General features: G+C 27.7%; 52 protein-coding genes and 2 tRNA genes (1 of these 54 only partly in view). 26 read left to right on the top strand and 28 right to left on the bottom strand.

All coding sequences use genetic code 4. The features are described 5' to 3' along the window. From topA to GvMRE_RS11185, 7 genes are all read right to left on the bottom strand, one after another. Positions 1-270 carry the start of a type I DNA topoisomerase gene (topA, locus tag GvMRE_RS11215; RefSeq protein ID WP_147411334.1) on the bottom strand. Its footprint begins 1,431 nt before the window's first position, so the window shows 270 of its 1,701 coding nt (coding positions 1-270); it begins with the start codon at positions 268-270; its stop codon lies off the left edge, out of view. A 417-nt stretch (positions 271-687) separates the two neighbouring features. Further along, on the bottom strand, positions 688-1,479 hold the full coding sequence (locus tag GvMRE_RS11210) for a hypothetical protein (protein WP_147411333.1): 792 nt from the start codon (positions 1,477-1,479) through the stop codon (positions 688-690). A gap of 5 nt (positions 1,480-1,484) precedes the next feature. Then, a complete protein-coding gene (locus GvMRE_RS11205; protein WP_147411332.1) occupies positions 1,485-2,759 on the bottom strand; it encodes a lecithin retinol acyltransferase family protein in 1,275 nt (424 codons plus the stop codon). Positions 2,760-2,899: 140 nt separating this feature from the next. Continuing rightward, complete coding sequence (locus GvMRE_RS11200) at positions 2,900-3,343, bottom strand: hypothetical protein (RefSeq protein ID WP_147411331.1); 444 nt, start codon at positions 3,341-3,343, stop codon at positions 2,900-2,902. Further along, a complete protein-coding gene (locus GvMRE_RS11195; protein WP_147411330.1) occupies positions 3,343-4,830 on the bottom strand; it encodes a leucine-rich repeat domain-containing protein in 1,488 nt (495 codons plus the stop codon). Before GvMRE_RS11195 ends, GvMRE_RS11200 begins: the two co-directional genes overlap by 1 nt. 86 nt (positions 4,831-4,916) lie before the next feature. Continuing rightward, positions 4,917-5,948, bottom strand: a complete 1,032-nt coding sequence (locus tag GvMRE_RS11190) for a hypothetical protein (protein WP_147411329.1) — start codon at positions 5,946-5,948, stop codon at positions 4,917-4,919. A 3,030-nt stretch (positions 5,949-8,978) separates the two neighbouring features. Beyond that, positions 8,979-10,004 carry a Ulp1 family isopeptidase gene (locus GvMRE_RS11185; RefSeq protein WP_147411328.1) on the bottom strand — a complete coding sequence of 342 codons (1,026 nt, stop codon included), beginning with the start codon at positions 10,002-10,004 and terminating at the stop codon, positions 8,979-8,981. 860 nt (positions 10,005-10,864) lie between these two features. Between GvMRE_RS11185 and rplT the strand changes: the two genes are divergently transcribed. Then, complete coding sequence (gene rplT / locus GvMRE_RS11180; RefSeq protein ID WP_147411327.1) at positions 10,865-11,227, top strand: 50S ribosomal protein L20; 363 nt, start codon at positions 10,865-10,867, stop codon at positions 11,225-11,227. A 46-nt stretch (positions 11,228-11,273) separates the two neighbouring features. Here rplT and GvMRE_RS11175 read toward each other — a convergent pair whose 3' ends face one another. After that, positions 11,274-11,462 carry a hypothetical protein gene (locus GvMRE_RS11175; protein ID WP_147411326.1) on the bottom strand — a complete coding sequence of 63 codons (189 nt, stop codon included), beginning with the start codon at positions 11,460-11,462 and terminating at the stop codon, positions 11,274-11,276. Between the two features lie 335 nt (positions 11,463-11,797). On the opposite strand from GvMRE_RS11175, the gene trpS reads away from it, so the two are divergent. From trpS to GvMRE_RS11160, 3 genes are all read left to right on the top strand, one after another. Then, on the top strand, positions 11,798-12,772 hold the full coding sequence (gene trpS, locus GvMRE_RS11170; protein WP_147411325.1) for a tryptophan--tRNA ligase: 975 nt from the start codon (positions 11,798-11,800) through the stop codon (positions 12,770-12,772). A 133-nt stretch (positions 12,773-12,905) separates the two neighbouring features. After that, on the top strand, positions 12,906-14,294 hold the full coding sequence (locus GvMRE_RS11165) for an alanine--tRNA ligase-related protein (RefSeq protein ID WP_147411324.1): 1,389 nt from the start codon (positions 12,906-12,908) through the stop codon (positions 14,292-14,294). Positions 14,295-14,908: 614 nt separating this feature from the next. Then, positions 14,909-16,174 carry a hypothetical protein gene (locus GvMRE_RS11160; protein ID WP_147411323.1) on the top strand — a complete coding sequence of 422 codons (1,266 nt, stop codon included), beginning with the start codon at positions 14,909-14,911 and terminating at the stop codon, positions 16,172-16,174. Between the two features lie 591 nt (positions 16,175-16,765). Here GvMRE_RS11160 and GvMRE_RS11155 read toward each other — a convergent pair. Continuing rightward, positions 16,766-18,211, bottom strand: a complete 1,446-nt coding sequence (locus GvMRE_RS11155; RefSeq protein WP_172575390.1) for an HDIG domain-containing metalloprotein — start codon at positions 18,209-18,211, stop codon at positions 16,766-16,768. 102 nt (positions 18,212-18,313) lie between these two features. On the opposite strand from GvMRE_RS11155, the gene GvMRE_RS11150 reads away from it, so the two are divergent. Continuing rightward, complete coding sequence (locus tag GvMRE_RS11150; protein WP_147411321.1) at positions 18,314-18,511, top strand: large ribosomal subunit protein bL28; 198 nt, start codon at positions 18,314-18,316, stop codon at positions 18,509-18,511. A gap of 14 nt (positions 18,512-18,525) precedes the next feature. Here the strand turns inward: GvMRE_RS11150 and rpsJ are convergent, their stop codons facing one another. Next, on the bottom strand, positions 18,526-18,852 hold the full coding sequence (gene rpsJ / locus GvMRE_RS11145) for a 30S ribosomal protein S10 (RefSeq protein WP_172575389.1): 327 nt from the start codon (positions 18,850-18,852) through the stop codon (positions 18,526-18,528). 455 nt (positions 18,853-19,307) lie between these two features. On the opposite strand from rpsJ, the gene GvMRE_RS13980 reads away from it, so the two are divergent. Further along, the gene (locus tag GvMRE_RS13980) at positions 19,308-19,448 is read left to right on the top strand and encodes a hypothetical protein (RefSeq protein ID WP_172575388.1); all 141 of its coding nucleotides are present in this window, start codon (positions 19,308-19,310) and stop codon (positions 19,446-19,448) included. Between the two features lie 277 nt (positions 19,449-19,725). Here the strand turns inward: GvMRE_RS13980 and GvMRE_RS11140 are convergent, their stop codons facing one another. Beyond that, the gene (locus tag GvMRE_RS11140; protein ID WP_147411319.1) at positions 19,726-20,334 is read right to left on the bottom strand and encodes a GTP-binding protein; all 609 of its coding nucleotides are present in this window, start codon (positions 20,332-20,334) and stop codon (positions 19,726-19,728) included. 228 nt (positions 20,335-20,562) lie between these two features. On the opposite strand from GvMRE_RS11140, the gene GvMRE_RS11135 reads away from it, so the two are divergent. Continuing rightward, the gene (locus GvMRE_RS11135; RefSeq protein ID WP_147411318.1) at positions 20,563-21,378 is read left to right on the top strand and encodes a hypothetical protein; all 816 of its coding nucleotides are present in this window, start codon (positions 20,563-20,565) and stop codon (positions 21,376-21,378) included. Here the strand turns inward: GvMRE_RS11135 and pheS are convergent. From pheS to GvMRE_RS11110, 5 genes are all read right to left on the bottom strand, one after another. After that, a complete protein-coding gene (gene pheS, locus GvMRE_RS11130) occupies positions 21,362-22,402 on the bottom strand; it encodes a phenylalanine--tRNA ligase subunit alpha (RefSeq protein WP_147411317.1) in 1,041 nt (346 codons plus the stop codon). The genes GvMRE_RS11135 and pheS overlap by 17 nt on opposite strands. A gap of 109 nt (positions 22,403-22,511) precedes the next feature. Continuing rightward, complete coding sequence (locus tag GvMRE_RS11125) at positions 22,512-24,104, bottom strand: MBL fold metallo-hydrolase (RefSeq protein WP_147411316.1); 1,593 nt, start codon at positions 24,102-24,104, stop codon at positions 22,512-22,514. 3 nt (positions 24,105-24,107) lie between these two features. Beyond that, positions 24,108-24,488, bottom strand: coding sequence for a GreA/GreB family elongation factor (locus GvMRE_RS11120; protein ID WP_172575387.1), 381 nt, complete (start codon positions 24,486-24,488; stop codon positions 24,108-24,110). 171 nt (positions 24,489-24,659) lie between these two features. After that, complete coding sequence (gene thrS / locus GvMRE_RS11115) at positions 24,660-25,934, bottom strand: threonine--tRNA ligase (RefSeq protein WP_147411314.1); 1,275 nt, start codon at positions 25,932-25,934, stop codon at positions 24,660-24,662. A gap of 61 nt (positions 25,935-25,995) precedes the next feature. Beyond that, complete coding sequence (locus GvMRE_RS11110; RefSeq protein ID WP_147411313.1) at positions 25,996-26,412, bottom strand: hypothetical protein; 417 nt, start codon at positions 26,410-26,412, stop codon at positions 25,996-25,998. A 38-nt stretch (positions 26,413-26,450) separates the two neighbouring features. Here GvMRE_RS11110 and GvMRE_RS11105 point away from each other — a divergent pair, with 38 nt between their 5' ends. Next, entirely contained in the window at positions 26,451-27,269 is an 819-nt protein-coding gene (locus tag GvMRE_RS11105) for a TIGR00282 family metallophosphoesterase (RefSeq protein WP_147411312.1), read from the top strand. A gap of 224 nt (positions 27,270-27,493) precedes the next feature. Here the strand turns inward: GvMRE_RS11105 and GvMRE_RS11100 are convergent, their stop codons facing one another. Next, a complete protein-coding gene (locus GvMRE_RS11100; protein ID WP_147411311.1) occupies positions 27,494-27,748 on the bottom strand; it encodes a single stranded DNA-binding domain-containing protein in 255 nt (84 codons plus the stop codon). Between the two features lie 194 nt (positions 27,749-27,942). Here GvMRE_RS11100 and GvMRE_RS11095 point away from each other — a divergent pair, with 194 nt between their 5' ends. The 3 genes from GvMRE_RS11095 to GvMRE_RS11085 all read left to right on the top strand — a co-directional run bounded on the left by GvMRE_RS11095 (position 27,943) and on the right by GvMRE_RS11085 (position 32,655). Beyond that, positions 27,943-29,658, top strand: coding sequence for a toprim domain-containing protein (locus GvMRE_RS11095; protein ID WP_147411310.1), 1,716 nt, complete (start codon positions 27,943-27,945; stop codon positions 29,656-29,658). Continuing rightward, positions 29,651-30,604, top strand: a complete 954-nt coding sequence (locus tag GvMRE_RS11090; RefSeq protein WP_147411309.1) for a sigma-70 family RNA polymerase sigma factor — start codon at positions 29,651-29,653, stop codon at positions 30,602-30,604. Before GvMRE_RS11095 ends, GvMRE_RS11090 begins: the two co-directional genes overlap by 8 nt. Positions 30,605-31,062: 458 nt before the next feature. Then, complete coding sequence (locus GvMRE_RS11085; protein ID WP_147411308.1) at positions 31,063-32,655, top strand: AAA family ATPase; 1,593 nt, start codon at positions 31,063-31,065, stop codon at positions 32,653-32,655. Positions 32,656-33,048: 393 nt separating this feature from the next. Here GvMRE_RS11085 and GvMRE_RS11080 read toward each other — a convergent pair whose 3' ends face one another. Both GvMRE_RS11080 and mnmE read right to left on the bottom strand, forming a co-directional pair. Beyond that, entirely contained in the window at positions 33,049-33,444 is a 396-nt protein-coding gene (locus GvMRE_RS11080; RefSeq protein ID WP_147411307.1) for an MGMT family protein, read from the bottom strand. Between the two features lie 468 nt (positions 33,445-33,912). Next, positions 33,913-35,316: a tRNA uridine-5-carboxymethylaminomethyl(34) synthesis GTPase MnmE gene (gene mnmE / locus GvMRE_RS11075; RefSeq protein WP_147411306.1), complete on the bottom strand. Its 1,404-nt coding sequence runs from the start codon at positions 35,314-35,316 to the stop codon at positions 33,913-33,915. Between the two features lie 29 nt (positions 35,317-35,345). Here mnmE and GvMRE_RS11070 point away from each other — a divergent pair, with 29 nt between their 5' ends. From GvMRE_RS11070 to cysS, 4 genes are all read left to right on the top strand, one after another. Then, complete coding sequence (locus tag GvMRE_RS11070; protein ID WP_147411305.1) at positions 35,346-35,822, top strand: hypothetical protein; 477 nt, start codon at positions 35,346-35,348, stop codon at positions 35,820-35,822. Positions 35,823-36,024: 202 nt separating this feature from the next. Next, positions 36,025-36,255, top strand: coding sequence for a hypothetical protein (locus GvMRE_RS11065; RefSeq protein WP_147411295.1), 231 nt, complete (start codon positions 36,025-36,027; stop codon positions 36,253-36,255). Between the two features lie 218 nt (positions 36,256-36,473). Then, positions 36,474-37,070: an HMG-box domain-containing protein gene (locus tag GvMRE_RS11060; protein WP_245939650.1), complete on the top strand. Its 597-nt coding sequence runs from the start codon at positions 36,474-36,476 to the stop codon at positions 37,068-37,070. 125 nt (positions 37,071-37,195) lie between these two features. After that, positions 37,196-38,530: a cysteine--tRNA ligase gene (gene cysS / locus GvMRE_RS11055; protein ID WP_147411303.1), complete on the top strand. Its 1,335-nt coding sequence runs from the start codon at positions 37,196-37,198 to the stop codon at positions 38,528-38,530. A 263-nt stretch (positions 38,531-38,793) separates the two neighbouring features. On the opposite strand, the gene GvMRE_RS11050 is transcribed toward cysS, so the two are convergent. The 3 genes from GvMRE_RS11050 to GvMRE_RS11040 all read right to left on the bottom strand — a co-directional run bounded on the left by GvMRE_RS11050 (position 38,794) and on the right by GvMRE_RS11040 (position 41,076). Then, positions 38,794-39,354 (bottom strand): hypothetical protein, encoded by a 561-nt coding sequence (locus tag GvMRE_RS11050; protein WP_147411302.1) that lies wholly within the window; start codon positions 39,352-39,354, stop codon positions 38,794-38,796. Positions 39,355-39,532: 178 nt separating this feature from the next. Further along, positions 39,533-40,891 carry an asparagine--tRNA ligase gene (gene asnS / locus GvMRE_RS11045; RefSeq protein WP_147411301.1) on the bottom strand — a complete coding sequence of 453 codons (1,359 nt, stop codon included), beginning with the start codon at positions 40,889-40,891 and terminating at the stop codon, positions 39,533-39,535. Next, on the bottom strand, positions 40,885-41,076 hold the full coding sequence (locus tag GvMRE_RS11040) for a GTP-binding protein (protein ID WP_425451145.1): 192 nt from the start codon (positions 41,074-41,076) through the stop codon (positions 40,885-40,887). Before GvMRE_RS11040 ends, asnS begins: the two co-directional genes overlap by 7 nt. Positions 41,077-41,138: 62 nt before the next feature. Here GvMRE_RS11040 and GvMRE_RS11035 point away from each other — a divergent pair, with 62 nt between their 5' ends. Further along, complete coding sequence (locus GvMRE_RS11035; RefSeq protein WP_147411300.1) at positions 41,139-41,582, top strand: HIT family protein; 444 nt, start codon at positions 41,139-41,141, stop codon at positions 41,580-41,582. Here the strand turns inward: GvMRE_RS11035 and GvMRE_RS11030 are convergent. The 4 genes from GvMRE_RS11030 to GvMRE_RS11015 all read right to left on the bottom strand — a co-directional run bounded on the left by GvMRE_RS11030 (position 41,569) and on the right by GvMRE_RS11015 (position 48,497). Then, positions 41,569-41,964: a hypothetical protein gene (locus tag GvMRE_RS11030; protein WP_147411299.1), complete on the bottom strand. Its 396-nt coding sequence runs from the start codon at positions 41,962-41,964 to the stop codon at positions 41,569-41,571. The two genes, GvMRE_RS11035 and GvMRE_RS11030, sit on opposite strands and share 14 nt — an antisense overlap. 1,124 nt (positions 41,965-43,088) lie before the next feature. Continuing rightward, positions 43,089-43,310, bottom strand: coding sequence for an HMG-box domain-containing protein (locus GvMRE_RS11025; RefSeq protein WP_147411298.1), 222 nt, complete (start codon positions 43,308-43,310; stop codon positions 43,089-43,091). A 2,872-nt stretch (positions 43,311-46,182) separates the two neighbouring features. Then, positions 46,183-47,004: a hypothetical protein gene (locus GvMRE_RS11020; RefSeq protein ID WP_147411297.1), complete on the bottom strand. Its 822-nt coding sequence runs from the start codon at positions 47,002-47,004 to the stop codon at positions 46,183-46,185. Positions 47,005-47,015: 11 nt separating this feature from the next. After that, positions 47,016-48,497 (bottom strand): coiled-coil domain-containing protein, encoded by a 1,482-nt coding sequence (locus tag GvMRE_RS11015; protein WP_147411296.1) that lies wholly within the window; start codon positions 48,495-48,497, stop codon positions 47,016-47,018. 361 nt (positions 48,498-48,858) lie between these two features. Between GvMRE_RS11015 and GvMRE_RS11010 the strand changes: the two genes are divergently transcribed. From GvMRE_RS11010 to GvMRE_RS10980, 7 genes are all read left to right on the top strand, one after another. Then, positions 48,859-49,089 (top strand): hypothetical protein, encoded by a 231-nt coding sequence (locus GvMRE_RS11010; protein WP_147411295.1) that lies wholly within the window; start codon positions 48,859-48,861, stop codon positions 49,087-49,089. Between the two features lie 690 nt (positions 49,090-49,779). Next, positions 49,780-50,022: a hypothetical protein gene (locus GvMRE_RS11005; protein ID WP_147411294.1), complete on the top strand. Its 243-nt coding sequence runs from the start codon at positions 49,780-49,782 to the stop codon at positions 50,020-50,022. 14 nt (positions 50,023-50,036) lie between these two features. Beyond that, positions 50,037-50,113: transfer RNA gene (locus GvMRE_RS11000), tRNA-Val, on the top strand. Positions 50,114-50,133: 20 nt separating this feature from the next. Continuing rightward, positions 50,134-50,209 (top strand) — tRNA-Thr (locus GvMRE_RS10995). A 16-nt stretch (positions 50,210-50,225) separates the two neighbouring features. Beyond that, a complete protein-coding gene (locus tag GvMRE_RS10990) occupies positions 50,226-50,915 on the top strand; it encodes a hypothetical protein (RefSeq protein WP_147411293.1) in 690 nt (229 codons plus the stop codon). Further along, positions 50,897-52,102 (top strand): hypothetical protein, encoded by a 1,206-nt coding sequence (locus GvMRE_RS10985; protein ID WP_147411292.1) that lies wholly within the window; start codon positions 50,897-50,899, stop codon positions 52,100-52,102. Before GvMRE_RS10990 ends, GvMRE_RS10985 begins: the two co-directional genes overlap by 19 nt. Positions 52,103-52,155: 53 nt before the next feature. Then, on the top strand, positions 52,156-53,307 hold the full coding sequence (locus GvMRE_RS10980) for a hypothetical protein (RefSeq protein WP_147411291.1): 1,152 nt from the start codon (positions 52,156-52,158) through the stop codon (positions 53,305-53,307). Positions 53,308-53,857: 550 nt separating this feature from the next. Here the strand turns inward: GvMRE_RS10980 and GvMRE_RS10975 are convergent. Continuing rightward, positions 53,858-54,481 carry a hypothetical protein gene (locus tag GvMRE_RS10975; RefSeq protein WP_147411290.1) on the bottom strand — a complete coding sequence of 208 codons (624 nt, stop codon included), beginning with the start codon at positions 54,479-54,481 and terminating at the stop codon, positions 53,858-53,860. Positions 54,482-54,639: 158 nt separating this feature from the next. On the opposite strand from GvMRE_RS10975, the gene GvMRE_RS10970 reads away from it, so the two are divergent. After that, positions 54,640-55,182, top strand: coding sequence for a PTS glucose transporter subunit IIA (locus GvMRE_RS10970; protein WP_147411289.1), 543 nt, complete (start codon positions 54,640-54,642; stop codon positions 55,180-55,182). Here the strand turns inward: GvMRE_RS10970 and GvMRE_RS10965 are convergent. Continuing rightward, positions 55,162-56,694 (bottom strand): helix-hairpin-helix domain-containing protein, encoded by a 1,533-nt coding sequence (locus GvMRE_RS10965; RefSeq protein WP_147411288.1) that lies wholly within the window; start codon positions 56,692-56,694, stop codon positions 55,162-55,164. The two genes, GvMRE_RS10970 and GvMRE_RS10965, sit on opposite strands and share 21 nt — an antisense overlap. 154 nt (positions 56,695-56,848) lie before the next feature. Between GvMRE_RS10965 and GvMRE_RS10960 the strand changes: the two genes are divergently transcribed. Then, positions 56,849-57,349 carry a hypothetical protein gene (locus tag GvMRE_RS10960; protein ID WP_147411287.1) on the top strand — a complete coding sequence of 167 codons (501 nt, stop codon included), beginning with the start codon at positions 56,849-56,851 and terminating at the stop codon, positions 57,347-57,349. Between the two features lie 146 nt (positions 57,350-57,495). Continuing rightward, positions 57,496-57,645 (top strand): hypothetical protein, encoded by a 150-nt coding sequence (locus GvMRE_RS13975; protein WP_172575386.1) that lies wholly within the window; start codon positions 57,496-57,498, stop codon positions 57,643-57,645. Positions 57,646-57,671: the final 26 nt, after the last annotated feature.

Genomic DNA, 57,671 nt, shown 5'->3' with positions numbered 1-57,671 from the left:
TTCTCGGTCAGGATCAGTAGCTAGATAAATTTTAGCGACGTTTTTCCTAACCAAGTATTTCTTTCAAAAATCAATAAGTTTTTCTTTTCCTAGAATTGTCTTATAGGTAGGATCAAAGCTAGTTAAATCGACTCCTAAATTGTAAAATCCAATCTTATCTAGTTCTCATAAATGACCGCTAGTAGCAAATATTATGTAATTATCTCCCAGAAATGATTCGATTGTTTTTTTTTTAGTAGCAGACTCGAGAAATATTAGGTTTTTTTGCATAAAACTGATCTTTTCTAATTTTATAGACTAAATTATTGGAAAATATAATGTTCTAATCTTAATTAGTGTATAAAATCAATTTTTTATCTAATAAACTAAATGCAAAAGTAAAAAAGACAATTATTTGCCCTTTTTTAGATTATTTATTTTTATGATCTGTTCTCTAATATTATTTCAAGAAAAATGAGAATAAAGTAAAGCATAAACAACGCTGATAATTAAAAAAAAAATGATTAAAGGTTTACTGCGATCTTTTTCTAAAGTAAGACTGAAATAGCTACCCATTACTATAAAGGGCATGGATATTCCTGACGCAATAATAAAAAATATTTCTAAGTTTCTTAAAAAAGCTTTTGGTCCCATGAATTATTTATGTACATTATACATTTTATAAATTTTTAGATAATAAATATTGCACTAGACTATTCTTTTCTGACTTCTGCTTTTCTTTTTAACACAAAACAAGACAACTAGACTAATACTTACCATTAGAACCACAAAAAAAAGAAATTGATAAATTTTTTGTGGTTCTAATGGTAGCGTTCTACTTTGAGCTTGGAAAATTTGTTCTAATTCAGCTTCTTGATCAGAAGTAAAGCCACTTTTTCAATGAACTTCTCGATATTTGTAACTCAATTCGCCATACTCATCATATCCAACTCTGAATGATTTATGAACTAACAATTCACTTCATGAACAACCACCTATTCCTTTACCATTAGAAACAAGAATTTTTTTAAGAGTTCATTCACTAGAATTTTGCTTAATGAGTTCAAAAATATTTCTCTTAATTTCTTGTTCATCACCCTCGCTAATATTATTTCAAAAAGGAATACTTCCACTAACGTTATATTTGGTTCCACCAATTACAGTTCATTCGGATAAACTATTTAATACTCTTTCTTTTAACTTCCGAGATCTGCTGATTAGGCTTTCTCTCTTTTTCTTTTCATAAATAATTAGATCAGTTAAATCAATTTCACTATTTCGAATTGCTTGTATGACCTTTTCAAAGTCGTTGTCAAGTTGGAGCTGAGAACTTTCGACAACTTTTAATTCCTCATCAGTTAGCAATTTTGAACAGCGTTCTTTGTAGAGTAAAGACATAAGATTGGCAATTAATCACCCTGTCTTTTGAATAGCTCCCTTTGTGTCTAAAACAGGATCATTTAATATTTTTTGTTTTATTTCTTCTGTTATTTTTACCATAATGTTTAATTTTTAAATTTATATCCATATTTTGGTTCTACCTCAATGCTAAAATTAAATTCTTTCCCGTATTTAGCAGGAATATCACTCATATACTTTTTTATATCGCTAACTTTTGAAGTAGAACTAGTTAAACCATCAAGGGAGTTTCCAGTTCTATTTATCTCGTCTTCTAGATCATCAATTCTTGTTCTTTTGTGATAGTTATTTCCTTTGTCATGAGCCTTTTTTTCTTTTTCTATTTCTCCATGTTCTGAGAAATTTAGACCTAAAACACAGCTGTTAACTAAATGTTCACAATTATTATCGGCTAAACTGAACTTGTTTTTTCCATCGAAATAAGTGCTATCCGCTATATAAGCCTTGGCGATATGCCTAATTATATCCTCGCGATGTTTAAAAGGAATAATAGTTTTTATGCGAACAATTTTATCGGGTTCTCCCATCCAGAATTTTCTGAACCTTTCTCAATTAACAATCTCAACTGTGTCTCTCTCATCATTATCACCATAAAGTCTAGCGTACTTGCTACCTATACTACCATAAAGAGCAGTATACGGCAAATAATACCCAAGATAATAATTACCATAACCATAACCACCGTAATAACTACCATAAGAGTTTAAATAATTACTAAGATAACCTGAGTTAGGAACCGCATGAACAACCTTTTCACTACCTAAATAAATACCCGAATGAAGAAGCATTGATCGACCATTCATTGTCCCATAAACTTTTACAATATCTAAAGGTCTAATATATTGGTCAGGATTACTCAAAGTAGTTGATAATTCACTTCGACTCACTAATGACATTTCAGGCGAAGAGCTTTCACCATAATAAGTAATGTTTAACGGCAAATGTCTGTATATCACTGGGTTATTTCCCTCCATTTTTCATCTTAAAGTTCATGCTTCATTTTTCGCAGTTGAAAAATCATTCTCTGTTGAAACAATATTATAGGTAAATCATTCACCAAAATGTCTGTGCTCATCTTCATAAACACAAATTCATAAAGTATAATTAGAATATCCATTGATAACCACCATACAATCATTATTAAACCAAGTAGAAAAAAAAATAATAAAATGTATTTGGCCTGTTATGGAGTGAGAACGTCTTTTGAGAACACTTTCATTCTCTAATATCTTTTTTAAGTCATTAAGATAATAAGTCTTGGAACTACAACTGCCAGCATCTATACCAATTTTTTCTAATCTATTTTTTTCACTATCATCGATGCCGTTGTATCACCAGCTTCATAAATTTTTCCTTGTCATATCTATTATTATAAATTTATTTTCATAAATTTTATGTAATTTTTAAAACATCTTGTATATCCATGTTGACAAGAGCCCTAGTTTTTATCTTCTAGAACATATTTTTGCTAATTTCTAAAGCTCTAGTTTTTTTACTTTGCTTAGGTTTTTCTCGCTAAAATAATGTCAATCATAAAGATAATTTCCTTTATGGGGTAGTTAGAAAATTTTTTTTTAACTTGACCAAGAAGGTAATTTTGAACTTTTTGGCGGTCAGTAGTAATTTTTTTGGCTAATTCTTCGTTCCATAAATATTCTAACTCTTTTTCTACCAAACTTTTATCAATATTCACTTTTTTTTCATATTTTTTCACCAAAGAAACAAAAGTTTTTTTAGTTGTTAAAAGAGAATTAGTAATTTCTGATATTTCTTTGTTATCTAATTTTTTTTCTTTTCATAATTGGAAAAGTTCTCAATAAGATTGTCATTTTTTTTGAAAAAGGAAAAAATTCTTTTCTGAAAAATAAGGATTTAAATAATTTAGATAGAAAGTAATTCAATTTTCATATTCCCTAACTAAGGAAAGATTATTTTCTTTTTTCATTAACTGTTTTTTGGAGGTTTTTCAATTTTGGCTTTGATTTGTTGTTCTCGCTGCCAACATCGGTTTTTTAGAACGATTGTTTGTTTATTAGCCGGTAATAAGTTATCTTGTAAGTTTTGGATTTGAATATCCCAGTAGGATCTATTTGCTAAACGGGTTAGCTCGGTTTCCTTTTCGATACCTGTTTTTATTGTTTCCCATTTTATTTCTTCTTCCGTTTGGGGTGTAGAATTATCAATTTTGAAAGGAATAGCAATTTCCTTGACTGTATTTTGAGTTTCTTTTTCATAATTCTTCTTTAATTGTTGATTTTTCTGTTCTAATTTAGTTGTTTGTTCGGCGGCTAAATCAGTTTGAGTTCCTTTGTCTTGGGTGCTAAACTCGGTTTGGGTTTGTTGGTGAATGGTAGATTTGGCTAATTCTAGTTCTTGGATTTTAGTTTCTAGACGAGCAGTTTTGGCAATTTTAGTGATATGATTTAAAGTTTCTTGGCTTTGTGTGATTTTATTATTTAAAGCCTCTAATCATTTTTCTCTACTATCAGGATTAGTAAATAATTCAGGTCTAGCAATTAGCATTTTCTCAGGGTGGGCTAATTGTCAGGCTTCTATATCGTAATTGAAGAGTCGGAGTTCGTTTTGAATTTTGGCTACTTTGGCACTAGGTCTTAAAGGTTGACAATCGATTAAGTTAAGTTGCGTCGGGTTTTCTCCTTTTTTTACTGCCTCAGTTGATAATTTGGCTATTTTAGTAGGTATATATTCTATTCCCTCGTCAACGTCAGTGCCAGCAATACACAACTTTTCTAATTTAGTTAAGTTCTTAATAGGTTCAAGGGAGCCATAAAACTTATTGTAAGTTTTGCTTTGTAGTCTTTGTTCTAATTCTTTCTTTTCTTTCTTATTTTTACTAATATTTTCCCCTAGTTTACAATCTTTTAAATTAGTAAAAGGTCGTAAGAATTCCAAAGTAGTAGACTCAATATTATTATCGTAAATCTCTAATCTTTCTAACTTTTCAGGACAAGGCAATTGGATGAGAAAGTCAATTGAAGTTAGTTGATTTTCACCACATTCTAAACTAATTAATTTATTACATTTACTAAGTTCTAATTTAGTTAGAGAGGTTTTTGCAATTTTTAAAGATTTCAAATTAGTATACTCACTTAAATCTAATCCCCCTTTTTTGAATTTTTTGAATAAAGCACGACTTCTATATTCATCTTCCAAATCGCTTCCCTCCTCAAGCGATTTAATAATTGCTTGATCTAATTTTTTATTTTGTTCCTCTTTTGACAAATCTGATAATCAAATTGAATCTCTACTTTTTTTGTATTCCTCCTCTATCTCTTTTTTTTTCTTATCATATTTCTCTGTGTCATAAAAAGTTAATCTAAAATGTGTTGTATTATTTTCAACCTTCTCCACCTTTTTCCTCTCCTCCTTAGTGGGATACTTCTTGTCTAATCATTCTTGTAATGTTGTCATAATTACTTCATTATATATACTAATTTTTCTGAAATTAGAGTCAAGTTCGCTTTGCTAAAAAAGTTATTTATGCTGATTTCTATAATTTACATTTGAAATTTGCCTTTTTTCTCTAAAAAGATAAGTGTTTTTAATAGCATTGGTTTTTCTATAATCAAGTTCATTTTGGCAGGATTTACCCCGTTTTTAGTTAATTGTTCTCATTTTATTCAGGGTAAAGTAGGGATATTCTTAGCTATTTTCTGGATTTCTCTTTGGGAAATTTTAATGGGAGGGATATTAACCTCGGGCAGATAATAATATCTAGTCTTTTTCCGGTGAGAAATGGTTGTCTGTTTGGCTTCATCAAAGCCAAGTGTTTGACTAATAGGAGGATTTTGACCTTGGGAAAATAATAATTGGTGTTTATTTATTTCATATCTTATTGCCTTTTCAATGTTGGCTAAAGAATTAAGATTTTTAACCTCATAGCGTGGAGTAGAATAATTACGACCTAGTTTTAGAGAAAAATTTAAATCTACTCTTAATTGGCCTTGTTCCATTCTAGCTTCGGAAATGTCTAAATAACGCACGAGATTTTGGAGTTGTTTAATGAATAGCAAAACAGTTTCTATTTCCTGAAAAACCGGTTCAGTAACTAATTCGATTAATGGATTACCAGCTCGATTAAAGTCCAATTTAACCCCTTCTTGGTCATAAATGCTTTTGGCCGTATCCTCCTCTAATTGAAGAGATTTTATGGGTATTTTTTCGATATTATTTTCTTTAACAAGTGGTAAATTTCCCGAAATGGCAAACAGTCGCTCTTGTTGCGTGATTTGATAACCTTTTGGTAAGTCAAAATAATTATAGATTTTCCGGTCAAAAAGAATAATTTTGCTAATTTCCATTTCCAAAGCCGTTGCTAATTTTAACCCTAACTGAATGACTTCGGGATTAACTGTTGGTAAAACCCCTAAATAACCTAATTCTCATGCCCCAACTTGACTATTGGGAGGAATATCGCCGTGGTAAGTATTTTCTCAGTTAAATATTTTTTTTCTACTATTAAGAGTAATATGTATTTCTAATCCCAAACAGATTTTTTTTAATCCATCGTTGCTAATATTAATTTCCATTAATATGGTTTTTAATTTTTTTATTAATTTCTTCTACATGAAGTTTCTATAGTCAGTTTTCCTACTTTACTCTGTTGATTTTTGTTTTCCAGATTTTTCTTTTAAATTTTAGTTCTTTTATTAAAGTTTTATTTCCTTATCTTCCAGAAATTGAATGGTGGGAAGTCAATTATCATATAAGAAAATGATCGAACACAAATTAACTGAAGAGTAGAGAAGATAGAAGAACGTACTCATCGATGAAAGAAGCAAGACAATATATGAACAAGTCACGGTAAAAACAACCAACTAATTATTGAAAACTGTATCAAAAAATTATTGTTTCTTATTTTAATAACTATAAAATAAGCAAAAAGTTTAACAAAAAAAGAGTTTTGTCTTATTCCAAAATAGAATTCTCGAAAGTTTTTTTTGCATTTGTTATTGAATTGCAAATTGTTAGAACATGTTGTATTGGAAAGCTAACTGTTTTTCATTATGATTTTTATAATAACAATCAATCTTAATTGACCTATTTTTGTTTTATCTTTATCATTTTGTTTTTTTCTCTTTGATTTTAAAAGAGTTCATTATAAAAAAGGTTTTTTAAGTTGCTGATAACATATCAAATCTTTTTTTCAGCTGAAAGTCTTTAAAGAATGAGAATAAGTTACATCCACATGATTAAGCTTTCTTGTAGTTCTTGATAAAAATGAATTTTTTAACAAAGTTATATACAAAATTAATACTTATATAATGATAATGAATAAAAGGAAATATTAATTTTACTTACTTTATTTTGATGTTAGTAGGTCGGTCTTTGTTTGGTTAACGATAATTTCTTCTTTTTTTTTACCCTCGAGTTTTTTTATTATTTTTGCATCATAAGTAATAACACAAGAACTAAGAGCCAGAAAAATAAATAACAGACTATACAAAATTATCATTTCTTCATTGGTGATAGTTTGATCATAACCAAAAGAGATATAAAGTATATAGAGGAGAGTTATGAATAAAGATATAAATGATCTAAATATATTCCAAAGTATGACAGCTATGAAAGGTCCTCTTTTTGTTTTTTTTTTCTCGGTTGAAAGAAATTTGGTAAACTTTGTATGTGACTTAAATAAAGTTCTAGAAATTTGAACAGTTACAAACATATCTATGAGAGTATAAAATACTAGAGAAACGAATTGAGAAATTTTAATCATTCCTATTACTCCGCCGTCGCAAACTAATTTTTTAGTCTCTAGATTAAGTTGCAACTTAGGTCGAATCAAAATTAGGTATAATAACTGTAGTCAAATAAATTAAATATAAAGTTATTTTTTTTTTTGGCATTTTTTGAAATTGTGCCATGTGCTTACTACTTACATGAGAAAAAGAGCAGCCAGTAAATAAAATGACGCTCGTCCACCAATTAAAACTGTTACTACAAACGACGTTTAGACATCTTAAAAGAAATAAAGTAAAAGAAAGACGAAAAAAAAGGTCGGCTAATAATCGAATATAAGTAATGATAACACATTTGTTTTCAGTCATTCTTGGCAAAACTATCAATAGAAGAAAAAATTGATTCATATAAAGTAGTATGCCACTTAGATTAAGAACAATTTTGAGAATATAGAGGAAAAGATTTTGCTTTTTTTTGAAATAAGTAATTACTGAAAAAATCAAATTGTGCAAAAATATCTAAAGAAAATTGTAGACATTATTAGACAAAATTGAATAGATAAAGTTTGATTTTTATTATATCAAAGTTAATTGTATTAAGTAAAAATCGTTTACCACAAATGCAACTCCGCAGATCCATGTCTCATAGATTAAAAGAAAATTGTAGTCGATGACGCCAGCCATGTTTTTTTGTATATTAGTTAGTATTATAAATAAGCTGAATAATGAACTTTTTTGCCAGACAGTATTGCTAAAAATTTCTTTATTTTGTTAATATAGAAAATAATTTTATTTTAAGATTCAACAGTGAAAAAGCAGCCTTATAATATATTAACAGACAATACTAAATAATAATCTATTATTATTAATAATTTTAATAAGATATTGTTTCATTTGATATTGTTAATTTGATAATATACAATTACTTTTTTTTAATCTACTAAAATTAGCAATAATTTAAATAGAAAAATAATGGTTCTCATTGCGATCCCTTTTATCCAAAAATTATCTTTGGATTGTAAATATAAGGACAGTGAAATACAACAAGTAGATGAAGAATGTCTCTAAGATTCTTTTGAATGTTAAAAAACAATTGTGTGTACTGACTTTGTGAGTAAAACGTTAAAAATATTGTTATATTCGTTCTGCTAAGTGGTTAATGCAAAATCTTTGCATTCTTTATCAAATTTACATGTCTAGATAGCGATTTAACGATTTTTAGTCTTCGTCTAAAATATAAAGAGGGAGCTAATAGAAAATTCTTTTTGTCAGAGAAGAAACACCCTTCATTGCATTAAAAAAATTAATAAAGAATATATTTCCTAATCTGAATTCTAATAATGATTGTTCAACTTACTGTTTTACTATAATAATAAACTTTACAAATCAAGTTTATTTTTACTTCTTATGTATTTGAATCCCATATTTTTAATTTGTATTGTGATATATTTTTCCAAACAATCTCCAAACAGTTAAATTTATTGTTGCTTATTAGATGGGGCTTTAAAAATTATTCCAATACAATTGTAATCATCCTGTGCAAAAGGGCATTTTCATAAATAAAACATTTTTTATTAATCTTCAAAATTGTCTACTACCTAGCACTTCATTCATATATCATTTTAAAATAACCAAAAAGTAAAGAATTAGTTTCTCGCTTAGCGTCCAGTGCTGGACAATGTGATTCTCAGAATAACATGATCCGATTTTTGCTTAATGCTATAAACAACAATAAACAGAAAAATACCAACAAAACATGTATTAATCAGCGAATAATGAATACTTGACATATCTATTTAAAAAATATTTCTAATATTTTTAGCAATTTATCTCTTTTGCTTTTAAAAGAATTTCTATTTTCTTGTCAACCTAATTTTTTTAGAATTTTGCACTATTTTGTGTTCTTCTTATTTCTCTCACCAACTTATGTATTTCTTCTTTTTCACTATCACCTATTTCCCAACTCATCCTTAGAAGATTTTTTTTATACCTTTCTACTAAAAATTGAGTTATAGCCATCACATATACTCCACAATCATCTCCGTTTGATTGTTGGGGCGTTCTTTCTTCCTTAATAGTGTTAGTAGAAAGTGATTTTAATGATTTATTTATTAATATTTTCTCGCAAAGAAGATAAAAATAGGAGAAATTTAATCCATTTAGCGAGTCATAATGATGAAAAATGTTAGTTTCTCTCTCATAAACGAATAATGACCAATGACAATTTTTTCGGTTGGCTGGTATAAAAACTAACTTATTTCTGTTTAATTTTTTCTTAATAAGATTTTCTATTGAATAAACTTGTTTTTCTCCTTGCTTGTTAACCAAATCTCCCAAGTAAAGAGGATCTAAAAAAAGCATTCCTTCCTTTTTATCAATAGAACAGTAGAAACTGTATATGTCGTCCCCTTTCATCCAAGCATTTTGCTGATTATCTTTATTGGTTTCCTTCGGATTAGGGGAATGTTTTAATTGCTCTTCTTTGTTCTTTTCTTGGTTTGGTTCCTCACTATTAGACTTAGACTTGTCATTTTCATTTCTCAGTTTTGGTTTTTGGGATTTTTTTTGGAATTCCTTTGGTTGTTTTAAACTTATGGGCGAATTAACTAAATTAGTAATTTCAGTTAAAATTTCTTGTTTTTTATTATCCAAATCTTTTCTATTAGTCTGCAAATAAATTTGATTTCGATAAGGAACAATGTTTAAATTTTTAGAATTTAAAGATAAAATGTGGCTTCTGATTTCATCAACGAATTTTTCTTTTAACTCTTTAAGAGTTATTTCTTTTCGTTTTTTATTTTCTTTTAGAAAAATTTGCTTTTGGGGATGTTGATAAAACAAAAAAAATCTAGTAAGAATAAAAAAAATAAATAAAAAAAAGCTTATGAAAACTAATATGTTCATGTTATGTTATTTTTTATAATTAGTAAGTAACTCTACAAAAAAAATTAATTCTAAGATTTTTATATCATTTTTTTTAAAATAAAGCAAAATTTTAAAATAGAATGGCTCTCTAACGTAGATTTGTAATGAATTCCAAATAAGATTAAGACAAAAAATTTTCTATGAAGAAGATTTGCAAAAAAAACTTATCTTGATCACGAAAGCGAAAAACGCAGCAAGTCTTCGAAAGTTCGTTACTTTGTTGCTTAGTCAAATTTAATTCTTATTTTTTAAGAAGTTAAAAGAAATGAAAAATACAGGAAGATAAGGAATAACCTAGTGCAAGTATGAAAATTTAGTTATAGCTTTTGAACTATCGCTACAAGTTTAAGATTATCTTAAGATCAGATCTCTTTAATCTCAAAATTCTCTATCTTTTTATAGTATCTTGAAGTTTGAAATGTTACCTGTTAAATTATTAAAGAAAAATCTGCTTTAGTTAGCATAAAGAATTCACCTAATCGTTTCATTCATACGAATATTAAATAAATCAGATAACTATTTAATATTTACGCAATTTATGCATTATTCACTTACTAAGACTATATAAACAAAGGTTCTTGTTTAGCATCTTATTTGTTTTTTCTGAGATTGAATCTCCTTTCCTCTAAATATATGATGATTTTTCTGCATGGTAAGTAATATTATTATAAAATCAATAGTAGCCATAATGATGTTAAATAAATGAAAAAAGATTAATACAACAACAAGTCTACATTTTTTATAAATAAAAACAATAACTTAAAAGTTTTAATTCATGCACCAAGAGTAAAAAAACAAATGATGATAAATATCACAATACATTAAAAAAATAAGATTATATGACTAGAGTAAGTAATACACCAGTAACGCGACGAAGACGTAAAAAAATCTTGAAAAAAGCTAAAGGATATTTTGGTTCTAAGCACAAGTTATTTAAAACTGCTAAAGAACAGTTACTCCATTCTTGATCTTATGCTTATCGAGATCGCAAACAAAGAAAAAGAAATTTCCGTCGTTTATGAATAACTCGTCTAGGCAATGCCTGTGCCGAACGAAAAGATCTAAACCTAAATTATTCACGTTTTATTCGCCTAATTAAGTTAGCTCAAATTAAGCTGAACAGAAAACAATTGTCAGAAATGGCTATTCATCGACCACAGCATTTTGACGCTTTACTAACTAAAATTCAGAATCCATGATAAGAATGCGGTTTGCTTTTATTAAATACGCTAAATACGCTACAAAATGTTAAACAATATTCACACTGAAAAGGAATAAATAAAGAGTATCAGAAATATTCTCAATTTGTAAATAATATTTTTTTCTTTTCTGTGCTTTACTAGGAATTTCCTTAATAGTTATCGGCTGAGGAGTAGAATGAGAACAAGTCGAAGGGTTATTATAAAAAGTTATCAAATCAGTTAAAGTTTTACCCATTGGAATAGTAGGTAGGTTTGATAAACTGTTAATTCCTAAATGTTTTTCAGCCTTAGTAATAATATCCTGCTTTTTATTGATAACTTAGTCTTTATTTCTTATCTTGGCTTTTAAATTATCAGCTCTTTGTTGGTATTGTTTGATTGTTTTTTTTACTTGTTACTTTGCTATTATTTTTCACTTTGGTATAAAGTTGTATGTAATTGCCTAATTTTAAAACTAATTATGATTGTTAAGAACGGTTAATTATTTTTAATTTGTTAGTAAACTACAAAAAGTATAATATGTACTTATTGCCTTATGTAAGAGAAGCTCAATAAGCAAAAATAATAAATATGTCTAAACTGCGTTTTTTTACTGGTATCCAAGCAAGTGGTACTCTTACTTTAGGAAATTATTTAGGAGCAATTTATCCTATACTAAAAATCCAAGATGAATGTGAAATTATTATTATAATGATTGCCGATTTACATTCGTTAACAGTTCCTAAGCCTAATTTTAATTATCGCAAAAATTGCTACGAAATTGCTTCTTTGTTATATGCTTGTGGACTAAAAGAGGAAAAATGTAAAATATTTATTCAATCGGAAATAAAAGAACATACTGAACTGGCTTGGTTGCTTTCTCCATATATTACAGTGGGAGAATTAGGTCGTATGATACAGTATAAAGAAAAAAAGAAGAGCGAGGAAACCGGCAATTTGGCTTTATTATCTTATCCTGTCTTAATGGTTGCCGATATATTTCTTTATGATGCCGATTTAGTTGTTGTCGGGCAAGACCAACAACAACATTTAGAATTAGCCAAGAATATTGCCAAAAATTTTAACAATTTTTGTGGCAAGGAATTGTTAAAATTACCCACCTTTGATATTCCTAAGTTTGGAGCCAAAATAATGGACTTAAAAGATCCCACAAAAAAGATGAGCAAAAGTGGGAACGACTATATTAGCCTTTTGGACGAACCGGAAAAAATTGTGAAAAAAATTAAAGGAGCCTTGACTGATAGTGAAGAAAAAATATACTATGACCCAGCAAAAAGACCAGGTATTTCTAATTTGATAACTATTTACGCTTTATTAAACGACCAAAAAAAAGAGGAAGCAGAAAGAGAATTACAAAATTCCAATCACTACCAATTTAAGTTGAAACTTATTGATTTACTTAATAAAAAATTATCTGTTATCCAAAAGAGTTATAGTGATTACTTTTTCCGCATTCAAGAGATAGTGGAAAAAAATAACAAGCATTTAAAAATTTTAGCCGAGAAAAAAATGTTTTTAATAAAAAAAGAATTGAAGCTTAAATAAAAGCTAAAAAACTCTATCTTCCATAAAAAAAATGACAATGGCAAATGAACATCTGACAAGAACAAAAATTTACTTGGTCTAAAATTTGTTTTCCTTTCAAAGAAAAACTAAAACGCTATAAAAATTTTATAATATGAATTCATTACCAAAAGAATTGTTTACTAATTTAGATAACTCAATATCGGAATTCTGTGGCTACGAAAAAAACGAAGTAGAAACAGAAATACTTGAGATTTTTACAGAAAAGGAGAAAACTACTAAATTACAAAACGAAAATGGTTATCTTTTTCTTTCCAAGACTCCTTTTTATGCAGAAAAAGGCGGACAAGTTTCTGACCGAGGTTGGATAAACAAGGAGGATAATTTAGCACAAGTTCAGGATGTGAAATTAGTAAACAATAAATTCCATCTTCATAAAGTTTCAGTGAAGGGAATTTTGAGAGTAGGAGAAAAAGTAATGGCAAAAATTGACATTGATCGAAGAAGAAAAATTGCTTGTAATCATAGTTCTACTCACCTTTTAAACTCTGCTTTGCATTTAGTTTTAGGTTCAGAAATTCAACAAGATGGATCCTATCTTGACAACAAAATTTTAAGATTAGATTTTAATCACGAAAATAATTTATCAAAAGAGGAAATTATTGCTGTCGAAAATCAAGTAGAGGAATGAATAAAAAAAGGTTATCCATGTCAAATTAATTATGAAACTTATGAACAAGCACTAAATCGAAAGGCTTTGGCTTTCTTCACCGAAAAATACGAAAACATAGTGAGAACAGTACAGTTTGGTGATTTTTCCCTAGAACTTTGTGGCGGAACTCATGTTAATAATTCTTCTGAAATTGGTGATTTTCTCATTACTAAACAAGAGAAAAAAGGCAAAAATAATCTCCGTTTAGAGGCTATTGCTACTCAAGAAACAGTTAATAACTATTTACAAGAAAAGATAACTACTGCCAATAAGGAAGTAGAAAAAGCAAAAGATGAATATAATAAGTACAAAGAAAAATTACCGAACGAAGAATTTGCTAGTTTGCTAAAATCTTTTCCTTTGAAAATTAGTAAAGATAATTATCGTAAATTGAATTTAGCAGAAAATCTGTTAATAAACTTTAAGCAATGAAAGAAAAAATTGGAAAAGAAACTAATTGAAGAAAAGATTAATCTTTATTCTTCGCTTCCTCTAAGAAATCATAGTGAATTTTTTTACCTGATTTACGAATTTAAAAACGAAAAAGGGGATTTTCTCAAGGTTCTTGCGGAAAAATATTGTCAACTTTACAATCCTATTCTAATTATTTTTTTCAGCAAATCAACAAAAAAAAATAATTACCTTTTTTTAGTAACTATTAGCAAAGATTTAAGCCGAACAAAAAAAATAAATACCCAAACAATAGCCAACCAAATCACCAAATTATATAATGGGAAATTCGGCGGTAATGATTTACTAGCCCAAGGATTTATCAATACTGAAAAAATTGAAATTGAAGAAGAATTGAAAAAAACTCTTTTTAAGAAATAAAAGAAGCAGAAAGAGAATTACAAAATTCCAATCACTACCAATTTAAGTTGAAACTTATTGATTTACTTAATAAAAAATTAGTAAAGATTCAAAAAAATTATAATCATTATCGAACTAATATTGAAAAAGTGTTGGAAAAAACAATGGTTGTTTGAGAGATTTAGCCCAAGAAAAGTTAAAAATAGAAAACGAAATAATTTAGTAAAACTTTTATTTTATTGTTTTCAGTAAATTTATTGTACCATAACTATTGTCTTATAAAACATTCCTATTTGTTTGATAAACAATACTTTCATTGTTGAATTGAAGTACCTAAAAGCAAGAGAAAACTCAGGAGTACTGAATCAGAATATTTATTTGTTTTCTAGTGTAAGCATATTATTGTGGGATGATGCTAACTATTTTTAATATGAACATCACGGATTTTATTAATCAATCCTTTTACTCTTTTTCAGTGTAATTGGCTTCTTTTGTTTTGTTCATAAATATCACAAGCGAAGAGTTGATATTTAGAGTTTTAATGATTCTTTTTTTTATTCTTTGCGCCAAACTTGTTTTTTGATGTTGCTTTTTTAATTATAATTATCTCTATTTCGACTCAATAAATTTACAAAATGCAACTTTTTATTCCTGAAATTTTGTCTGAAATAATTTCTAATTTAGAGACTGATTCTTCCTCTTTGTTTAAATTATCCCTTGTATCTCGCAATCTCGCGAAATGTGTTATTCCTTTCTTATGGAAACAACCATTTAGTATCTCTGATAAAAAACATCATTCGAAAATAATTTCTATACTATTATTTCAACTTTTACCTCCCGAAGCTCAAGAATTTTTTGAGATAGATAACCTTATTAAACTACAAAAGATTCCTTTCTTCGACTATGCTTCTTTTTTGAAAAAATTAAATACTTCTAAGATATTTGATGCTATAACTATGCTATATATTGGTATAAAAAATAGGGAATTTCAATATAATTATTTACCTCGCTTATTGGATATTACCCGATCGTTTTTCAAGCTTTTATTAAAGTCTTGCAATAACCAAATAACCGAAATTATAATTAGTGATAATACTGTGTTAGGAATGAAACCTTTTTTTATAAAATTTATTGTTAATATTTTAGTTTGGCAAAAAACTTTTCTTTCACCTCTTAATTTTCTTTCTAATTGTAAAAAACTTAAACATTTACACGTAGATACTAACAGTTTCGATGGCTTATTTAATACGACAACAATTTATATTCAACCTCCATGTTTGCAAAGATTATATATTAATTCATTGGCTATTAGCAAGACAGAGCTACAACAAATACTCGCTGCTTCTAATTTAAGGCTAGAGTTTTTAACTATTTATTATAATTATAAACAGTTTTATATCTATAAAGCAGATGAAATTATTGATGTTTTTAACGCAATTGCAACTAATTGCCAAAATCTTTTAGAATTAGTTGTGAGTAATGTTTCAAGCTATTATTTCGAATATTCTATTCCAATTTTTAAAAATTGCCGATGCTTACGAAAAGCAATATTTTATTTCGATAATGACAAGAAACGTGTTATACGCAATGAGAATATACTTTTGCAAATTAGCCAATATGCCTCAAAGCATTTGTTGAGTTTAAGGTTGGAAGGAGGTTTGTTCTTTTCTGCAACTGAAATTTTTGATTTTTTTAATGAACGCAAAATGCCATTAAAACTATTCCAATCTGGATTTTTTGGAAATATGAGATCTATGAATAATAGTTTGTCAAGTATGCAAAAAAAAGCAAGAAGTGAAATTGTTTTTTGGTCCAACCACGATCGCCAAATTATTAATGAAAATAATATTAAGAATGAAAAAAATGAGTATTTTAAATTATCTGTAAAAATTTGTTATTAAATAAATTCAAAAATTAGTTGAGAAAGTTACAAGGATTGGAATATGTTGTTTTTAATTTCCTTGAACTAAGGACAGTAATCTGTGTATTTATTCTCGAGTTCAAAAAAACAAGTAAATTTATTTTTCATCTTCTTCTGAATCTATCCTAACTTGGAAATTAAATGTTTATTTGGACAGAGCTTTTGGAAAAATTTTTATAATCTTTTATTATATTAAATAAATACTAAAAAATTAAAAGATTATAAAAATCCATAAGTGTTACAAAAATCTTCCTAAATTCTAACTGAATTAGAAAAAGAAAAAATAATTGAAATAACGCAAAAAATCTATTCCAAATAAAGAGATAAAAAAAACGAAGGAAATAAAACAACTCCTAATTTTCTTGAAGATTCATAAAGGTTTTTTTTGAACAATAAAAACAAGTAATTTAATTGGCTTAATCATGCCCAAGTACTACTTGATTTCTAGATGAATTTTGTATAGTTTACCTATGTATAGAACTAGAGTAATTCTGGTTACTGAAATTTATGTTTTAAGATATTAGAAAGTATCAAGCTTCGTTTTTCTAACTTGGTATTTATTTATTTTTTTTTACTTATTATCATCTGAGTCTTTTATTCTATAAACGAACTTTTTTTCTCGAATAATATAAATAACTATTTCTCCTGGAATAATAATTTCTTCTGCTATTTTCTTTTTTATTTTTTGTGAAACTTTTCAAGCTTGATGATCGCTAAGTATTTCTGAATCTATGTTTATTCATATTTCTCTTCCAGCTTGAAAGGCGTAACTTTTCTTAACTCCTGGAAATTTTTTGGCAATTTTTTCTATACTGCTCATTCTTTCAACATAAGCTTCTAACTGATGACCACGAGCTCCGGGACGGGCAGCCGATAACTTGTCGGCTGCCAAAATTATTAAAGAATAAAAATTATTAGCTGGAAAATCGTGGTGATGAGAAGCAATTGCATTAATAATTATTTCTGATTCTTTGTATCTTTTAGCTAAGACAATACCGTTTGATACGTGAGAAAATTTGTTATCTTCTACTGACTTACCAATATCATGAAATAAACCTGCACGGCGAGCTAGAACAACATCTAAGTCTAATTCAGATGCAATAATTCCGGCTAATTTAGCAACTTCTAAGCAATGTTCCAGTACATTTTGTCCGTAGCTGGTACGGTATTTAAGTTTTCCTAAGTATTTGACTAATTCTGGATGAACGTTGCTAATATCTAATTCCTTCAACACTTTTTTTCCATTCTCAATGGTCAAATTGTCAATTTCTGAACTTATTTTATAATATTCTTTTTCAATTTTTGAAGGTGTTATTCTACCTTCTCTAATTAACGAACTTAAAGTTTGATAAGCTATTTCACGACGTAAGGAATTAAAGGAGGAAATTTGAACAGTCATTTTTTCGACCTCTTTGTCAATAATAATCTCAGTACCGGTAATCCTTCTAAAAGTATTAATGTTACGTCCTTCCTTGCCAATTATCTTGCTGATCATTTGTTTATCTTCAACTTGTAAAATGCTAGTTGTTCGAGAAAAAACTAACTCAGAACTGCACTTTTCTAGAGCTAGACAAATTATCTTTGTTCCTTCTTCTTTAATTTTTTCTTTTATTTCTTTATTTTTTCACTCTTTATATTCTTCTAATTCTTGGTCGATTTCTTTTCTTAATAAAGTAAAAAGATTCTTTTTTGCTTCTTCTTTATTCATTGGAATTATTTTTTCTAAGTCGTTTACTGCCTGTTCCTTTATTCTTTTAAGTTCTAGTTTTTCTTCTTGAATTTTTTTTTCTTTTTCTGATATTGTTAAAATCTGTTGAATGAATAATTCTTCTCTTCGAAACAGTTGATCAGCTGAGTTGTTAATTTTTTTTTCCTCTTGTCGAAGATTTCTCCTTATAAGTTCTGCTTTTTCTTTGTCAAGAGCCAGTTTTTTTTCTTTATTTTCTATCTTTTTCTCTCTTTCGTTTAGATTTTTCTCTCTCTTTTTTTGTTCACTACTTAACTTTTTTAGCTTCAATTTTTCTCAACATGTTCAAAGAAAACAACTAAAAAGCATTATAGTAAAAAAGACTAAAATAAAAAGATTTTTATCTTCTAACAATTTTAAAAGATTTTTCATATGAGTAAAACAAAAGGCAAAAAAATATTAGGTAAGAAAATCAAACCACTAGCTGGTAATAATCGTTCTTTTTCTATGCAAGCCACAAAAAGAAAATTTGCTACTAATCGGCAAATTTTCCGATTAGATTCCCATAAATACTATATTCCGGTTAAGTTATTTTGAACCTATTGGAAAAGATTAAAACAAAACATTTAATGATTTATTTAATATTATACATCCTTCTTAAGTTCTAAATCTCAGAACTCTAAATTAATTGTATTAGGTAGACCTAAACTCTTAAGAGATTTCAGGATATTAGAAGAAAAATCAAAGAGGTAAATTACCCGTTTATGATTTTCTTGACCAAATTTTTCTTGTGCTCTCTTATGCTTAAAAGGGGAAGCTAGTAAAGTGACAGACCTATATTTATTCGGCAAAGGAATAGGCCCTTTAAATGATGATCTAGAAAAGGAAAGATGATTAGTAATTAATCTAGTAGCTTCTTCGACCGTATTTTTATCATATCCATAAATAGTGATTTTTAGTTTTTCGTTCATACTTGCATTGCTAATATATAGAAATTTTATAGACATTTGAGGAACATTTTAGTAGACATCTTTATTTTTTTCTTAAGTCCCATTAAGAAAATAAATAAAAACGAGAATACAAATCATCAAGTGGTGATAATTATTAGTGTTCAAAATAATCTTTTTTTTCAAACAGATCAGTTATTTCAAAAATAAAACAAACTATTGTTTTCTAGTTTTTCGTGTTTGCTTGCATGACAACCTGCCGCTCAAAAAAAAGGTGGATAAGGATAATTTTGAGGGTAGGTATAAGCTTCAAGTTTTGGATAATAATTGATATTCTTTAACATTGGTCGTATCATTACACAAGCAAAGTAGAAAAAAGGATTAAAAAAATTGATAACTAACCATTTCTTGTTTATTACCAATTTGTCAACTTGACAGTATTCTAAAAAGTAATAAAATGTTAAAAAAGGAGCTAAAAGATGCCAAAAAAAATTGTAAAGAAGATAAACATAGATTGTCCTGGTTGTACCGATAAAAGGCATCACTATAATTGACGGAAAGAACGCTGTACGGACAGTGAAGTAAAAGCCCCCGCAAAGAAAAAGCACTCCGCTTATTAAATTACTCTCTACGATCATCATATCTAATATTTGTTCACATCTACTAAGACCACTCTTTTTAAAAGAAAATAACTTATGAATGCATCATGGAATAGTTAATAAAGAGGCTCAAGATGATCATCAAGTAAAAAATCATAATCAATATCTTAGTTCACTTAGTTGAACTTGGTTTCCCTTTGCATATTGTCGCGCTTTATCGTAACAAGAGGAAAGAATTATAGAAATAATGTGAGAAAAAAGTATAATGGTAGAAATTACAATTTTTATTTTTTTTTTTCTAGTTATCATTGCTTTCTGGAGAGGGAATATCTACAATAATTTTTTTCAGTAGTAAGTCTATATTTTTACCGGTTTTGGCCGAAATTAGGCAAATATCTTTTTCTTGACAATCAAGAAGTTCAACAAGTTGGTTTTTAGTCATGTCCAATTGAGCATGAGGTAAATCAATTTTATTAATCACCGGCAGGATTTTTAAATTAAGGTTTTTAGCAATCTCATAGTAAGCAAGGGTTTGGGCCTGAATACCTTTCACGGCGTCCACCAGCAATATTACTCCTTCGCAAGCTGCTAGAGAGCGAGAAACTTCATACATAAAATCAACATGTCCAGGCGTATCAATTAGATTAAAAATATAGGGTTCAGAACTTTCAAGAGGATAGTACAATTGCACAGCATTTAGTTTAATAGTGATACCTTTTTCTTTTTCAAGAGAAAGACTGTCAAGTACTCTTTCTAGAGTTTGGTTGCTATTTTTTAGGTTAGTTTTTTCTAATAAGCGGTCAGCTAAAGTCGATTTGCCATGATCGATATGAGCAATAATCGAAAAATTACGGATTTTAGCCGAATTAACATTAACCCTTTTCGGAATGTTGAAAACTTTTTTCATATAAAAGGTTTTTATCAAGAACTAGAAAAGAGCAAAAACTATCAGAAAGAAGTGAAATTATGAGATAGTATAGATGATGAGTAATATAAATACAAAAGAAGAAGAAATCTATTAGGTGGATTTAGGGAGAACAGTCGGTACAGAAATTAGAAAAATTAGATCTTGTATTGTGTTTTTTCGCCGTGATACGGAGAGTATTTTCATAAAAATAATATTATATCAAAAATAATGAAGCAGTTAGAAGCTAAAAAAAAAACTAGCAATTTAGTCTGAATAATAAGTGGATTATTAATAATCATAGCATTCATTGGTTCTATTTTTTATTTAACTCGATCTCAGAAAGTTACTGATATTCCTAGTCTTGAAGAATTTAAACGAGAGCATGAACGAAGAACAAAACTCATTAAAATATTGAGCGAAGAGGAAAGTGCAAGAATTACACATGATATTTTATTTCCTTATCTTCCAGAAATTGAATGGTGAGAAGCTAATTCTTTATCGGAGTTAGATAAAAAAATAAAATCATTAAATGAATTAACTAATAAAAATTATACTACAATCTTTTCTGATGGTATTACACAAAAAGATTTTGATGAAAAATTCAAAGAATTACTTGAATTTAGAAACGCTGTTTTAATAACCTCAATTAAAAAAAGTTTAAAAGTTACAGATTTTAGTGAGATGGTTCAAACTTTAAAAAAAAAAGTTCCTAAAGCTTCTCTTGCTACTCAGGATAATTATCAAAAAATCGAAAGAGAGATTAAGAGAAAAAACTCTTTAATTTCTTCATTGTGTTCTAAATTTGTTTCGCTGAATGATATTTCTAGCTTAGATAAATTATTGATTAGTTACTTTGACCTTTATGTCTCAAATGCTTTTTACAGCTTTATTCTTCGCGAATTTTTAAAGAATAATAAGTCGTTAAATATTGTTGATGATGAAAATTATGACCTTGATTTTGATAATAAAACTTTAACTAACAAAAAATGAAACATTGCCTTAAAAAAAGTAACTTTCAAAAAAAATATTAGTTATTCATTCTAAATTGGTGCAAAAAGCGAGCATCATTTGTATAAAAATGTCGAATATCTTCTATTCCGTACTTTAACATTAATATGCGTTCTAAGCCAAAAGCAAAAGCAAAGCCTGTGAACTTTCGTGAATTAAAACTACAATTTTTTAGAACGGAAGGGTGTATTAAACCAGCTCCTGCAATTTCTATTCAACCAGTTTTTTTGCATGTTCCACAACCCTTTCCACGACATAAGGAACAAAGAGAATCTACTTCAATGCTAGGTTCGGTAAAAGGAAAATAAGAAGGACGAAAGCGAATAATCTGATTTCTATTAAATAATTTTCTAACCAATCACTCCAAAGTTTTTTTTAAATAATTAAAAGAAATATCTTTACCAACTACAAAACAATCAAATTGAGTAAATTGATGGGTATGGGTGGAATCATCTTCGTCACGACGATAGACTTTTCCTATGCTAATAATTTTTAACTCCGTGTTAGGATTTTTTTTCATTAGTCGCGGCTGAATAGCAGTAGTTTGCGTACGCAAAAGAAAATTATTTTTAAGATAAAAAGTATCTTGCATATCTCGAGCAGGATGACCAGATGGCATATTTAGTAAAGTAAAATTATTTTCTTCAGTCTCTACTTCTGGACCTTTCACAATTCTGTAACCAAGCGGCAAAAAAATATCATAAATGTCTTGAATAATTTGAGTTAGTGGATGAAAATTACCAAGAGGATTTTTTTTGCCTTCTAAGTAGATGTCTATACTGCTTTTAATTCCTTCTATTTGATATTTTTTCTTTAATTTTTTTTCTATACTAATAATTTTTTCGACCAACTTCTTTTTTCATTCGTTAAGCAAAATACCTATCTCTTTTTTTTTTTTTATTTTTTTTTCTCGAGAAATAATCTTAAAAAAATGAGTAATTACACCTTCTTTTCCTAGGTATTCTTTTTTTACATTTTCTACTCATTGACTATTTTTAACTTCTTTTAGAGATTTTTCAGCTAGAGAAACAATATTTTTTTTGGTAAGCCTATTTTTCATTTTACTATGTTATTTTTATTCTAGATCTTTACAGTGTTTTATTTATCAAAAGGCTTTTTACATAGAGAGTATACCTTGAACGCTACTAGCTACACTAATTTCTTTATTTTTATAGTGATGACGAATAAAACAAAAGCATAATACATTCTTCTAAATCTATGTTTTGTTTTAAACTAAGGTAATGCTTAATTTTTTCATTTAATCTCTTTTCAATAGCTCTTTTTCTCACTTTTTCTGGATCAGAAGGTTTTATGCCATATACTAGTCTATCTGTTCATCAATTTTTTATTTTTTTTTCTAGTTCAGAAATATTTAGTAGCAAATTCATGGCTAAAGGTTCTATTCTTATTTTTTTTAGTTCAAGTGTTTCCTTATTTCATTCAGTAACAAACAAAACGATCAGCAAACCTGTTTTTCTAATGCTTTCTCTTTGTTTTATTAACAATTCTTCTAAATTTATTGAGGTTTTTTGTTTTTCAAGCAAGGAAATTTTTCTTGTTGGAAGTTCCCAGGCATGGCCATTTTTGATTCGAGAAAACTTTCCTGACAAGTGGACAAAAAAATTACTATCTTTATAGCTATTTTGTAAAGTAATCACTTCAGTTGGCTTCAATAGTTTTATTAGCAGTTTGAAATCATAAAAACTAGTTCCTAAATCTACATAATCTTTTTTGCTTAAATTAGTTACTTCTGGACTTTGAACATATAAATAGTCAATTAATCTTGCTAACTTTTCTTCTCCACCTTTTATTGGGGGAGTACCCACCACAAAATGAAAGTTATTTTTTATCCTTGGAGAAAAGTTATCCAAACAATCTTTTATTCTTTTTTCAATATTTTCTGGGTTACTCACTAATAAATAAACAGTCTCATTTTTAATTATTTCATTTTCTTCTTGTTGTTTGATTACTTTGTTAAGTGGGTCTTTGATTAATATACGATTAATTAATGCAGAGAATTCTCTGTTTAAAATGAAAACATTTTTTTTCTGTTTTTGCATTATTTCTAATAACTCAAGAATATGCAATCAGTCAAAATCATAAAGAATAAAAAACAGAATTTTGTCGTGTTTCAAAAAGTCCTTAGTAGCGAAGAAAAGAGAATTATTTTTTTTTCATCTAAGTCCTTTACAACTGGTAATTAAGTAGGTGCTTTTATTTCTCTGTTTCAAAAATTCATAAAAATCTTCAAGGAAATTGAAAGGAAAAAGAAGATTGTTATCTATTAAGTTACTAAAAGCAAATGATTCTAAGAAAAAAAAACTGTACTCAAGATAATTAATTTTGAGCGCCAAGTTGCCAACCAAATGGCTACCGAGAAGTAAAAAGCTGCAAAAAAAATCACCTATTTTTATTTCTTTATTTTTTTCTACAATAATTATCTTGTTCCTGAGATTAAGAGGAATAGAGAAAAGAATCAGTTTGCTGAAAGAACTGGTATAAATAGGAATTGAATTTTTTAAATCGTAACATACATCTTTTAGTAAGCTAATGTTTTGTCAATTAGTGTTATTAACAATAATCGCTTTAACTTTGTTTATATTCTCCTTTAAATAATCACGACCGATTTTTTGTTCTTTAGTTTCTACCGGAAGAAGCCCTTTACCGCTTGCTAGCAGAATAATGCTTTCTTTAGTTTCTAATAGATAAAAATTTCCCTCATCGACTAAATTACCTGAGAAAAGCAAAAAACGAACTGACATATATTAACCTTGTTTTATTGAAATTATTTTTACTTTATAATTGGTTTGATTTGTTTTAATTTCATACGTATTTCCTACTTTTCCATCTATTAAAATCTCTCCGATAGGACTAGTAACAGAAATTTCGCCTTGACCAGGGTCAGATTCTCAATTATCAGTCAGCCGAATAGTTTTTTCTTCACCGGTTTCTAGCAATTTATAAGTGATGGTTTTGTTGGCTTGTCTAACGTTAGCATTTTTCATAACTAATAGCCTATTTTCAAGGAAATTAGTTATGACTCGTAGTCTTCCAATTTCTTCTTCCAATGCTATGGAGTCACCATTCTCCGAGGAATCTCCATCTAATCTAGATAATTTTAGCTTTTCCTTCAGAGAAATCATCATACTCTTGTATTTTTGTAATTGCTGCTGTCCTTCAAAAAGTAATGTTTTATTCTCTTTTTTTTTCATGATTATGTGCGAAATATATCTTATTTTATTGTTTCGTTTGGAACTAAGATGTTTTAAGAATAACTCTAATCAGACGAAACCATCAATAGAAATGATAGACAACAGCTAGGAAATTCTGTTTTCTTTTTTTAATTTACTAAATAAATCTTTTTCAGTTAGCCTTTCCGTTTTTGACTTATTAAGTGAATAAGTGTATATTAATTTTATTTCTACCTTTTTATTTTGTTCCTTTTTCAACTTCCTAATCTCTTCTATTTCTTTATTACCTATTACCAAATAATAAGGGATTTTTTTTTTATAAATTTGCTGAATGCGGTAGTCAAGAGATTTTTTAGAATAAATAATTTTTGCTCGTAAACTAATTTTATTTAGTTTTTTTTCTAAACCTTCACAATATCTTTTTACTTCTTTTTTTTCATTTAAAGGTAAAATAGCTATTTGACAAGGTGCTAACCAAAAAGGCAATTTACCTTGAGTTTGTTCTAATAATAAAGCAATAAAACGCTGATAAGAGCCAATAGGAGACTGATGAATAATAGCAGGGATTTTTAAATTTTGTTCTGAGTCGATATAATTTAAGCCAAATTTTTTGGGTAAAATGAAATCTAGTTGAATAGTAGAAATAGTAATATTTTTGCCATCCGCTGCTGTTATTTCTAAGTCTAATTTCGGACCATAAAAAGCTGCTTCCCCTTTGAGAATAACATAATTTAATTTCAGTTCATTCAAAGCACTAATTAGAATATCCTCTGAATACTTTCATAATTCCTTATCCGAATGATATTTTTCCGAATTATCAGGGTCATGAAGAGCACAAACCAGCCGTGAAATTGGGAAATTGAACGCAGCTAAAATATCCGCAATATAACGATAATTATTTTTTAATTCCTCCTTTAATTGCTCGGGCGACACGAAAATATGGTGGTCAGCTAGTTCAAATCAGCGGGGGCGCTCTAAACCTTTCAATGCTCCCGAAGCCTCATAACGAAAAAGAAGAGAATTTTCGCACAAGCGGAATGGCAATTTGCGGTAGGAACGGGGTTTTTGTTGGTAAATAAGACAATGATGAGGACAAGCCATCGGTCGTAAATAAAAAGTTTCATTATTACGGCTAATGGCAGGGAACATATAATCTTGATAATGAGCCAAATGACCGCTGGTTTTATACAAATATTCGCTTCCTAAAACTGGGGTAATTACCTCGTGAAAACCATATTCTTTCTGTTTTTTTCGCAAGAATTCAAATATTTTATTACGAATAACTACTCAATTAGATAAAAGAATAGGTAGTCCTTGACCAATTTTGTTGTCAAATATCCATAGATCTAAACTTTTAGCTAAATCTCTATGATCAATTAATTTAATAGAAGAAGAAAGCATATTTTATTAATAATTTTAATAAGCTTTACAATAATGAAATTTTGATGGAGATAAACAATGCTTAAAAATTTTTTAGTTTTTTTAGTCACTTTTCTAAACTATTTTTAATGATTTCTTTATTTTTAAACAAAACAATTAATTGTCCTTCTTTTTTTTCTCAACATTTTCATTGTTCTTCACTAATAATTATAATATTTTTTTTTTCTTGAAAAAGCTTCTGACAAATACTTTGATGTTCGAGTTGGTAATTTTTGGCTAAAAAAAAAGCATGATTATTGTTAATAACTTTTAAAAGAACAATATCTTGATGTTCTAGTAACAATTCCGTATCAGAAAAAAAATTAGGTTCTTTGTCTTTCTCTCTTTTTCATCTCAATTTTACTTCAACGAATTTCTTTGTCTTTAAATCGTTTTTTTCTATTCATTCAGCTAGGTCCTTAGTGCTGATATAAAACAAATTAGTTTCATAATTTAACATCGCTTTGACAAGTGATAAATGTTTAAAAAATAAATTAAATGAAAATATTAGCAATTGGCGATGTATTTGGTGAAACTGGACGGAAAGTTATTGATAAATACCTACCACAATTAAAAAAAGAACATGAAATTGACCTAGTTATTGCTAATGTCGAAAATGTTACTCATGGAAAAGGAATATCCTATACTCATTATCAAGAGTTAAAGTTTACCAAAGAAGGAAAGGTGTTAATTGATATTATGACTTCGGGCAATCACATTTTTCATTGAGAAAAAACCCGAGAATTTATCAACCAAACTCCTGATTTATTACGACCACTCAATTCTAATCCTTATCCTAACTACCCTGGTAAAGGGTTTTTTGTAAAAGCAGTTGACTTAAAAATCCAAAAAAGAAAAAAAATCTGTGTCATTAATTTGATTGGCACTACTTTTATGCCCGCGGCTGCCGAAAATCCTTACTTTGCTTTAGAGAAAAAGTTAAAAGAGCTAGAACAACAAGATTGTGATATTTATTTAGTTGATTTTCACGCTGAAGCCACCGCGGAAAAAATTGCTCTAGCTTTGTATTTTGATGGGAAAATAAGTGCTTTGTGGGGAACTCATACCCACGTCCAAACAGCTGATGAAAGAATATTATCAAAAGGGACCGGATTTATTACTGATTTAGGAATGACCGGACCTTATAGTGGGGTTATCGGTGCCAAACCAGAGGTAATTTTTCAGCGCGCTAAATGCGGATTACCAGCTAAAATGAGACCTCACGAAGATAATGGACAATTTAACGGAGCTATTTTTGAGTTTGATGATGTTAATAACAAACTTATAAGCATCAAGAGAATTAGAAAAATTTTCTAATTTTGCCACTATCTCACTATCACTATTATAAAAAAATACTACCCAGATAAATTATTGAGAGAGGCGCTTCGTAAAATAAGCAACAAACTCTCATTTCCTATATTAATTCCTTGCCTATCCTTAACTCAAAGGAAAAACCAAGATCAGCTAAGAAACGTCGAGACTTGTTAACCTGTTAAATTTTTTTTAACAGTATTACAGAACAAGCTTAAATTTGCTACTTACTAAGTTTTAATAGTGTAGTTTACTAATAATTTAGACCCCGTATCTTTTTTTCCTTCTTCAACTTCAAAAATAATCAGTCTATCTTTTTGCAATCATTCTCATTTATCTTCTTCAACTTTAGGATCAAAAACAAAAATAACGTCTCCGCTTTCTAGTTCCAGTATTAAATATTTTTTGCCGTTTTTATCTCATAGTTCTTTTCTTTCAACAATAGTTGATTCAATTAAATTAGTATCGTTATTTATTATATTCATTGTTATATTATTTTACAGTTATATATGTTATTTTATTATTAAGTAACTTTTTTAGATTTACAATATGTTCTAAATTTTTTACAACAAAAATCTGCTATGCTAAACTAGACTTTCTAACACATTTTTAACTATAGATCAACACTAACTAATAAAAGCAAAAGTTTTTTGTTATCTACTAACCACAAAATTCATTAATGAACTATAAGGACTTGCTAAATGCTAACGATATTCTTCATTTACTAACTAATAAATTAAATTTTATTCCTAAGCAAAAAGGTAGAAGTATTTTTTTTCTTTGTCCTTTTCATGCTGACAAAAATCCAAGTTTAAGTTTTGAGCCTCACTGGAAAATATTTACTTGCTTCTCATGCGGATTTAAAGCAAATAATATCTTTATTTTTTGAGCTAAATACAAAAATCCAAATTTGATAAACGAGGAAGAACTAAAAGAGTTTGAAATTAAAAAAACGCTAGTAGAAATTAGTAAATTAGGTTATTTTTCAAAGGAAGAACTGCAAATAATAGAGCAAAAAAAAGAAGAAAATAAAGATAGACTGTCGGAGTTGTTTTCTCTAGTAAAAGATGTTTATCAGCATAATTTATTTACTCGATCGGGGGAAAAAGTTCTTGATTATCTCCAAAATAAACGACAAATAGATAGAAAATTAATTGGTAAATTTTTTTTGGGTTGTAGTATAAACAACAAACAGATTAGCAATCTGCTTTTTTTGCAAAAGAGTGATAGTTTTCCCCCAAAAGATTTATTATTTACTAATCTTGTCTCAATAAATAATAACAATCAAGCTTGCGATTTTTTTCTAACTCAGCAATTAATCATACCTTTAGTCGATTCCGAAGGAAAAATAGTGAGTTTTGCAGCCCGAAAGATTGAGTTAGCATCAAAAAGTAACGATAATGGAAGTAGTACAGATAAATCTTTTTCTAAATATGTATATTTACCTAACTATCAGCAGTATCATAAGTCTTCTTTGTTATATAATTACTCTATAGCAAAAAAAACCCGAGAAGAGGAATGTTACTTAGTAGAAGGATTCTTTGATATAATTAGTTTAGCAAAATTAGGAATTGAAAATTGTGTAGCCCTTTTAGGAACTAATTTATCTGAGGAACAAATAAAACTTTTAGGTAAGTTAAAAAAAAGAATTATTTTATTTTTGGATGGCGATAAGTCAGGCAGAGAAGCAACTATCAATATCTCTATTAAACTACTGCTTCGAGAAATCGAATGTGAAATTATAAAATATAAGTATGAAGGTGATCCAGATGATATCTGCCACCAGTTTGATAAAGAAATTGTTCATAATATTCTTCAAGAAAGAGATAATCCTTATTTATTTATTCTTAACTATTATTTTACCAGTTGAAAATTGAAGGAAAATCCCCAAAGAAACAGCAGATTCATTAGGGAAATAGTTAGCCTTTTCCAAAAATTCAAAATAAATATTCGAAACTTTTTGATTGAAAAATTGAGTTTGTTAACAAAATTGGACAAGAAAGAAATAGAACCTTATTTTGTTAACTATAAATTTCTCTTTCCTGCTTTTGATGTTCATTCTTTATTAGTTACTCATTGTAACGAAATGATACAAGAAAAAGAAAATAAAATTATTTCTCTTTGTGCCCAACAGCGAGACTTTTGGTTGTTAGTTAACACAATAGAATATTTCTTTTCGGATGAAAGTAACAGAGAAAATTATCGTAACATTCATAATTATTATATTAGTTCTTCTTACAATAAGTCCTTTTTGAATAGCATGAACTCTAATTTCCAACCAAACGAAAAGAATAAAACTACATTATCTCTATGAAAAATTATTTCCACATTTTTTCAATTAATAAATAATATAAAAAAATTTATTATTCTAAATTACGAGCAACAGAATGAATAAAATCACTACACTTAAACCAGAAAAAGAAAAAGAATTGCTAAAAATTGCAAAAGAAGGAAACGAAGAGGAAAAAAAAAATGCTATTCGCCAGCTGATTTTTCATAATTGAAATTTGGTTAAGTATATTGTGCGTGGCCGTTCTTATTTTAGAATAAAAGGAAGCATTGATTATGAAGACTTAATTGCTGAAGGGATTAAATCTTTACCAAAAGCTATCGAGAAATTCGATCTTAATAGCAAAAATCTTTTTGCTACTTATGGTGGTTTCTGAATTAAACAGTATATTCAGAGCTTTGTCAATAAAAATCAAATTATTAATCAGGGTCATGCTGTTAAAGATAAAAAAAGAATTATTTATTACGATAATGTTCATCAGGGCGAAGAAAAAGAAAACAAAAGTCATTCTCTAGCAGAAATTTTAAACGATGATGAAAATAATTCGATTAATGATAAGCAAGTTCATAAAAAAGATGTTGTGGTTCAAATCAATAACCTAATCAATCTTTTAAATGATGATAAGGAGATCTTGCTGGTTAGACTAATGTATAGGATAATTCCTAATAATCTGCTTGATATATATTATATGGCATCAGAAGAAGAAAAAGAAGAAATAAAAGGGAAAATGAAAATAAATAATCCTCGATCTCTTCAAAAATATTCTTTGGGAGAGAAAAGAAACAAAAACCTACTTGTTGTTAAAAAATATTTAAAGTTATTTTCACGAGACTATAAGTTTTCAGAGTTATCTGAATTACTTAAAAAACCGGAGAATTCAGTTCGCAAGCTAAAACAGGACATTTTTAAGAAGCTAAAGGAGAATGCTAAAAAAAAAAAACTTCACTTTCTAATCGATGACGTTTTTGATTTGACTAGCAAAGAGAAGGAAAAATGAGAAAAAGAGAAAAAAGATAGAACAAAAAGTAGAAAACTAATAATTAATAATTAATGTTTTAATTAATAAAATTATTTATTAAAGTCAAATATAAATTCCTAACATCATGTATTTTTTTTATTAGAGATCTTTTGATTGTTTTTTTTGTACTAATTAGATTAAAACAATAGCATTTTGACAATGCATATTATTTAATTGTGATAACCACAATCCTTAACTCATTTGAAAAATTGGTAACTTAAATTAGAAAAAATTTCTAATGCTTTTAACAAATTCTTTATCAAGTTACTTGGCAAAAAAATAAAACATCGTATTGTTCTACATTATTTTAGATATTATTCGTAATTTTGACAAGTTATAGACATGATTTTTAAGAAAATTGTCTTTTATATTCACTCTGTAACTGCAAATATATTATAACAGTAGAAAACTTATATAAGGCTTAATATTTGTTTTGATAGGAAACGGAAGATAGTAATATTTTTTTGATTGAATTCTGTAACTAAGAAAATATGTCTGAATATTTAGATTTATTCAAACAGTTGACTGATTTATTCTCTAAAAACCAGATTCAATCTCTTTTGATAGCTTGGTTACCCATAAAAATAGGGACATATTTGCCAGGAATAATGGCAGTAGATATGTTTTTGGTTACTTTTCTAGCTTCAGTAGTTACCGTTTTTTTTACGTCCTTATATATTGAACTAAAATCTATCGTTAAAGTTTCATTCTGGGGTCAAGAAAAAGTGACAATAAAAGTAGAATATTATATGACCAATCCTCATGGATATAGTCAATCACCTAACCCCGTAGCTACTGCTATCACATGGAAAATTTCAAAAAATATCAAAGCAAGTAATAAAGGAAATTTTATAGCTAGAACTTTATCAACCTCTGATAGTTTAGGCATATGTGAAAAAGAAGTGCCAAAAATCGGGATTTTGCCAGAGAATAAACAAGTTGTTTTTATTCTTGACAAATTCGGCAATAAACAATTCAAAATATGTCTTAAAATGGAAGAAGACGAATTGGATAAACTTAAAAATAAGGTTACACTTAGTAACAATAGCATCTTAGGAGGAGGACTTGTTAATCCAATGCCATCAATATTTATCTCCACGATAAAAGGATCTAAGCATAACATTAAAGACGTTACCAAGTTTATTGAAAAAACAGTTATAGAATACATGGAGCAGGATTTATGTTGTGCAGTTTACGATTATTCAGGCAATTTATGGCGTAAGACAAAAGTACTGGGATTTTCTAAAAGATTTGATCTGTCCGAGAAAATAAATATAGAAGGATTGGAAACAGCCGTACTAGATGAAGAAAATGAAAAAAAGATAAAGAAAGAAATAGAACTATTTGTCAAAGAAGAGAGCAAAGAGTATTATAAAAAACTCAATAAACCTTACAAAAAAGGTATTTTACTTTATGGACCAGCAGGAACAGGAAAAACAACATTAATTAACGCATTGGCCTCAGTCTTAAGAAGAGACATTTGTTTTCTCAATTTGCGGAATATAAAAAAAGATAGCGAACTTAACTCTGCTTTCAATTCGATAGGAACAAATAAGATAATCGTGTTAGAAGACATAGATACACAATCAGATGTCTTGTCTGATAGAAACGAAAAGAGTTCAGCAGGATTTGAAAAATATAAAAAAAACAGACTTTTAAATAATTCAGACAAAAAAGATTCAGACAAAAATGACGAAGCGCTTAGTTTAGCTACATTTTTAAAGTGTTTGGATGGATACATGGTTAGCGACGGGACAATTATTATAATGACCACTAATTATGAAGATAAGCTCGATAGTGCTTGTATTAGATCTGGAAGAATGGATATTCATATGAAACTTGATCACTGTACTCATTACCAAATAAAAAAAATGTATAAGCAAACTTATAAATTAATGAATGAAGACGATTCTGCTAAAATCGATGTTCCTAGTGAATTTCCTGCAGAAATTCTTTCTCAAATTCCAGAGAGAAAATTACCTCCTTGTGAAGTTATGGAGGTAATGATTTCATATAGAGAATCAATGAAAGACATACCTATGAAGGTCTTAGAATTAGTCAGAAAAATGCAAAAAAAAACATAAAACAAGCGAGTCACTTACAATCGTTAATTGTTTTGTTGTATCTTTAGTTATATTTGCTATTAGATAATTATCTTTTATTTACATAAAAACTCGTTTTTTATCTGTTTCTGACACAATGTTTAGTAACTAAATATCTAATTGCTTTATTATTTTTGTAAGTAAAATAATTAAAATTAACCATTTTAATGATATTCTCGGAATAATTTAAGCCTTCATCAACTGTTTGGGAAATAAACATTCTATCTGTAAATTAAAGGAGCAAATTATTCGTTGTTTTTTATATAAAAAACCTCAATAAAGTGATAGATATATAAATAAACTCTTTTAGCACTCTTTATCGAATTTCCTGCAGAAAATTATAATAACTAATACTTTAAGAAAACGTGCATTTCCTTATTTTTTTGAATTTTGTGCAAATAAAAAAATAACTTTTTTTCTTAATTCTTTTACCAGACGGCCTTTTTTATCAAAAAATACTCCTTCGCTGGCAAGCTTTTTTCTCTTTGTTTCTGTTTGATTTTTCCCAAAATTGTCAACAAATCCTCCGAGGCTGAAATCAGATCTTATAACACGATAACAGTGGACTTCGTCACAATGATAGTTTTGAGTATCAAAAGTTGGCTTGCATTTGTAACAACGACTTAGAACTTTTCCCACCATTCGGGAGTATGAAGGAGAATTATAAAAGAACTGAGCAATTAGTTTATAGGTAGATATTTTTCCTTTTGGTATTTGAGAACATAAATTATAAATATTTTGGGGAAAATTATCAGTTATATTTTTTGACATCTATCTAACTGTTTAACAAAAACACTTCAAAGTTTCTACCCAAAAATAAGAGATTAGATAAAAATAATGAACTAATCAATCCTTCTCTGAAAAAAATGAAAAAATAGAACTAGCAGTAATTATTTTAACTCAGATAAATGTGCTAAACAATCTTTTTACTATTGTTGACTATCTTAAAAATAGCCAAAAAGCTTGAATGCTTTAGATATCGTGATAATAAATCCTCTATTAATCGACAATTAGATCATGATTACTACTTTTCTTGTGAACTAAATGGCAGTAAATTTAAATATCACTTTTTTTTAGTGTAAAATAATACTATCGTTATAGATAAAAAGAGAAAAACGATTTCTTAATATTAATGCGATTTTATATAAATCGTCAGAGATTTTATTTAGGTAACAGTTGCCAATTGATAAGGCTTTTTTTCGATAAAAAAACCTCTGTTTACTTTAAAACAAGCTTTTATTATTTTCCTAAACAAAATTTACTAAAAATAATATCTAATAAGTCCTCATTATACTCCTTGCCGCTCAACTCCTTAACTAATTTATAACTGACTTCTAAATCACCACATAAGGCATCCAAATAAGTTTCTTTTTTTAGTTCACTAACCACTGTTTCTAACTGTTGAATAAGTTTAGTTAACTTGGCTTGCTGTCAACTCTGACTTAAATAGGGATAAGGAGAAAGATTATTTATTAAATCACTAGCAAACAGTTCATTAATTTTGGTTTCTAATTCGGCTAATTGCTTATTTTTAGCACTAATTTTTAATATCTTTTTGTGGGAAAAACGAGAGTTTTCGACGGAGCAAATATAGTTAGGAAGTTGTAATTTATTTTCTTGGTCTATTTTATTAATAATAACTAAATGATTTTTGTCTTTGATTTTTTGAAAAATACTTTCCTCTGCTTGACTCCACGGGCAAGAATTATCCACTAAAAAAAAAATAATTTTGGCCTTTTCTAAGGCTTGTAAACTTCTTTCTACTCCAATTTTTTCTACTATATCTTTGGTTTCATGAATGCCGGCCGTGTCTAACAAAGTTAAAGGAACACCATTTAAATTATAACGGGCTTCAACTATGTCGCGAGTAGTGCCAGCAATAGGAGAAACAATGGCTTTTTCTTCTTGTAATAAGGCATTTAAAAGCGTTGATTTACCAACATTCGGCTTGCCAACAATGGCTACTTTTAATCCTTCTTGAAAAACACCGGCTTTTTTACCGCTTTCTTTAACACTTTTTAATTTCTCTACTAATTTAGTTAAGCGTGGCAAAACTTTTTTGCCCGTTAAGTATTCTACTCCGTCATATTCAGGATAATCAATATTGACTTTAATGGTAGCGATAACATCTAGTAATTCGTTTTCAATAACCTCTAATTCTTTTTGACTTTCAGAACTTAAATTGTGAAGAGCTAATCTGGTTCCTTCAAGACTAGGAGCCCGAATTAAATCATTTATCGCGTTGGCTTGAACTAAGTTTAATTTCCTATTAAAAAAGGCTTGTTTGGTAAACTCTCCTGCTTGGGCTAACTCGGCTCCATTTTCTAAAATTAATTGTAATATCTGATTAACAACAAATAGATTACCATGACAACTAATTTCTACTACGTCTTCGCCGGTAAAAGAGCGGGGTTTGTAAAAACAGAGCAATAATACTTCATCAACAATTTTTTGCTGAGAATCAATAATCCTACCAAAAATTAATCGTGGTTCTTTTTGTGAATATTTTGGTAGAGAACGATCAAAAATTTTAGCGATAATTGAATAAGAAAGAGAACCAGAAATTCTAACCAGAGCAACATTTTGAGTAACAGGCGCAGTTACTAGAGCAACAATAGTCTTTTTAATGCTGATAATTTCCATAATATAATTTCATTACTAAAATTAATTTTATGACAAAAAATATTCAAAATCATATTGATTCGTTAACAAATAAAAAAAATATGCAGCATCTTGATTTAAGCAACTGATGTTATGCAGGGAAGATAAATTTAGAAGGTTTTACTAATTTGAAAACTATCGATATTTCTAACAATAAATTTACTGATTTAAATTTTTTGTTTAATTTGCCAAACAGAATGCAATTAGAAGGTGTTAATTTATTTGGTAATGAAATAGAAACTTTGGATTTTTCTCGTTTGTTGACAACTTTCTCTAATCTAAATTATATCAATCTTGAAAATAATCCTTTAAATGGAAGCATTTTAGACAATCAAGCTTTGCTATATCTTAAAGAATTAATGGACAAAAAAAAATTAAAAGTTGAGATTAATTTTCGACGAGGGACATTGTTACTAGATAGCTTAAAATATATTAATAGTTTAAAAAAAGAGAACGAGTTATTTCGAGAAAATCAGAAAACTTTATAATCTAATGGCTTTATCAACTAGACAATATATAAAGTTAGGTAATTCATTTTAACAAAAACCGTTGTCTTTTCTAGTAAAAATCATTTATTAGTCTTATTTTGAAATAATAACAAAACAGTTAGGATAATTGATTGTATTCATTATTATTTTGTATATTATTGTTTGCAAATTATCAAAGCTACTAGTTATAAAGATTTTGCTCATGAAGAAGAATAATATCCCTACATATATACTAGGATTAGAGTTAAAAAAAAATTGTCCACGAGGTGTAAGAAATAGGTTGGTAAAATGGTTGTGGTGCAATAGCGATAAAAGATTAAAAAGAAACGTTTATTTGCTAAGAGAAAATAAATATCATTTATGACTAGAATATTATAGTCCTTTAGTAGAAAGATTTGGAAACAATTTTGCCTATCAAGCAGTTTTGAATTAATGAAACAATTATGGATTGTTAAAGAATAAAAGAAATATGTGAAACAATAAGTTAACAATGAAGAAATATTAAAAAAATTTAATAAGTGCTTTGTTACAAAAGATTGTAAAAAGGTTTCGTTCATTGTTCATTGGCAATGCGGGAAATTATAAAATAGGAGAGAGAAATTAACTTATTTGAAAAATTTTTTTCTGTCAAAAAAATTTTCTTTGAAAGCGATGCAGAAAAATTCTTCATTTCGGTCTCAATATTCTCTGTCAAACTCGAAGAAAATAATCGAACAAATAATAACTGAAGAAAGAAACCAAGAACTTTATTTAAAGACTATCAACTATCTTAATGATTCACATTTAAGCTTACAAATTGAGGAATTGGTTTATTCAATTCCAAAACTTGATAAAAAGAACAAAGTAATGGTGCCTCGACCCTTGAACACTTTTATCATCTACAGAAGAATATTTCAAGCTAAATTTATTCAGACACACGGAAGAAAAACAGCTTCTAAAGTTGGTCATATTTCAAAAATGGCTTCAATGGGTTGGAAACAAGAAAAAGAAGATATTAAAAATATCTACGCATTTATGGCCTCTCTATCTATAAAGGTCCATAAAAAAGTTTATCCTTACTATGCTTATAAACCTAGAAAATATAAAATAAAACCATCTGTTGGAACATTTTGTCCTCGTAATTCCCATAACAATAGTCTATCTTTGAATGAAACAAATTTGCTGCCACTTTCTACACTAGAACCAACATTTGATATCGACATTACTAAATATGATAAAATTGTACTAAAAAAACTTATTTTTAATTAATATTTGTGTGTTTCTTTTTATGTTTGCAATAGAGTTTTTAGAGTTTTTCATTTTGTTTAATTCTTTGTCATTTGTTTTCATTTCTAAAATTAAATTTATTGATATTTAAAGTATCCGCAACGTAAATGAAACTTCAGTTATTTAATAGTTTAGAAAATAAATTAACTGCACTGGAAATCAATCCTGGCCAAATTATTAATATTTACCTATGCGGTCCAACCGTCTATGATCATATTCATGTTGGTAATTTACGCCCAGTGATTATTTTTGACGTTCTTTATCGTCTTTTGTTACACTTAAAGGTTAAGGTGAATTATGTTCAAAACATTACTGATATAGATGATAAAATTATTGCTAAAGCACAAAAAGTAGAAAAAAGCGAAAAACAAATTAGTGATTACTATATTCAATCATATCTTGCTAATTTGACTCTTTATAACGTTCTGCTCCCCACTCATTTGCCACGAGTAACTAATTATATTCCTCAAGTACAAAAATTTATTAACAATTTATTAAAAAATAACGTTGCCTATCAGCAAGCAGGAGAAGTTTTTTTTAGTATTGAAAAAGTCAATGAATATGGTAAACTTTCTGGTCAGAATCTTGAAAAATTAAAAAACATAGAAGGATTAGCTTCAGAAAATAAAAAAAATAACAAAGACTTTGTGCTTTGAAAAAAAACTACAAAAGGAATCGTTTGAAACTCGCCTTGAGGAACAGGAAGGCCAGGATGACATGCTGAATGCGCTGCCTTCATCAATGAACTTTTTCAAGGTAAAACTATTGATATTCATGGTGGTGGTAATGACTTATTGTTTCCTCATCATGAAAATGAAAGAATACAATATTTAACTCATAATAATAAAGAATTAAGCAAAATTTGATTTCATGTTTCTCATATTCACTGACAAAAAAAAAAGATGTCTAAATCATTGAGCAATGTTATCTTAGCGGAGCAATTTGCCAGAAAATATGACCCTAATACTTTGCGATACTTAATCTTAAATAGTAGTTATAAACAAGTAATCAATTTAAATACAGAGTTGATTAGACAAGCGATAGATTATGTAAAAAAAATAAAGAACCTATTAAAAAAAATAAACTTTTATTTTTATACGGAAAATATAAAAATAAAAAAAAAAAAAACAAAAAAAAGCGAAGAAGTAATTGCCAGACTGTTGAAAAATCTCAACACTGCCTACGTTTTATATGACCTAAGAAAAATTATTAATTTTCTTAACAAAAATATTAACAAAAAAGAAATAAACAAAGGAGAAATACAGGAGTCTGTTAGTAATTTTTGATTCATTTCTAATATATTAGGATTTAATTTTAGTCTAAGCACTTATGATTCATCAACTAAACTACTGATTAAGAAATGGCGAGAATTAAGAGATAAAGGTGAATATCTTAATGCTGATAAAATTAGGAAGAGATTACAAAAAATAAATGTTTTGTAGGTTGATCACCGTAAAAAAACAATTGCTCGCATTTTTTATTGTTTAGCTTAATTCTGTTAGTTTCACCACTATTTTAAAGTTTAAAGCATTAAAATGAATAATTTTAATTCTAATGTAACTAGGAAGATAATATCAACAAAATACTTGTTGTTATCAACTTGTTTTTGTTTTATTACTATTTTTAAACCCGGTTGTTTTCTTGCAAAAAAATGTGAACGAAAAAACTAATTTAGAAAATTAATTTAAAAAGTTCTTAACTTTTTTTATTCTTGAATCCTTTCAGCAAACCAAAATAATTTGCACTCATTTTCAGTGAAATCCTCATCTAAAAAAGTATTTAATATGTTGTCAACACATAAATTATAATTACTAATAAGTTGAGGGAATTCTTTCATTAAAATTATTCTTTGGAAAGGATATTTTAATTCCTCAAAACCAGAAAGAGGTTGAAAATATTCTCTAGTTAGTTCACTAATTTTTTCAATAATTGCCTCTTTTTTGTTTTGTTTGATCGTTTTTGAGTAATCTCTTGGTCTTTTTGCTTCTTCTTTTAGCTCTCTTTTATTTGTTTCTGACTTTTCTATTACTTTGATGATTTCATCAACTATTCTTTTCTCTAATTTTTTCAAATACTCGCGTTGTTTGAAGGTAATTTCGTACGGTATTTTAGCGTTTTCAAGATTTTTGTCGGCAAAGATTCCTTTAAATATTTCATTTATTTGGGAAGCACGAATAGGATCGTCAGTTTTTTCAAGCTCTTTGCGTAGCTCTGCAATTTTTTTAGGAACTTTTAGGCAGAAACTAATTAGTTTATTATGAGCCATTTTGTCTTTAACAATATTTTTTGCGTTAATTTATAAAGAAATATTTATTGTCTGTGCAGCGTTTGTTTTCGGCAGACTGAACAATCCATTTACTTACACTATTGTTATTGTAGATTACTTTTATAATAAGGAGATAGAGATAACATGATAAATTACTTCATATCAATTTTTTTTTTTGCTAGTAACTTAATTTGCTGTGAAGTCTTGGAAAAGCAATTGTGTCCCGAATATTTTCGGTACCACTGATAAACATGATTAATCTTTCTAAACCAAGACCAAAACCGGCACTAGGAGCATATCCGTATTTTCGCAAGTCAAAATATCAACTTAAATTATTTATATCTAAACCTGTTTTGCGGGCTTTTTCTTGCAAAATGTTATAATTGTCCTCACGGACACTGCCACCAATTAACTCCCCAATTTCGGGAAATAATAAATCGAAGCAGGCGACAGTTTTTTCATCGGGATTATTTTTCATATAAAAAGCCTTTAAACCGGCTGGATAATCAGTAATAAAAATTGGGCTATTATCAAAATGTTGACATAAATATTTCTCGTGTTCGGATTGTAAATCCATTCCTCATTTAATATCATTAAAAACAAAATTCTCTTTTTTCTCTTTTAATATTTCAATGGCGCGGGTGTAGTCAATTCTCTCAAACTCACTAATAACAATGTTTTTTAATTCATTAATTATCTCTTTTTTGTTTTCCTCATCATAATTTTCTATTTTTTTTAATTCAGTACCATTATTGTCAAGAATATAATTTATCACATATTTTACCATTTTTTCTGCTAAATCAGTTATTTCTCCTAAGTCAGCAAAAACCATTTCGGGTTCGACCATTCAAAACTCGGCTAAATGGCGGGTAGTGTGAGATTTTTCCGCTCGAAAACAAGGACTAAAAGTATAAACTTTTCCTAACCCCTGAGCTAAGGCTTCGGCTTGTAATTGCCCGCTGACGGTTAGTTTGACTGGCTTAGAAAAAAAAGGCTCTTCTTCATCAGTAGTAATGTTAAAAGTTTCTCCTGCTCCTTCAGTATCATTACTCGTAATAATTGGAGTAGGAACATAATAAAATCCTTGTTGGTGAAAAAAATCGTGAATGGATTTGCTAATACTATGACGAAGGCGAAAAAGGGTCAAAAAATAATAAGTTTTGGTTCGTAAATGAGGATAATCACGAACTGTTTTTAGTGGAATATTTTGTTTTTGTAAGGGATAACTTTCTTCAGCAGAATTGACAAATTCAATTTCTACCTCTTTTAATTCACAAGGTTGTTCTCTTTCAGAAGTAAGAACCAATTTTCCCTTTACTGATAAACTACTAGCAAAATTTATTTTTTTTAATAAATCTGCCTGAAAAAAATTATTTTGGGAAATGACTATTTGTAAATCATCCAAAGTTGAACCATCGTTAATTTTAATAAACTTTTTTTTATGACTAAATGTTTTTACCCATCCGCTCACTTTTATTTTTTCTAGTTTACTTAGTTCTTCAGGGTTTTGATAAATATCTCTAATACTTATTAACATTGTCTATGAAAAAAACCATCAAGTACTCTTTCTAGAGTTTGGTTGCTATTTTTTAGGTTAGTTTTTTCTAATAAGCGGTCAGCTAAAGTCGATTTGCCATGATCGATATGAGCAATAATCGAAAAATTACGGATTTTAGCCGAATTAACATTAACCCTTTTCGGAATGTTGAAAACTTTTTTCATATAAAAGGTTTTTATTTAATAATTTGTTTTAAAATAGTATTATTTAAGTAAATTTTTGTTATATGAGAAAAATTTGTCCATTTTGCCAAATCGTTGAAAAACAAGTTTCTGCTTACATAATAGCTGAAGATAGTCATTGTCTATCATTTTTAGATATTAATCCTGCTAGCGAGGGACACATTCTGATAATTACTAAAAGGTGCGCCAAAAATATCATAGGATTGAAACAAGCAGACTGAAATAGTATTTTACCTCTTCTTAAAAAAGTGGTTAGAAAAATTCAAAAAACTTTTCCAGGAGTTCAAGGATTTAATTTTATTAGCAATATGAATGAGGATATAAAAAAACAAGTTGCTTATCAAAGCATTCCTCATTTTCATATCCATATTATTCCAAAATACAAAAAAAACAAAGGTTTTATTTGAAAAATTCAAAAAGAAAAAAAAATTAATTTAGATGAATTAGCAAAAAAAATGAAAGTAAAAAAAACAATTAAGTGTTTGTAACTTTCTTGGGTAAAAAGATTTTTAGTGGAGAACTAAACTCGTCAAACATAAAATTGACTAAACATTCTGCATAATCCTGTGGACTATTAGGTAATGGCAAATTTTTATAACTAAGGTACGCCTTCATTGTTTGACAAGCATTATGTCGAATAAATGGTATAATAATATCTTCAATAATTTTTTTAGAGTTAATAAGTTTTAAATCAAGCAAACGAGAAATTCTATCGCTCTTGAATTCGTCTTCTAATGCTGTATAACATCCTGCTTGATGCTGGCAAAATAATTTTATTTGTTCTGTCGCTACTTTATAAACATCTAATATGTTTGGTGTTGGCAGAACAGAATTAGAAAAAAAAGTGTATGCTTTTTCTCCATTTATCATATTTCTCAATGATGATAGTTGTTCTGGACTGTTAGATAACATAGGATAGTTATTTTCCCTAGAAATTATTGTAATTCTTTTGTTTTCTGATTGTTCTTGTGGCGCTGTGCATATAAAAAGCTTTACGTGCATCTTGTCAATTCCATCAATTGAAGCTTTCGATAGTTTAGGTATAATCTAAATTAAAATATGAACAAAACGTCATAAACACTAATGAAAAAAGCAAAAGAAAGCTATCAAAAAAAAAATCAAAAAATTCAAACCGCATAGTCAAATTCTTGCAATTCTTGCTGAATTTTTTGCATTTGTTCTGAAGTAAAATTCTCCGTCATAATTTATATGTGTAAAAATTAACAATTAAATCAAAGTAGAAAATCCAATGAGATATTTCCAAAGGAAAGCAAATCATCAATATGATAAAAATTGAAAAGAACTGAAATTTAGAAGTATTTATAATAAAATGAAAAAATGCAAATGAAGATGGTACATAAGTATCATTAAGAAATCTCTTTGTTGTCTAAGTTTGTAAATCTTACTAATAAATTTGCTTCTTTCTAAGAAAGAAGAAACAACAAAATTTTATTAGAAAAGCATAAATAAGCAAACAAATGTACCGCTATTATTAATAATCAGAAACTAGACGATTATTGCTTATAAATCCATAATTTAAAATAATTATTCAATCCATTTTTGAAGTGCTTAGTCTAGTCATAAAACTTGTGGCAGGTTGTCAAATTTTGTACATTTAGCCCATTTATTCTCTGAATGAACGATTATTACGAAATAACTAATTACTATTAAAATATGAAAATTATCTTGTTTGACAACTCCTAAAAGATAAAATTCCTGCTCTTTTTTAAATAATATACTCTTTTATATGGATAGTATTTCTGTTTCAAAGATAAAATAAAATAAATTTAATTTAAAAATATTGTTATTGAATTAGAAAAATAAAGCTTAAATCACAGCCTAAATTTTTTAAATATTAGTTACAGAATCGAAATATTGTTACTACTCATTTAGAATTGACAATAGAGATAAAACATCAACAAACGGATGAAAAATCTTTATTAATTCTTTCCAAAATAATTGGTTGAATTAATAATAGTGGAAGATTATTAGTATTAAATTTTTATTTTCTTTCAATCTGTTTTTTCTTTCTTTCTAGTATTATTGCGGAATTGATGATATTTATAATTTGGGCAATTTGTTTCATTTTCTGACTTTTTATCTTCTGCCAATTTTTTGAATCTATCCTTGACTTCTTCTGTTTCTTCTTCCCATTTTTTTCCTATTACTTTCAAGAGGCAATATTTGCTAATATCAGAATGTTCTTTTCTCATCATAATATATCGAGGAAGCTTTTTAATCCGATAATTGCCTTTATTAAAAAGAAAATAAGTCCGTTTTTTTTGCAGTATTTAATCCTGACGCTTCAAGATGATTTTAGGAACACAAATCAAAAAAGAAAAAAAATGAGCTTTGTGTAATATTTTCAGTGCTAAAAAATATTTTTACAAATCTAGCATCATAAATATTCATGATTAACACTTAGTCAGTATTTATAGCACAAACATAGTAATTTCTTTTAGATCTTTATCTTAAGATTATCTTCTAAAATCTCACGAAGATAAAATTTAAATTGTTTGCATTTCTTTTAAAAAGAACTAGTCTTGTTTTTATCTATTCTTCATACTCGTGGTCATAAAAGCAAAAAAGTGAGTTGTCTTTTTTTAGTTAACTTTTTGTTCACTAACTTAACGAAACATGGATAACGAATCTAAAAATAAGTGAAAAAAAGAAAAAACTGCAGTTTAAAATAGGAATTGGAGTAGGGGATTGATTCAACAATAGCAACTTCTAGAGTTATTATTGTGAAAGAAATTACTAATTATTGTTTTAGAAAGAGAAAGAAAATAACAAAGTAAGGTCTGCTCGCTGATCAGACTATAAAAGAAATTTAGTTAGTAATACTCAGACAATTTAATTGTTCGAACGTTTTATGCGTAGATACAGAACTTTTAGTAAGATTTTTACTTCCCTCTGGTACTTATCTCGTTTTACTATAACACGTTTATTTTGTTTATTTCTAAGTTTATTCTTATTTATAAAGAATATGAAGAAAGTATTATAGTAAGAAAGATTCATAAATTTTGTAATTTATTACTTGATAATAAGAATAAGAGTAAAAACGTACTTTTAACTACCTTTTTTCAAAAAGATAAACATTTTGAAATCAAACAAATATCTTTAAAGTAATACTGAATCAATGGTTTTAACAGTCAATAAGAAAGCGCAAGAAGGATGATTTTGATTGCAATAAATATCGCGGCTTCTTTATACTTGGATGACATTTTGGTGCAAATATTAGACTTAGAGATAGAAAACTTCAGATTTATAGGTTTAGTTGAAATGTAAGTAACAAACAAAAATATTTAATTGAGAAATACAAAAGAATTTATGCTAATAATTTTAATTACACATAGTGCAAGAACCCTAGTTCCTTTCATTATGAGAACGTAACTTTTGCAATTTACTGACAAAAACTAAGAACATGGAAGCGATTTTTTTTTTTATGCACTGTTTTAAGCTAAAAAAAATGCTTTAGTAAAGTATGATTTCTCTAATGATTTAATGTTTGTGTTCCGTAATTTGTAATAAATTTTTTTCCTAAAACAAAACCGTGAACAATTTAAATTTTCGTTGTAAGATTTACACAAAATGCAATCTATAAAAAGTAAAAAATGTTTGTTTATTGTTATTTATACGATTGTATGAAATACATCTCTTTCATATGTATTTAAGTGAAATTGGTTAATTATATCTTTATTTATACTAAGACTAAAAATATCTAAAATATACATAAACAGCTAATATTTTCCAGACTTCAGACTAAATATTTATTAATTTGATTAAAAAAAAAAATCACTACTACGTATAAAAATCTATTAATTGTTCATACGTTACTATGAGCCAGCTATACGTTGTATAATAGGAAGAGAAGGAGAAGGAATAATTTATGAAAAAAAACTAATAAAGTGATTTATCACAGATTTTGGTTTATGTAAATCAATTGTTTGCGCAATTATAGATAGAAATTTTTATCAATTTCTATTTCAATGTCAAGTATAAATAATTCTTAAATAGTTAAAAAACCTAATCCGTAAGAAATATATAATAATCCTTTTTAGATTCAAATTAAGTCTTGTCTTTTGACACAATTCCTATTTATAAAATTTTTGTAAAATCCATTGGAAAAAATGATTCTTATAAACCTTAGCATTGATTGCTAGAGGGCGGTCAATGGTTCTTCATTTCATTTATCTTGTTCCAAATAGTTTAACAATAGCTTAATAGTACACCATCGTAGTAATCAATTCCATAGCATGGCGGGAAAACCTTTCTTATAGATAAAATATGTTTTACACTTCAACATATGTTGTAAACTTGTACATAATTTTTCTTAAATCTTAAAGATATTATTTATTGTTATCTATAACAAATTATTAATGTCTAAATTATGCTTTTCTAATAATTTTTTTCGTTGCATTTTTATTCATTTCTTGTTATAAAAATTATTTCAAAACCTCTTTTTAACCACAGTAATCCATGTTGCTGAATATGCTGAATAGAACCTTAAAATATAGTCTCTATTTAAGAGTATTCCTTTTACTTTGCCGTTTCAATTAATTCATGAGACGAGACAAACATCTTTACCTTAGGATAGATTTTGAATAATATACATGTTTTGTCATAATATATAAAAAGTATATTCGATAAATATCTTCCCCTTTACATCCTTAATTATAATGCAAAAATAGCAAAGGTTTTCATAATTATTGTGTTTTAATTTTGTTTTGTTAAGAGTAATATTTCATAATTGTATTTGTCAAAAATAAAGCAAAAAAACGACTGATTTTTATAGAAACATTCTCTTTTTCAAACTTCTCTATAAAAATACATAACTACAACAAATGAACAATTGATAAAAAAAAGGCTATTGTTATAATATTATGATATCACAATTGCTCGCATTTTTTATTGTTTAGCTTAATTCTGTTAGTTTCACCACTATTTTAAAGTTTAAAGCATTAAAATTAATGCAGGAAGTAATAGTAAAAAATAACCAAATTTAAGTGTAACCAGCGCGACTTAAAAGAAAAAATAATTGATTTGGTCACACTTTTGTTCTGTAAAAATTTGTTTTTTTTTATTATATTATTTTCATAATTTAGAATTAAAAGCGGGAAAAATTTCAATTTTAGACTGGTGTTCTTGTTGTTTTTTATATAGATTACATTTTTCTTTAATTTCTATAATTTGCCTTTCTAGTAAAATTATTTTTTCATTTAGGTTTGAAATTTTCCTAACCTTTTCGTAATAAACATCACTATGTTGTTTATATACCTCAAAAATTTCTTTTCCTTCTGGTGTTTTTTCATTTTTGGTATCAAGTTTCAGTCATTGGTCACGGATTGTAGTTAGCTCTAAATATCTTTCTTTGTTTTTTTGTTCTTTATTAGAAAATCGTGCTTTTTTTGAAATTAATTTTTTTTCAATATTTTCTATTTTCTGATAATTTTGATGAAGATAACTTTCGTCTTTTAAATTATATGTTTCGGTTGTTTCATTGTATGTTTCTGTAAAAAATTTTTTAGCTAAAAAATTTTTTACACTTTTTATAGTTTCGAAAAATGACGTTTCTTTCTCATCATTGATTCTGATTTTTAATATATCGTAGTCATTTTCTTCTTCGTTATCTGTAGTATCTTTAGTTATTAAGTTACCTACTCTTCTCTTTTTTATCTCTTCTTTATCTTCAAAATTTTCTTCATTTTTTTTTCTTTTTTTGTTTCTTTCTAAGCAAATCTTTTTTGATTTGAGATCCTTTGTTTCATGAGTAATATTTTTTCTCTTCTTCGTTCTTTTTACACTAATTTCATTGTCATTAACAATCTCTGATGACGGATTGGTTAAAAGAATATTATCATTATCATCACGTCAATCAGCACTATAATTTAATATTTCTTTAGGAACCATTTTTATCATGATTATAGGGTAATATTTCTTTTAATTTCTTTAATGTTCTTCATCTTTTTTTTGCTCAAAATTGATGCTAAAATGACAAACATAAACGTTGCTAATATACCTATTGTTTCTTTACTTCAGATAGTATCCAATGCTTTTTCTTTTTTTATCTCAGATAACTGGATTCGAAAAGATTTTTGTTGAATAATTATTTCTGACTCTAATTGAGATTTCTGTTCTTCAACTTTCATTAATCTTTCCAACAATTTTTTGTCTTTGACTTTTCCCGGTGAGTTTTTGACATAATTAACAATTTCAAGAACGTTCAAGCGTCTTTTTGGTATTCTTAGTTTACATTCCCGATTAATAAAATCAAGAACTTGCGTATGTTTAGCTTCATTGTCTAACCGCTTTTGTAATTCTTTTATTTCTTCAGCAAGGGTTCTTGTTTTTTCCCTTTCTGACATGTATTTTTTACCCGCTTTTGTAATTCTAGCATTAGCATCTTCTTGTATTTTCTCTATTTCTTCTTCGGACCTAATTTGAAGACTTTTAGTATCAACTACTTCGTCTTGAAGTTTACCTTTATCCTTTTGTAGTTCTTTTATTTTGTTATAATATTCATAGTATTGACTTTCAAGTATTTCAATTGTTTTTTCAGCTGTTTTGAGAGATTTTCTAATTTGTTTGTTCTCTTTTTTTTCAGCTTCATACTTTATTCGAACTAATTCACTATTTTCTTTTATTGTTTCATTTGTTTCTTCGTTGGGCATAATTATTAAATTTCTTTCTGTTTTTTGAGCATTATTTTTAGAGTTTTTTTTTTTATTAAAAAAATTATAGATAAACTTAACAATTTGGTAGCAATTAAACGAATTTAAACCTCAGCTTATTATTTTTTCGGCTTTTTCTTTACTATAATATTTAGTTTCTCAGTCTTTAAAAAAATATTTTAGATATTCTGAATTTCTTAATAATAATTCAATAAACTCTTTTTTAGTCAACTCTAATTCATGTTTTAATGGTTCTTCTAATATTTTTTGTATTGTTCCAAGAAAAACTTTATCATCCTTTTTTGATGCTATTGGAGCTAAAGTTAATTGCTTATTGTCGTCTTCTTTATTATTATTATTGTCTTCAATGCTTATCTCATCATTTAGAACAAAAAAATTGGTTTCTTTAAAATTATTTGTTTCCTCAAAGGGGTATTCTAATCATGAATTTAGTAAGCAAAAAGCTCCACTTCCTACAATTCCTGTGGTAGCGGCAGCAACTTTAAAAGTATGAGAATTAAAAATAAAAGCATCGGTTCCATTAATAGCACTACTCATAATTGCCATTGACATACCAATTCTAATAGCATTATTTTTAAAAAAAATACCAGGTCCAGGAATTTGGCTAAATAATTTTTTTTGTTTATTTTTACCATTGTCTTCTCTGTTATTTTTGTCAGAGATCGGATTGATGATTTTTACATTTTTTTTTGTTTTGTCATTGTTTTTCATAGTATATTTGTTCTATTTATTTCGTTTTTTAATTTTTAATATCTATACTCTGGACAATTTTATAATTTCTATCTTCTAGTTCTTATCAACTTTATTTGTTAATGTTAAAGAAAGAAAAATTCAAGCAAGAAAACAATAGAAGTAGTTTTTACAAATCTCCTTTTATTGCTCTGCAAAATAATTGTAATATTTTTGAGCTTCTTAAATTCTTTTCGCTTATAATAAAGTTTAACATAATCGAACTAGACAATAAATAAAATGCATTGCAAAAGATATAAAATATAATTTAGACTAAAAGTTTAATAAGAAGAACTATTTGTGTATCAAATTATCAAAGCTACTAGTTATAAAGATTTTGCTCATGAAGAAGAATAATATCCCTACATATATACTAGGATTAGAGTTAAAAAAAAATTGTCCACGAGGTGTAAGAAATAGGTTGGTAAAATGGTTGTGGTGCAATAGCGATAAAAGATTAAAAAGAAACGTTTATTTGCTAAGAGAAAATAAATATCATTTATGACTAGAATATTATAGTCCTTTAGTAGAAAGATTTGGAAACAATTTTGCCTATCAAGCAGTTTTGAATTAATGAAACAATTATGGATTGTTATTTAAAAATATATTTAAAAAGAATAATTTAGAAATGCTTGATAGTAAATACCTCAAGAACATATAAGCTCGTAGTTCGTAAGAGGAAGAAGATCATCTCTACAATAGTTGTTAAGCGGACATCGTGCATTTACTGATGCGCTAGTATTTACGTACTTACAGTTAAAAATAAATCTGGGATAATAAGGATCACAACGAGAACCATCATTTATAAAGCAAGTCATTATATTCGGATTATAAGGTTCAGATTCTATTTGATCCAATTGATCTACTCTTCCTTGAAAATAGTAAGAAGGAAAGTTCGAAATATCTGATACAGTCAAGAGAGGAATAGCTAAGAAAAACAAAAGAGTAGAAAAATACATCTTGAAAAAAAGTAAAACAAAACTTAATCTTCTGATTTTTACTTTTTTATAAATCAGAAACATGATATAAAATTGACAAACAATGCTAAAATTCTTTTATTGTATTTTCGTGTATTTTAAATGATGTACTTTTTGTATAACGTCTGCTGATTTTTCTCTTTCTTCTTATTATAGTATAAAGCATAAGAAGTAAAAATTAAATAATGTAAAAGTAAAATGAATTTTATTTTCACGAAGACAAGTAAAGAAAATGAATATATTTAGCATACACGTTCAAAAAAAAGTAAAACAAAAACTAAGCTACTTTGTTAAAGGCACTATCAGGCAAAGTTGGACAACAAAAAACAAAAAATTTAATAAAGAAAAAAATTAGTGCTTTATTTAGGTATGCTGGACGTGGACCCACTGTTTTCCAACCAAACATTCATTGTTCGCTGTTTCTTTCTTCTGATGCTAAACCTGGAGAATCAGGTAGTGAAAATAGTAAAACGGAAATAATGTTTTGTATTTTTAGTCTAACTGAACTATTTGATTGAATAGATTATTAAAAATGTTAATATAGGGAGTGTTAGCTCAGTTGGGCAGAGTGTCTGTCTTACAAACAGAAGGTCGCTGGTTCGAACCCAGCACGCTCCACCATAAACAATTAATTGGTTAAAGCTGACTTGGCTCAATTGGTAGAGCAACCGCCTTGTAAGCGGTAGGTTAGAGGTTCAATTCCTCTAGTCAGCACCATTTCCTTTAGATTATCATGAAAGATCTCGAGTTTGGTATCAAAAATTTTAAAAAACCTTTTATAAAAAGGGAGATTATTGCACAAATAATTAGAAGTATAAACTCAAAGAAAACTAATTATCAGCTTCGTTTGGCAGATGGAGAAGCAGAGATTTTTTTTGATAATTTATTTTTGGTTTATAGAGTTCAAATTAATCCTTCAAATGTTCTTTTATGCGATACCTTTACAAATAAAACAATTACGAATATTTGTGAAAAGCAACTTCAAATAGATGATTTTGATGAATGACTAAAAGCTGTTGCGAAAGGGGCTCATCTTGAAGAAGATTTGAAAATGCTTGAGACGTTCTTAAAATGCATTCTTTTTATGGCTGATTCTAATGCAGAGTTTTTTACTGCTTTTACTTTTGTTAGTAATTGCGAAAAAATAGAAAACAAACTAAGAGAAAAGCCATTTGATCCAGAAAAAATCTCGGGTTTATTAAGGACGATGGAATCATTTTTCGAAACTGTTAAAAAATATTCAAGTAATTTAGCTGTTTATGCAACTTTTAAAAAAAGTTTTGAAGATCTAATTGAAACAGCTAAATTAAGTGTACAAAAACGAAAGCCCCCTATTATAAAGTTCATTAAAGAGAATAAACTTAATAAAAATACGTCAGAAAAACTACAATCTATTCATAAAATTTGTCAAAACAACAAATAGATTTAAAAGGATTAGCAGAACTTTATTTCAGTGCAATAAAGGATATTATAGGAACTATATCTTGTTTAAAAGAAGATGAAGCTAGTCTACTTTTAAAAATCTTTTTTAAAATAAGCGATAGATTAAAGATATTTGCGAAAAATCGGTTGTTTTATAAAAGATTAGAAGAAACCAGCGATAAAGAACTAAAATTGCTATTAAAATTTATTGAAAATTTCTTTTCTGATTGAAAACGCATTTCTAATGAAAAATTCTCTGCGAAAATTTCGATCAAAGCGAAATTTTCGATCGAAGAAACTTTTTACAACGCTAAGAAAATTCTTAAAAATTTAAGCAATAAAGAGCAACAAAAAACAAAAAATTTAATAAAGAAAAAAATTAGTGCTTTATTTAGGTATGCTGGACGTGGACCCACTGTTTTCCAACCAAACATTCATTGTTCGCTGTTTCTTTCTTCTGATGCTAAACCTGGAGAATCAGGTAAATATACTATTGAGATTAGAGATGATCACCCCGCTCTTACTAATGCTTCCCAACAATTTTGGAAAATTCTGACTGATCAAAATAAATATCAGACAGTAAAACTTACCTGATATAAGTCTGAAGAAAATAAAAAACTATTTGAAAAAGATGATTTTATTGAAATAGAAAAAGATGAACTAGCTCCTCTAATTAAACAAGCTCAGAAGGAAAATGACTCTGTGAAACTAGCAAAATTAATTAATGATATCAAAACCTATCACAACAAACCAATTTATTTAGACTATTCTCAAAAAATAAATGATTTAGTTAATAAACAAATAGATTTATCTAATCAAGAAACGTCGGTTTTATTAACTAATTTAAAAAAATTAAACATTAAACTTATTGAGAAAGAATTAAAAGCACTAGATAAAAGTAAAGATTTAAGCAATCTAATAACAAAATTAGCCCCTGAAAACCAAAATTTTGTTAATGAAATTAACTTAGCCGGAGAGCAAGACCAGATTGAAACAATAAAAAACCGAGTGTCTACAGATATTGCCAAGGTAAAAGCAACTATAGCTAAAGAAAAAAAAAATCTGTTAAAAAATAATAATGATAGTTTGACAAAAAACTTATTGTATGGATCATTATTTGCTATTATTGTTTTATTAGTCTGTTATCTAGTAGTGAAAATAGTAAAAAAACCCTCATGAAGGAAATAAAAGCTATGTGTCACGAAAACTTAAAAATTAAAAAGCGTTAAAATTACATGAACATGATACAGAAACGAGAAAATTTGTCACCCTATAATTATTCATATATTTTCCTGTCTCAGGCAGTACTTCGTTCTTCTTGTTGAGCTGCTTTCATCTTAGTTATTACCACTATCGGAAAAAGGTTAGTTGAAACAGATTTCTTAGAAGCTATATATAAATTATTTGGAAAATCAATAACATTTTCTCATTTTTTTATTGGCGGAACTAATGTTGAAGAGAAATACAAATTGCTTAATTATATTTCTCTTCTTGCTGTAGGAATTATGATTTTAGAAGTTCTTTCTCTTTTGATTAACAATTATCTTTGAAAAAGAGATAAGTATATTGAAAATAATAACTTTTATCTCCATAACAAGTTAATATTTATCTTTAATAGCCTTATTCATGCTGCTAGTGCTTTTTTATTGACTTTTTCTTTTATCAGTTTCTTTACAGTTATTCTCTCTTTAACACTTATAATCTTTAATACTGTTTTTTTTTCAAAAAAAAGAGAAAAGGAACCGCAACTAGAAGTCTTTTTTTCGTGAAATAATATCCATATTCGCGAAATCTTTATTTACTCAATTGCTATTATTTTTATTCTTCCCTTAGTCATTGGGCGTTTTCAAAAATTTAATGAGTTAGCAAAAACAGAATCTTCTGAAGGATTAGCTAAAATTTATCAGGAATTTATTAATAGTTCGGATATAGCAAAACAGGCTACGGAGTTGTTAATAACTAAAGGTAATTACAGTCTTTTCCACTGGATTGTTCTTGTTATTTTTATCAAGAATTTAATTAAAAGAAGGAATAATGAATTTAGCGAGTTTTGAACTAAAGTAAATGAAATAGAAAAAAAAGCAAGCAATTTTGTACGTTATTACTATTATCAAGAAAATTGAGCCATCACTAATAATATTACCATTAACTTAAGCGATTATAATTACTTGAAAAATATTCCTAATTTTCTTAATAAGAACTATTTAGAAGAAGAGTTTAATGTCAACAATTTTTCTCAACAGAATAAAAAAGTTGTCAAATATATAGAATTTTGCTGAAGAAAAATTAAAGAACAGAATAAAAGAAATTTCTTTATCTATTGTTTATTTAACGAATTTAGTTCTTGAGATGATTGTATGAGAACTGAGCAATCGTTTAAGAACATCGAATAAAAATCTGTAGTAGTAACCGCTATCGTTATTCTTTTTGTTCTTTATTAGCGACTTGTTTGTTTTCTAATGATTTCAAAATTAGTTATAATTTCTTTTTTCTCTTTTTGGTTTTACTATACTCATTGACACGTTGGTTCAAATTTATTCTAATAATTCTCTTTAAATTTCAGTAATTTGGCATTCTTTTAGTAAGCATCTATAATAACTTTCAACATTTTTTAGAGTAAATTATTTGGCAAGGATAAGTCATAAAACAGGACTGTCAAAATGCTCTTCGATTTGTAAATAAAAATTTTTTTTGACTCGTAAGTTTCTAACTCATTTGTTATTGTTTTTTGATTTTAGATATGACATATAATAGATATATCTTGTTCTTGCTGACCTGTTTTTAAGAAGTAACAAGCAGAAGTATCAGACAATTTTTTTCTAATTAAGATTTGGTTAGTGATATTTTTTAAGAATGGTTGAATTAAATTTAAGTTTATCCTTTCTGCTTTTATCAAAATTGCTAGAATCGAAACAGTTACGTTTTTGATCAGTAGCAGCCTTATTAAACTCTGTTTGCTAAAGAAGGATCGGTTTTGATTATTTCTAAGATCTCAGCTTTTCTTCCTATTTTCACGTCTGGTTCACTTAATACTATAAAAATTGAATTGAACTCTATGTTATTTACATTTGGTTTAATATTGTTATTTCCAAAGTATCGATAATCATTATCTTTATTTTTTTCAAAAATAATTCAATAATTTCCACTTCTAATTTTTTCGTCTAATTTTTCTCCTATTCATTCCTCGCTAGCCTCAAATTTTTTTTCTAAAAATGTGATGAATTTTTTTTTACAAGTCGCTTTTCTGTCTTTAGCAATCTTACTTAAATGATCAATTAAAAGAGAAGAACAAGCACGAGAGTTAAAAGAGTTAATTTCACATTCCGACAAAGTCTTTACTTCCTGTTGTAAATTAAAAGCGAAATATTTTTTTAGTTCTAATCTTTTTTCAAGTAGATACTCTTCAATTTGTTCGTTAGTTATTTTGCCATTTTCATTTTTAAAACCATTTTTCCTGGAATTTGAGGTTTCGGTTCAAAAAGCTGCGCCTCATAAAACAAAAAAACTTCCTCCAACAAAAAAAATAATAGCCGCTATTATTCAAAACAATAATCTCTTTGTTTTCATAATTTTTTTTTTACTAAAAAAGCCATTGAAATACATTGCTTTAGTAACAACACAATCTCATTTTACAAAAAAATTTCTTTCGGTTAGTTTGTAATTGGTGCGATATTCTATTTTCTAGTTGTTGGTTATTCAACAACCTTCATGCTAAAACTTTTCATATGAAATTTCAAATAAATTGGATCAGATTGAAAAGTTTTTTTCTTTGATCAATAAACTGTCATACTGTATCTCTCTCTCCTCCAATTAGATCTCTATCTATCAAAAAAAAAGAAAAATCGTTGTTGGGGAAAGCCTATTATTTTTTCATTTTAAAAGATTGAAAAGTTAAAAGTCCGTTAGAAGGCACTATCAGCAAAATTTATCCTAATTATGCTCTGCAAATAACTAATGAAGAAGGGCTGCAAATATTGATTGATATTCAGATTGATAAAACAACTTTGATCCTTCCAAACAAAATATTTCGATGTAAAGTGAAAGAAGGACAATGAGTCAGCTCAAAAACTACTCTTTTCTTAATATATTTTGAAAAACAAGTCATCAGCGTTGTAGTATATATTCTTTGACAACCTGAAATCATAGAGAGGATAGGTGAACTAAAGACAAATGATGAAGATTATTTCGTAACAGTTTATTATCGAAATCCTTCTAACACTTTATTGCTTAAAAGGCATGGCAAATATTTAGCTGACGTTGATAATTAAATTATACCTTTCCATATTTTCTAATTGTTGAAGGTGATTGATGTTTAGTATTTCATTTAGTTCCTCTTTTCAATTATTAGTAATTTGACCTTTTTCTTGCCGATAAGCAATGATTTTCTCAGCCAACCTTTCCCCAATTCCAGCAATGGCTGTGAAGGGAAAATAAATAGTCTTGTTTTCTATCTTAAAATCTCTGATTTGGGAATTATTAAAATCCAATCCACGAGCAAAACCTAAACCTTTCATTTCCATTTCTAAAACCACTTTTAAAGTAAATAATAAATCCTTTTCTTTGGCTGTCAATTTTCAAATTTTGCCGTTTTTTCGTAGACTATCTATCAGTTTCTTGTCTCCCGAATTATTAATTTTTTCTTGAATACTTTCTAAAACTTTTTCGATATTCATTTTTTCCAAAACGCTTTGAGAAACTGCCTTTCCTTTTGTGATCCTTTGTATCCTCTTTTTCTCTTTATTCAATTCCTCAAAAACCTTAATAATCGAAAGCAATTCTTTTTCACTATTCTTATAATTAGCCAAAGTACTTAACAAATTGTCTAAACGAAAGGTGATAACATCCGAGTCTAAAGTCATTAATCAAATGTCATAAACTGTCGTGTGGTAAGTCAAAAGAACTGAATAAAATTCTTGAGGATGATATACTTTATAAAAAGCAGTTCGTCAAGCAGTCATGACGTAAGCAATAGCGTGTGGTTTGGGGAAAATGTATTTTATTTTGCTTAATATAGAAAAATATAATTCACCTTCTTTATCATTCAATTTACTCTTCATTTCTTCTTTGATATTTTTTGGTAATTTTTCTCATTTGCCTTTACGAATAAATTCAGTAGCAGTGAAAGCATTTTTGTTGTCTACTCCTCAAGAGACTAAGAAATTTCAAATATCTTCTCGACAAGCAATTAGCTTATCTAAGGGTAATTGATTATTTTTGTAGATAGCATGTTGATTTTGAGTTCAAACATTAGTTCCATGTGAAAAACCTGAAATTTGAACCAATTGAGAAAATTTATTTGGTTTTAAAGGAATTAGCAGGTTTCTTTTAACAAAATCAGTGCCAAACTCGGGTATTCCTAAAGTGTCAGCATTAGTAAAAAGCTGCATTATTTTTTTATCACAAAAAGATATTTTACTTGGACTAATTTTAGTTAATTGAAATAATTTTTGTAACAATGTAGGTTCATCATGACCTAAAATATCGACTTTTAAAAATATTTTTGAAAGAAAATTGTATTCAAAGTGGGTAGTCAATCATTCCGCTTTGCGGTTATTTGCTGGGTAGTTTAAGGGAGTATATTTTTGAATATCAGTATTAGGTAAAGTAATTAATAGTCCGCCGGGATGTTGACCGGTGGTACGTTTAATACCTTTTAATTTTTCAATTATTTCTAATTTGGGTTTTTCTTTTTCTTCATTAATCGTATACCATATTTCTCTTATTTCTTTTTCTTTTTCATTAATTTTTTTTCTTATTTCTTCAGCCGATTCTTTTCTCATTATTATAAATTTAATATCTTTTTTTTTGAATACATCTTACCAACAAAATCTTTTGTTTTATTTTAAAAGGCTTTAACGCTGATTATATTGCTTTCTAAAAGAACAACCGCAGCTTATTGTTATGTATTCTATGTAGTGTAAGTTCTTTTGCTTTATGCAGCTACTAATATCATATCAATTTTTTTGAGTTCCAATAGTCTATTTCCGCTTTTCTATCTCTAATCCTTCTGAAAAAGTTGAGTTAAGCGAAGCACCCGAAGGCAGCAATGACTTATTAACAGCTGAAAAGTACGAACAATTGACTTCGTTTAAAGGTAAAGAGGGTCGTAATCAAGAACAAACCCAAAATGAACAACAAACCGAAAGGCAAAAGAAATCAACCGCCAAAAATCAGCATCGAATAATTGGACTCTCTTTATTTTACACAAAAACAGCCGACTTTAATTATGACTTTTGAGAGTTTGCTAACCGAAGTATCAAAAACCCTTTTGAAATTAGATTCGAACATTCAGACTTATTATGTAATCAACTACACAATAATAATAATGTTTTTTCTACTTTGCCTTTTGATTGTCGTTTTAGTCAGTTTCAACAATTAATTAAAGTTGGTAAATGACAAGGGGAGGTAGGTTTATTTTTTGTCATATTAAACTAATTTTTAAGCGAAAATGAGTGTTTTTATTGTTTTTTTTTATGTTTCCCATAACCCTTTTAAAGCTTTTTTTAATATTTCAGTAACATCCCAACCTATTTTTTTTGATGTCTATACTTGATAGCATTTCCAAGCGAAAGTTAAATATTGTGGTTAACAATCAAATCGAATTTAACGAAAAATATCCTAAGGAAAAAGAAAGTATTAGAGTTGCAAGTGGAGGTAAATTTGAAGGACAATTAATTATTGAAGATTATTTACAGCTAAAAAAGTTATTTTTTAAAGGCAATTTTTATTAACTTTATTAACTTCCCTGAACCTTTTT

The organism is endosymbiont GvMRE of Glomus versiforme, assembly GCF_003546845.1.
The sequence above is the reverse complement of the archived record's forward strand: the minus strand, read 5'-3'. Positions and strand labels throughout refer to the sequence as shown.